Origin of the sequence: Salmonella sp. SJTUF15591 (assembly GCF_043356435.1) — a bacterium.
In the GTDB taxonomy this organism is placed as follows: Bacteria; Pseudomonadota; Gammaproteobacteria; order Enterobacterales; family Enterobacteriaceae; genus Salmonella; species Salmonella enterica.
In genome coordinates this window covers 684,415-740,955 of record NZ_JBEUJO010000001.1, presented here as the reverse complement: position 1 = coordinate 740,955, position 56,541 = coordinate 684,415, and the positions used below count along the sequence as shown (strand labels likewise).

General features: G+C 50.0%; 54 protein-coding genes, 2 tRNA genes, 1 other RNA gene and 3 pseudogenes (1 of these 60 only partly in view). 31 read left to right on the top strand and 29 right to left on the bottom strand.

Going from position 1 to position 56,541, the window contains the following annotated elements; genetic code table 11:
• On the bottom strand, positions 1–155 hold the 5' end (the start) of the coding sequence (gene yccA / locus ABVM99_RS03785) for an FtsH protease modulator YccA (RefSeq protein ID WP_000374046.1). Its footprint begins 505 nt before the window's first position; 155 of the gene's 660 nt are visible here — the first part of the coding sequence; it begins with the start codon at positions 153–155; its stop codon lies beyond the left edge, outside the window.
• Between the two features lie 394 nt (positions 156–549).
• On the opposite strand from yccA, the gene ABVM99_RS03780 reads away from it, so the two are divergent.
• Positions 550–637, top strand: a tRNA-Ser gene (locus ABVM99_RS03780).
• Positions 638–773: 136 nt separating this feature from the next.
• Here the strand turns inward: ABVM99_RS03780 and pipA are convergent.
• Positions 774–1,454 carry a type III secretion system effector protease PipA gene (pipA, locus tag ABVM99_RS03775; RefSeq protein ID WP_000938180.1) on the bottom strand — a complete coding sequence of 227 codons (681 nt, stop codon included), beginning with the start codon at positions 1,452–1,454 and terminating at the stop codon, positions 774–776.
• A 221-nt stretch (positions 1,455–1,675) separates the two neighbouring features.
• On the bottom strand, positions 1,676–2,551 hold the full coding sequence (pipB, locus tag ABVM99_RS03770; RefSeq protein ID WP_052938279.1) for an SPI-2 type III secretion system effector PipB: 876 nt from the start codon (positions 2,549–2,551) through the stop codon (positions 1,676–1,678).
• Positions 2,552–2,821: 270 nt separating this feature from the next.
• Between pipB and ABVM99_RS03765 the strand changes: the two are divergent.
• A pseudogene (locus ABVM99_RS03765) lies at positions 2,822–2,905 on the top strand (hypothetical protein); the annotation flags it as partial.
• A 216-nt stretch (positions 2,906–3,121) separates the two neighbouring features.
• On the opposite strand, the gene ABVM99_RS03760 reads toward ABVM99_RS03765, so the two are convergent.
• Positions 3,122–3,280, bottom strand: coding sequence for a hypothetical protein (locus tag ABVM99_RS03760; protein ID WP_353511665.1), 159 nt, complete (start codon positions 3,278–3,280; stop codon positions 3,122–3,124).
• Positions 3,281–3,381: 101 nt separating this feature from the next.
• Here ABVM99_RS03760 and ABVM99_RS03755 point away from each other — a divergent pair.
• Positions 3,382–3,704 (top strand): annotated as a pseudogene (locus ABVM99_RS03755) (hypothetical protein).
• 9 nt (positions 3,705–3,713) lie between these two features.
• Here the strand turns inward: ABVM99_RS03755 and sigE are convergent.
• Together sigE and sopB are read right to left on the bottom strand one after the other, a co-directional pair.
• A complete protein-coding gene (sigE, locus tag ABVM99_RS03750; protein WP_000444723.1) occupies positions 3,714–4,055 on the bottom strand; it encodes a type III secretion system chaperone SigE in 342 nt (113 codons plus the stop codon).
• Between the two features lie 16 nt (positions 4,056–4,071).
• Positions 4,072–5,757, bottom strand: coding sequence for an SPI-1 type III secretion system effector inositol phosphate phosphatase SopB (sopB, locus tag ABVM99_RS03745; RefSeq protein ID WP_023195818.1), 1,686 nt, complete (start codon positions 5,755–5,757; stop codon positions 4,072–4,074).
• A 334-nt stretch (positions 5,758–6,091) separates the two neighbouring features.
• Here sopB and ABVM99_RS03740 point away from each other — a divergent pair, with 334 nt between their 5' ends.
• Complete coding sequence (locus ABVM99_RS03740; protein ID WP_001111006.1) at positions 6,092–6,262, top strand: YlcI/YnfO family protein; 171 nt, start codon at positions 6,092–6,094, stop codon at positions 6,260–6,262.
• Here the strand turns inward: ABVM99_RS03740 and ABVM99_RS03735 are convergent.
• The 4 genes from ABVM99_RS03735 to hprR form a co-directional block, all read right to left on the bottom strand.
• The gene (locus tag ABVM99_RS03735; protein WP_023181920.1) at positions 6,236–6,373 is read right to left on the bottom strand and encodes a hypothetical protein; all 138 of its coding nucleotides are present in this window, start codon (positions 6,371–6,373) and stop codon (positions 6,236–6,238) included. The two genes, ABVM99_RS03740 and ABVM99_RS03735, sit on opposite strands and share 27 nt — an antisense overlap.
• 108 nt (positions 6,374–6,481) lie before the next feature.
• Entirely contained in the window at positions 6,482–7,951 is a 1,470-nt protein-coding gene (locus ABVM99_RS03730) for a C69 family dipeptidase (protein ID WP_023195817.1), read from the bottom strand.
• Between the two features lie 172 nt (positions 7,952–8,123).
• Positions 8,124–9,488, bottom strand: a complete 1,365-nt coding sequence (locus ABVM99_RS03725; RefSeq protein ID WP_023195816.1) for a heavy metal sensor histidine kinase — start codon at positions 9,486–9,488, stop codon at positions 8,124–8,126.
• On the bottom strand, positions 9,481–10,161 hold the full coding sequence (gene hprR, locus ABVM99_RS03720; RefSeq protein WP_000698217.1) for a response regulator transcription factor HprR: 681 nt from the start codon (positions 10,159–10,161) through the stop codon (positions 9,481–9,483). The genes ABVM99_RS03725 and hprR overlap by 8 nt, the downstream gene beginning before the upstream one ends.
• Positions 10,162–10,296: 135 nt before the next feature.
• Between hprR and hiuH the strand changes: the two are divergent.
• A pseudogene (gene hiuH / locus ABVM99_RS03715) lies at positions 10,297–10,706 on the top strand (hydroxyisourate hydrolase).
• A 332-nt stretch (positions 10,707–11,038) separates the two neighbouring features.
• Here hiuH and ABVM99_RS03710 read toward each other — a convergent pair.
• The 3 genes from ABVM99_RS03710 to hpaR form a co-directional block, all read right to left on the bottom strand.
• Positions 11,039–11,551: a 4-hydroxyphenylacetate 3-monooxygenase reductase subunit gene (locus tag ABVM99_RS03710; protein ID WP_001195556.1), complete on the bottom strand. Its 513-nt coding sequence runs from the start codon at positions 11,549–11,551 to the stop codon at positions 11,039–11,041.
• A 17-nt stretch (positions 11,552–11,568) separates the two neighbouring features.
• Complete coding sequence (gene hpaB, locus ABVM99_RS03705) at positions 11,569–13,131, bottom strand: 4-hydroxyphenylacetate 3-monooxygenase, oxygenase component (RefSeq protein ID WP_000801496.1); 1,563 nt, start codon at positions 13,129–13,131, stop codon at positions 11,569–11,571.
• 217 nt (positions 13,132–13,348) lie between these two features.
• Positions 13,349–13,789: a homoprotocatechuate degradation operon regulator HpaR gene (hpaR, locus tag ABVM99_RS03700; protein WP_000543922.1), complete on the bottom strand. Its 441-nt coding sequence runs from the start codon at positions 13,787–13,789 to the stop codon at positions 13,349–13,351.
• Positions 13,790–14,063: 274 nt separating this feature from the next.
• Between hpaR and hpaG the strand changes: the two genes are divergently transcribed.
• The 9 genes from hpaG (at position 14,064) to ABVM99_RS03655 (ending at position 23,114) form a co-directional block, all read left to right on the top strand.
• Entirely contained in the window at positions 14,064–15,353 is a 1,290-nt protein-coding gene (gene hpaG / locus ABVM99_RS03695) for a 4-hydroxyphenylacetate degradation bifunctional isomerase/decarboxylase (RefSeq protein WP_023195308.1), read from the top strand.
• Entirely contained in the window at positions 15,350–16,816 is a 1,467-nt protein-coding gene (gene hpaE / locus ABVM99_RS03690; protein WP_000723525.1) for a 5-carboxymethyl-2-hydroxymuconate semialdehyde dehydrogenase, read from the top strand. The genes hpaG and hpaE overlap by 4 nt, the downstream gene beginning before the upstream one ends.
• A gap of 1 nt (position 16,817) precedes the next feature.
• Complete coding sequence (gene hpaD, locus ABVM99_RS03685; protein WP_000516978.1) at positions 16,818–17,669, top strand: 3,4-dihydroxyphenylacetate 2,3-dioxygenase; 852 nt, start codon at positions 16,818–16,820, stop codon at positions 17,667–17,669.
• A 9-nt stretch (positions 17,670–17,678) separates the two neighbouring features.
• On the top strand, positions 17,679–18,059 hold the full coding sequence (locus tag ABVM99_RS03680; protein ID WP_001119849.1) for a 5-carboxymethyl-2-hydroxymuconate Delta-isomerase: 381 nt from the start codon (positions 17,679–17,681) through the stop codon (positions 18,057–18,059).
• 143 nt (positions 18,060–18,202) lie between these two features.
• Positions 18,203–19,006 carry a 2-oxo-hept-4-ene-1,7-dioate hydratase gene (gene hpaH / locus ABVM99_RS03675; RefSeq protein ID WP_000884795.1) on the top strand — a complete coding sequence of 268 codons (804 nt, stop codon included), beginning with the start codon at positions 18,203–18,205 and terminating at the stop codon, positions 19,004–19,006.
• Between the two features lie 10 nt (positions 19,007–19,016).
• On the top strand, positions 19,017–19,808 hold the full coding sequence (gene hpaI / locus ABVM99_RS03670) for a 4-hydroxy-2-oxoheptanedioate aldolase (RefSeq protein WP_000785061.1): 792 nt from the start codon (positions 19,017–19,019) through the stop codon (positions 19,806–19,808).
• Between the two features lie 71 nt (positions 19,809–19,879).
• Positions 19,880–21,256: a 4-hydroxyphenylacetate permease gene (gene hpaX, locus ABVM99_RS03665; RefSeq protein WP_023194462.1), complete on the top strand. Its 1,377-nt coding sequence runs from the start codon at positions 19,880–19,882 to the stop codon at positions 21,254–21,256.
• Positions 21,257–21,265: 9 nt separating this feature from the next.
• The gene (gene hpaA / locus ABVM99_RS03660; RefSeq protein ID WP_000336602.1) at positions 21,266–22,162 is read left to right on the top strand and encodes a 4-hydroxyphenylacetate catabolism regulatory protein HpaA; all 897 of its coding nucleotides are present in this window, start codon (positions 21,266–21,268) and stop codon (positions 22,160–22,162) included.
• A gap of 13 nt (positions 22,163–22,175) precedes the next feature.
• Positions 22,176–23,114, top strand: coding sequence for an MBL fold metallo-hydrolase (locus ABVM99_RS03655; RefSeq protein ID WP_000976557.1), 939 nt, complete (start codon positions 22,176–22,178; stop codon positions 23,112–23,114).
• Positions 23,115–23,521: 407 nt separating this feature from the next.
• On the opposite strand, the gene ABVM99_RS03650 is transcribed toward ABVM99_RS03655, so the two are convergent.
• The 3 genes from ABVM99_RS03650 to cbpA form a co-directional block, all read right to left on the bottom strand.
• The gene (locus ABVM99_RS03650) at positions 23,522–23,884 is read right to left on the bottom strand and encodes an anti-adapter protein IraM (protein WP_001537781.1); all 363 of its coding nucleotides are present in this window, start codon (positions 23,882–23,884) and stop codon (positions 23,522–23,524) included.
• A gap of 653 nt (positions 23,885–24,537) precedes the next feature.
• Positions 24,538–24,843 (bottom strand): chaperone modulator CbpM, encoded by a 306-nt coding sequence (gene cbpM / locus ABVM99_RS03645; RefSeq protein ID WP_001284251.1) that lies wholly within the window; start codon positions 24,841–24,843, stop codon positions 24,538–24,540.
• The gene (gene cbpA / locus ABVM99_RS03640; protein WP_000420603.1) at positions 24,843–25,763 is read right to left on the bottom strand and encodes a curved DNA-binding protein; all 921 of its coding nucleotides are present in this window, start codon (positions 25,761–25,763) and stop codon (positions 24,843–24,845) included. The genes cbpM and cbpA overlap by 1 nt, the downstream gene beginning before the upstream one ends.
• A gap of 235 nt (positions 25,764–25,998) precedes the next feature.
• Here cbpA and ABVM99_RS03635 point away from each other — a divergent pair, with 235 nt between their 5' ends.
• The 5 genes from ABVM99_RS03635 to agp all read left to right on the top strand — a co-directional run bounded on the left by ABVM99_RS03635 (position 25,999) and on the right by agp (position 30,786).
• Entirely contained in the window at positions 25,999–26,361 is a 363-nt protein-coding gene (locus ABVM99_RS03635; protein ID WP_001118902.1) for a copper resistance protein, read from the top strand.
• 48 nt (positions 26,362–26,409) lie between these two features.
• Positions 26,410–28,296, top strand: a complete 1,887-nt coding sequence (locus ABVM99_RS03630) for a protein-disulfide reductase DsbD (protein WP_052938280.1) — start codon at positions 26,410–26,412, stop codon at positions 28,294–28,296.
• Positions 28,293–28,916: a DsbA family protein gene (locus ABVM99_RS03625; protein WP_023195192.1), complete on the top strand. Its 624-nt coding sequence runs from the start codon at positions 28,293–28,295 to the stop codon at positions 28,914–28,916. Before ABVM99_RS03630 ends, ABVM99_RS03625 begins: the two co-directional genes overlap by 4 nt.
• Positions 28,906–29,412, top strand: coding sequence for a protein disulfide oxidoreductase (locus tag ABVM99_RS03620; RefSeq protein WP_023195191.1), 507 nt, complete (start codon positions 28,906–28,908; stop codon positions 29,410–29,412). Before ABVM99_RS03625 ends, ABVM99_RS03620 begins: the two co-directional genes overlap by 11 nt.
• A 132-nt stretch (positions 29,413–29,544) precedes the next feature.
• Positions 29,545–30,786, top strand: coding sequence for a bifunctional glucose-1-phosphatase/inositol phosphatase (agp, locus tag ABVM99_RS03615; protein WP_000749201.1), 1,242 nt, complete (start codon positions 29,545–29,547; stop codon positions 30,784–30,786).
• A gap of 33 nt (positions 30,787–30,819) precedes the next feature.
• Here agp and ABVM99_RS03610 read toward each other — a convergent pair whose 3' ends face one another.
• Both ABVM99_RS03610 and wrbA read right to left on the bottom strand, forming a co-directional pair.
• Positions 30,820–31,047 carry a YccJ family protein gene (locus ABVM99_RS03610; RefSeq protein ID WP_001143125.1) on the bottom strand — a complete coding sequence of 76 codons (228 nt, stop codon included), beginning with the start codon at positions 31,045–31,047 and terminating at the stop codon, positions 30,820–30,822.
• A gap of 20 nt (positions 31,048–31,067) precedes the next feature.
• A complete protein-coding gene (gene wrbA / locus ABVM99_RS03605; RefSeq protein WP_001062898.1) occupies positions 31,068–31,664 on the bottom strand; it encodes an NAD(P)H:quinone oxidoreductase in 597 nt (198 codons plus the stop codon).
• A gap of 384 nt (positions 31,665–32,048) precedes the next feature.
• Between wrbA and ABVM99_RS03600 the strand changes: the two genes are divergently transcribed.
• Positions 32,049–32,216, top strand: coding sequence for a general stress protein (locus tag ABVM99_RS03600; RefSeq protein ID WP_001273663.1), 168 nt, complete (start codon positions 32,049–32,051; stop codon positions 32,214–32,216).
• Positions 32,217–32,352: 136 nt separating this feature from the next.
• Positions 32,353–32,991, top strand: a complete 639-nt coding sequence (gene rutR / locus ABVM99_RS03595) for an HTH-type transcriptional regulator RutR (RefSeq protein WP_000083128.1) — start codon at positions 32,353–32,355, stop codon at positions 32,989–32,991.
• On the opposite strand, the gene ABVM99_RS03590 is transcribed toward rutR, so the two are convergent.
• Positions 32,988–33,383, bottom strand: a complete 396-nt coding sequence (locus tag ABVM99_RS03590; RefSeq protein WP_000821059.1) for a lysozyme inhibitor LprI family protein — start codon at positions 33,381–33,383, stop codon at positions 32,988–32,990. The genes rutR and ABVM99_RS03590 overlap by 4 nt on opposite strands.
• A gap of 58 nt (positions 33,384–33,441) precedes the next feature.
• On the bottom strand, positions 33,442–37,404 hold the full coding sequence (gene putA, locus ABVM99_RS03585) for a trifunctional transcriptional regulator/proline dehydrogenase/L-glutamate gamma-semialdehyde dehydrogenase (protein WP_052938281.1): 3,963 nt from the start codon (positions 37,402–37,404) through the stop codon (positions 33,442–33,444).
• Between the two features lie 421 nt (positions 37,405–37,825).
• Between putA and putP the strand changes: the two genes are divergently transcribed.
• Together putP and phoH are read left to right on the top strand one after the other, a co-directional pair.
• On the top strand, positions 37,826–39,334 hold the full coding sequence (gene putP, locus ABVM99_RS03580; protein WP_001018467.1) for a sodium/proline symporter PutP: 1,509 nt from the start codon (positions 37,826–37,828) through the stop codon (positions 39,332–39,334).
• A gap of 892 nt (positions 39,335–40,226) precedes the next feature.
• The gene (phoH, locus tag ABVM99_RS03575; RefSeq protein ID WP_000533527.1) at positions 40,227–41,015 is read left to right on the top strand and encodes a phosphate starvation-inducible protein PhoH; all 789 of its coding nucleotides are present in this window, start codon (positions 40,227–40,229) and stop codon (positions 41,013–41,015) included.
• Positions 41,016–41,120: 105 nt separating this feature from the next.
• On the opposite strand, the gene ABVM99_RS03570 is transcribed toward phoH, so the two are convergent.
• From ABVM99_RS03570 to ABVM99_RS03560, 3 genes are all read right to left on the bottom strand, one after another.
• On the bottom strand, positions 41,121–42,002 hold the full coding sequence (locus tag ABVM99_RS03570; protein WP_000433673.1) for a MurR/RpiR family transcriptional regulator: 882 nt from the start codon (positions 42,000–42,002) through the stop codon (positions 41,121–41,123).
• Between the two features lie 285 nt (positions 42,003–42,287).
• Entirely contained in the window at positions 42,288–43,784 is a 1,497-nt protein-coding gene (locus ABVM99_RS03565) for a sodium:solute symporter (protein ID WP_023194610.1), read from the bottom strand.
• Between the two features lie 327 nt (positions 43,785–44,111).
• Entirely contained in the window at positions 44,112–44,792 is a 681-nt protein-coding gene (locus tag ABVM99_RS03560; RefSeq protein ID WP_000054243.1) for an N-acetylmannosamine-6-phosphate 2-epimerase, read from the bottom strand.
• 505 nt (positions 44,793–45,297) lie between these two features.
• Between ABVM99_RS03560 and ABVM99_RS03555 the strand changes: the two genes are divergently transcribed.
• The 4 genes from ABVM99_RS03555 to ABVM99_RS03540 all read left to right on the top strand — a co-directional run bounded on the left by ABVM99_RS03555 (position 45,298) and on the right by ABVM99_RS03540 (position 49,876).
• Entirely contained in the window at positions 45,298–46,458 is a 1,161-nt protein-coding gene (locus tag ABVM99_RS03555; RefSeq protein ID WP_023194611.1) for an N-acetylneuraminate epimerase, read from the top strand.
• 45 nt (positions 46,459–46,503) lie between these two features.
• Complete coding sequence (locus ABVM99_RS03550) at positions 46,504–47,196, top strand: oligogalacturonate-specific porin KdgM family protein (RefSeq protein ID WP_023194612.1); 693 nt, start codon at positions 46,504–46,506, stop codon at positions 47,194–47,196.
• A gap of 282 nt (positions 47,197–47,478) precedes the next feature.
• Positions 47,479–48,759 (top strand): MFS transporter, encoded by a 1,281-nt coding sequence (locus ABVM99_RS03545; protein WP_000560758.1) that lies wholly within the window; start codon positions 47,479–47,481, stop codon positions 48,757–48,759.
• A gap of 10 nt (positions 48,760–48,769) precedes the next feature.
• Positions 48,770–49,876 (top strand): Gfo/Idh/MocA family protein, encoded by a 1,107-nt coding sequence (locus ABVM99_RS03540; RefSeq protein WP_000988589.1) that lies wholly within the window; start codon positions 48,770–48,772, stop codon positions 49,874–49,876.
• A 151-nt stretch (positions 49,877–50,027) separates the two neighbouring features.
• On the opposite strand, the gene ABVM99_RS03535 is transcribed toward ABVM99_RS03540, so the two are convergent.
• Both ABVM99_RS03535 and ABVM99_RS03530 read right to left on the bottom strand, forming a co-directional pair.
• Positions 50,028–50,163, bottom strand: a non-coding RNA gene (locus ABVM99_RS03535) — RtT sRNA.
• Positions 50,164–50,211: 48 nt separating this feature from the next.
• A tRNA-Ser gene (locus ABVM99_RS03530) sits at positions 50,212–50,299 on the bottom strand.
• A gap of 235 nt (positions 50,300–50,534) precedes the next feature.
• On the opposite strand from ABVM99_RS03530, the gene ghrA reads away from it, so the two are divergent.
• The 4 genes from ghrA to ABVM99_RS03510 all read left to right on the top strand — a co-directional run bounded on the left by ghrA (position 50,535) and on the right by ABVM99_RS03510 (position 53,456).
• On the top strand, positions 50,535–51,473 hold the full coding sequence (gene ghrA / locus ABVM99_RS03525; protein ID WP_000402551.1) for a glyoxylate/hydroxypyruvate reductase GhrA: 939 nt from the start codon (positions 50,535–50,537) through the stop codon (positions 51,471–51,473).
• Positions 51,474–51,557: 84 nt separating this feature from the next.
• The gene (locus ABVM99_RS03520) at positions 51,558–52,295 is read left to right on the top strand and encodes a phosphatase (RefSeq protein WP_000283643.1); all 738 of its coding nucleotides are present in this window, start codon (positions 51,558–51,560) and stop codon (positions 52,293–52,295) included.
• A 23-nt stretch (positions 52,296–52,318) separates the two neighbouring features.
• On the top strand, positions 52,319–52,873 hold the full coding sequence (locus tag ABVM99_RS03515; protein WP_023165850.1) for a molecular chaperone: 555 nt from the start codon (positions 52,319–52,321) through the stop codon (positions 52,871–52,873).
• A gap of 100 nt (positions 52,874–52,973) precedes the next feature.
• Positions 52,974–53,456, top strand: a complete 483-nt coding sequence (locus tag ABVM99_RS03510) for a DUF1097 domain-containing protein (RefSeq protein WP_023204999.1) — start codon at positions 52,974–52,976, stop codon at positions 53,454–53,456.
• A 38-nt stretch (positions 53,457–53,494) separates the two neighbouring features.
• Here the strand turns inward: ABVM99_RS03510 and csgG are convergent, their stop codons facing one another.
• The 4 genes from csgG to csgD are packed head-to-tail and all read right to left on the bottom strand — an operon-like array spanning position 53,495 to position 55,848.
• On the bottom strand, positions 53,495–54,328 hold the full coding sequence (gene csgG / locus ABVM99_RS03505) for a curli production assembly/transport protein CsgG (RefSeq protein WP_001137620.1): 834 nt from the start codon (positions 54,326–54,328) through the stop codon (positions 53,495–53,497).
• Between the two features lie 26 nt (positions 54,329–54,354).
• Positions 54,355–54,771, bottom strand: a complete 417-nt coding sequence (gene csgF / locus ABVM99_RS03500) for a curli production assembly/transport protein CsgF (RefSeq protein ID WP_001264073.1) — start codon at positions 54,769–54,771, stop codon at positions 54,355–54,357.
• Positions 54,772–54,797: 26 nt separating this feature from the next.
• Entirely contained in the window at positions 54,798–55,193 is a 396-nt protein-coding gene (gene csgE / locus ABVM99_RS03495; protein ID WP_000833307.1) for a curli production assembly/transport protein CsgE, read from the bottom strand.
• Positions 55,194–55,197: 4 nt separating this feature from the next.
• On the bottom strand, positions 55,198–55,848 hold the full coding sequence (gene csgD, locus ABVM99_RS03490; RefSeq protein ID WP_052938207.1) for a biofilm master transcriptional regulator CsgD: 651 nt from the start codon (positions 55,846–55,848) through the stop codon (positions 55,198–55,200).
• Between the last annotated feature and the right edge of the window lie 693 nt (positions 55,849–56,541).

Here is a 56,541-nt window from a genome sequence, read left to right as displayed (position 1 = left end):
AGGCCGGGGGAGGGCAGCATCAGTACCGTACTGGCTGTCGCGGTAATTGCGGAGAAAGCCAGCGTCAGGCTCAACAGAAAATAGGTGTTGCGCAGTACTTTGTGCGTACTCAGTAGCGAGCTACGATCACGCGATGATGTAATGATACGATCCATTAGTCACTCTCTTATGACAGATGTAATTAATAAAGGAGAATAATAAAAACAGTCACTGTCACCCAGTGGTTTTACCCATCTTTACGCATTCGTTTACGTTTAGTTTCCTTAAGAGATTTCAGGTGATTACCGTCGTTAAAACGGTCTTCTCATGCCTGGCGCTACGCCATAAAACAGGCGGCAGCGCCAACCACGCGTTACCGATAAAAAATTGATAATCACAGCGGTAAAACAGTGGGGACGATCAACACGTATTAAGCCAGTTTTTGTGTTGAAGAAATGGTCAATGTGCCGCTATTTCAGGCAATTAACGAAAATTTGCCTGTTTTTCACGCAAACGAACACATTCGGTCTTTACATGACGCACCGGGATGTTTATAGTGCGCCTCATTCCGGAAGTGTGGCCGAGCGGTTGAAGGCACCGGTCTTGAAAACCGGCGACCCGAAAGGGTTCCAGAGTTCGAATCTCTGCGCTTCCGCCAGATTAAACAAGGGGTTACCGAAAGGTAGCCCCTTTGTTTTTTAGGCGCTTAGAATATAGTTAGAAAATACTGTTAGAATATTTCCCGAAAAAACGGACTACGCGAGTCTTTAGTTTCTTTTCGTTTCCCGATGTGTCTATTTATTGAAGATGTAGACCATTCTGGGAGGTGAAGGATGCCCCATCTCTTTCAGAATAATGTTGGTATATTCGACAACAGGGCCTCTTGGATGATTTTCTTCTTTATCCTGAAGATGGGTCAGTGCATGTACAACTTCATGAATAAATGAACGTTTTGTGTCAAAAAGTTGTGGTCCTTCGTTACTTTCATAATGTTCGGTATATGAATCATCAGAATCGTCCAGATTGAGACAAATAACTTTCCTGCCTTCTGAAAGTTTGAAGTGTTCCTGAGCCACGGTAGTTTCAAAGGCTTCGCCTGCCCCCAGTAGCCAGCGCTGCTCCACATCATGTAGTTCTTTTTCATATGCGTAATTCATCAGTCTGCGGAATGTTTCGCTTTGGGTATACGCATTTTGAAGTACGGAGGATAGTTCATCGTAGCATTCGTCATAAGTGTCGTCATCAATTTCTGTATCAGGGTCTATTCCACCCGCGCCTGAGATAAGGTACTCCACCACACACTCTGGCTCCAGACGGAATTCACTGTTTATGGCAAGGCTGTCATGAGCAAGGCGTAGCCGTGAGGGGTTTGGTGCATGTTCGGGAATATCGGGGAAAACAGGTGTATCTGCGGTATTTAATCCATATGTGGATACTCCGCTTTGAGGTATTAATCTGTAGGTGACCGGAAGCATAACTTCTTATTTCCTGACTACAATTATGAATTATTTAAATTAAACAATAATAGTGTTTTTAGTTAATGTGCCACATACAGATAACGCTATGATTCAGACAAAGCCAACAAGTAATACGCTGAAAATGTTATTTATAATGAAACTTAGGGGCGGGGTTTATTTAATAAAACAAGGGGGCCTCTGTTTGAATACTTCTTGTTTATAAAATCCCTTTATCTCGACTAAAATATCGGATGGGGGAAAAGAGTTCTATCATTGTAATCCGGGAGTGGAGTAGGGGTATGTTGACTACCTGTCAGATCGGCTCCTGTTAATGCTTTCGCTAAAGTTAGAGCTATCTTATCTAATTTCGCACCATTTAGTTTGGTGTCAGTTAAGTCTGAGCCGAATAGAATTGCAGCGGTTAAGTTTACAACGGACATGTTAGCGCAAGTCAGGTTTGCGTGAGTCAGGTTTGCTTTAGTCATGTTTGAACCCATTAGATTTACAGCGTGTAGATTTGCACAACACAAATTTGCACCGACTAAATTTACATTAGATAGATTTGTTTCACGGAAATCTGCATCAGAAGCATCTATGTCTGACAAATCTTCCCCCTGGAAATCTTTATGAGCCAGGTTTACTCCGCGCAGGTTCAGAAAACCATCCTCGGTTATAAGTGAATCAGGCTGTTGTATATTATGTTTACTCATCAGTTTTAACATTCGACATACATTCCAAAATCTCTCACTATCAACTTTATCCGTTACAGTTTTTCCATTTTTGTTCACTTCAATAATGACCATGGGATCCGTATTTTCGGATGCTGCTCCACATGACAGACATATAGTACACCCGTTGACATCCTCCAGAAATATTTTATTACCATCGAAGAAAGCATCTTTATTTACATATAATAATGATGTGGTCAGTTTTCCAATTACCTCCCGAAAGCATCTTTCATTGCTTCTTCTTACTCCACCACAGGTAAAAAAATTGACAGGCCATTCAAGTACACCGCGTGGTGAAGTTGCACTTTTCATTGCTTCTTTCGTACCGGTACCGGCCGCATGCAAATATCTTAATATATTTTCTGGGGACGCGTTAGTTATTGGCATTTTGATTCCTTCTTATGGAAGTGAGTCGATTCCTTATAGGTGTGAGTCAAGTCACATTTATACAAGGAATAATAAAAAAAGATATAAGGTGATTTTTGTATTTAGAGCTTTGGTTGAGTATGAGTAGGTGTCTGGCATCTGACAAGAGGCGATGATATCTGCCATAACGGTGAAGCAGGAGTACTGTCGGGGTCGTTACAATCACCAGCTTAGATATAGAACGCGCTGGCTGCGCCTGGAAGACGGCTTGAAATATTAGCGGCGTAAATCATAATTAATAATTACAACCGCAAAAATAGTGCCAACCCTGGTGACTATGGCTGGTTTCGTGACGAAAGTACAGGCTTTATAATTTAATAGGGACAGCGTTCTGGTTAGTCGGGTAGATACATCAAAACCTGACTGACCTGATGTGCCTGTAAGCCAGTAATATGATGTTGTGAAAAATCAGGCTGACGTTAATAAAACACGCCAGCCTGAAGTCATATTCAGTTCATCAGGAACTGATGAAACATAATAACCAGATATACTCTCAGTTCTGATATGGTTGTTATAGTTTTCTGTAAAAAATTAACAACCACATATCTGACACCAATCCTCAGGTTTACTTATATCTGGTGGCCAGTTGTCACACCAGCGTGGGCGAATCAATGCTTCGGGGTCTGGTGGCCAGCCACGGGAGGCGTGTTTTGTATTATCTGGTGGTGGGGGGGAATCACTGGCAGCCATCGCCGATGCCGAAAAGGCTGTAGCCGACAACACCAGAAGCAATGGTAAAAATATACGATGTCTCATAATATCACCCGTGAATAATCAGATTATCCTTGCTATTGGCTTCCTTCATTTCCAGCATAACTCACGCTTCATCATCATTGAATAAACAATTAAGTTTGTTGAGCGAAAATTTACTTAAAGAAAAAATAATAAGCACTAATATTTTTTTTGCAGTATTTCAACTTATAGCAGAATAAATGCGCGTAGATGGCGTAAAAACCTGATGATCAGGAATACTTACACACTAAAAATGCTCCCGCAAACAGAGCGAAATGAGAGAGAGGAACGTTTGCCCCTTACATTTCCACCAAAGATTCTGGTCTTGTCTCTTGTAAAGGGCATACGTATCGCGCTTTATCTCATTAAGAAAGCATGTTGATGTATTAAATTATGCATAACGCTCTTTCAATTGCTTCACGTTAGAAATGAATAATTCAAAACCAGTGAGCGCCTCTTCTTCGGTACTGGTTTGCGGCAAGCGATAAAGCGCCACTAAAGCAGTATTGTCTGCGTCAGCGCCGATAGTGACGGCGCTGGCGTAGTTAAGACGTAAAAAATGCTGCAAAGTCAGAGTGTCGTCAGGCAATGGCATAAAGGGACAGCACATTTCCAGTGTATGATCGGATTCATTAAAATAAACCTGTATCCCATCATCAATGATGAGCAGTGGCTCATCTTCTGGCGCATCCAGGCCTAACGCGGCATATAAACGATTTAATAGACTTTCCATATAGTTACCTCAAGACTCAAGATGTGATTAATGAAGAAATGCCTTTTACTGACTGCCAAATATTTTCATCCCCAATTCGTTTTTGATAGGAAAGATTGAGCACCTCTGGCGATAAATTTTTCAGTACTTTGTTTCCCGCCCCGCCCGTATTTTGTTTCTGAATCTCCAGGTTGCCACTATTCAGTAATACTTTTTGGAAAATTTTCTGTCCACCGCTATCCGGAAGACTGCCAGGCGCATTTAACATATGGGTCTGATGGAAAGAAATGATCTCTCGCTTGATTTCTGAATCCATCATCCCTGTACGATCTTTGCCGCTTTTACAATTCCAGGCGGGCACCGCGTCAATTTCATGGGCTAACATGGCAAGGCGTTGTGCGAGTTTATAGGGTTCACCGCCATCTTTATGATGTTGGTTATTTTTCCAGATATCCTTAATCTGGCGTGCTAATGTATTGACGACCTCATAATTATCCGGGTATTGCGCCAGCCATTCGCCAACCCAGCCACCTGGTCTGGCTTCAGGGCGTAAATCATTGCCTAATAACTGATGTAGCGCTTCGGCATTATATCTATCAGATGCCTTAAGGCCAAAGCCGAGCTTGAGCGTCAGCTCATTAACACCCATATTAAATGCGGCGACGTCCGGTTTTATTTTTACCGTCTGTAGATCGCCATCTTTATTGCGGATTTTTAAATGAATCATTTTTCCCGGCTGTGTCAACGATTGCCATGCGCGCATTTGATCCTCGACCATCGTTCCCTCTTTGCCGAAAATATTCGACGCGGTGAGTAACCCGACGGATACCAGTTTAAGGCTTACCGCTTCGCCCGCTAAGGCTCTGTTAAGCAACTCAGGTTTACTATAAAGTGCCGCAGTTAATACTTCTTTGGCTTTGTTTTCAGCGCCGACCTGACGCAGAAGCGGATCTTTTTCATGATAGGGGGAAAGCACGCCATGACGTATCCCACAAAAAAGCGTTTTATCTTTACCGTCCTCATGCACACTCACCGTGGACATCCACAAATTATTGGCGTGATGAATATTCCTGGTATCCCAACTGCATACGCCCTTTCCCTGATAAGCACTGGGAAAGATATCTTTTGCGCCGATTTTCATCTCTGCGGCAGGGAGCTGCGTGTTGGTATAGTGATGCCCGTTATGCGTGAGTGTATTTTTTATGGTTTGCCAGGGCTGGTTATTAAGCTGCTTGACCTGAGCGTCTCTAAACGCTACTGCCGCAAAGCGCTGAGCTTCTTTTGCAGGTAAGCCATTTTGCTGCTGAGTGCGTGCTGCAATAAGTTCGATAAGATTTTTCTTCAATGCTTTTGCCGCGGCTTCTTCTTGTTTTGTTGCTGGCCGGTCCGCTTTAACTTTGGCTAACTCCATTTGATTTGCCATTGACGTTAGAACCGGGTCTTGTTTACCCAGAACGGTTGCCGCGACGGTAAGAAGATCGCGCTGTAAGTTATAGAGGTTATGCAGCGAGTGGTTAGATGCCTTCTGATGCTGTAGATAATTCCCCCATGTCGCGCCAGGTTCTCGCAGGACAATAATTTCCGGGCGAACGTCGGACGCTTTAGCCGGTGCTTTGCCCTGGCCTGATAGAATCTGCATTCCGTTGTATAAGGTTTTTTGTAGGCTTTTAAAAGCCTCCTGGGTTTTTAGTGAAGCTGAGTGATAGAAGCTCTGTATTTGCATAGCGTTTTTAATATTCCTGAATAGGGGAGTGGGAACATTCAACAGGGTTAACAACCCTTTAAAAGGATGTGACTTTTATGCACCAGGAACTTTAAAAAAATGTCCTTTTTAATGAGGAAACGCTTCTGATCAGGCGGGGATGTGTCCTGACGTGTCCATACGTAGTGGCGATCATAGGGGGAGAACGGTACATCAAATGTTCATAAAATCTACAAACTTCACAATTTAGGGCACAACTTTTATTGAAAACCCACCTTCTTGACTCAGATCAAATTCACCGATTTACTCCTGCGTAAAGTAACGGCGTTACATCAAATGTTATACAGGTGTGTGTATGCCAGCAAAGCCCCGGACAAGTAAGACCGTGACGAAGAATATTCGTTTTTCCTATTCCATGCTTGAACAGATAGAATTCGCGTTGAAATCTGAAAAGACGCGGAATTTTTCAGCATGGGTAAAAGAGGCCTGTCGGGAAAAGTTATGTAACACGGGACATAAGCTGTAGTTGTCGTTTTATGTGAGAGGAGGCGGCCATTTTGAAAAGAACAACGTGCTTATATACCTCCTGGGTTTTTGCCGCTTTTGTCTCTCTGCTGATATTTGCCTGGAGTGTCATAAACTATCCTCTCTATGAATCCATAATAATTATTGTCTTTTATATCTGGCTAATTCTGGTGCCGCTTTATCTTATTGTGTATGAGTGGCTAATAGATTGTCATTGAATTTATGGTTGCGTACTTGAAAAGTGATATTTCATATCTGTGCGGTAAGCCATTGTCGTAATAATATTATTGGTCAGGCGACGGGCGAGCGTCTGCGCATTTTGCATCGTTTTATCTTCAAAATTTTGCAGTAAGCGTTGCGCTTCTTTCGGATGCGACGCATATAATCTCAGATAGCTCTGCTCCATCTTATACTGCTGCTTAGCTGTTTGCTGTTCAAATGTTTTCCAGGCGTGTTGCACATCTGGCGCAAACGCATTGTAGTCCTGCATAACCAGCGTTTGCAACGTGCGGAATGTCCAGTAGGTAGAGTCGTTGCTCGCCCGATCGGTTCCTTTATCATCTCCGGGTTGATAATGACGCATTCCCTGATAATAGGGGAGATAGACGCTAAGAGATGGCATTCCATAGGCGATGTATTCTACGTTACCGATAGCCTGCGGTAATTTCGGTCTGACCTGTAAAATATGCGACTCCTGGGTACGAAAAACGGATATAGGTCGCCATGGTTCTTGTGGATTATGACTGGCATAAGGGTCGTGCGACGTTCCCTGATAGTGATTGCGTAACGCGTTTTTTACTGCCGCCACGCTAATTTTCGTTATTGGCGTTAAAAAAACAGGAAATGTTTCCCCTTCGCTAACGACCGTATCCAGATGCGGATTAAACTGATGTTGTAGCGTCCAGACGCGCGGATAATTATAGGTGGTATCGTTTTTGTTATCCTGCGAATAGGCTTGATGAAAGTCGAATTCGCCGCGGGCCGGATCATATAATCCCTGCTTTTTCGCAAAGCTTACTAACGTTGGTGACGCCATATAATTCGCATTATCATTCGGATCGTAATGGCGTAAACGTCCCTGATTGGCGGAAACGAAATAGCTATCTGCCGGAAGTCGTACTGCCAGCCATTGATGGCCGCTTCCCGTCTCCAGATACCATATCTCTTTGCTATCAATAAACGCGACGCCGAAACCTTCGCCCGCGCCTTTTTGTTCAATAATGTCTCCCAGTAATTTGGCGCCCTGACGCGCCGATTGCGCCACTGGCAGGATCACGGACTCAATGGCGTCTTCCGTGATTCCCGTTTTTGTCACGTAAGGATCGGCAGCCAGCGCCGCTCTGCCGTTATAAATGGTTTCCGTTGCGCTCATTCCGACGCCCGCCGAATTGAAACCGGCTTCACCCATGGCGTTATCGTTAGTATCAAAGTCATGAATCGCCGTATAGCGCATCGCTGTCTCCGGAAGCGGCCAGCTAAAATTGTTCCGATGTGCTTTATACTCGCCTTGTTGATGAAACGCGACGGGATGAATAACCTTATGCTTGGCGTTATTTGCCGAGCCATCTTCGTTGCGCGCGATAATGAAGGAGCCGTCAGCCGAAGCCTGATTGCCTACCAAAAGGGTAGTACAGGCGATGACTTTACCCATACCCAGCAGCGTAACGGCGAATGCAAGATACTTTTTCATAAAGGTTCCCACTGAATAACGCGTTATGGGATGAATTGACCCTGGATTGGAAACCGAGAAAGTGATCGAGCCAGCAATATTCTTTGCCGGCATCCTTTATTTTCTCTTTATTGAGGTTGTATTGATAACCACAGCCCTGTGGCAGGGAAGGGGAACAGAACCTGTACTGACCTTAGCTATCAGCGCTATCAGGCAGACGAACCGAAAAGATATTATGTTCATCGGCATAGCGGTAAGATGCCGAACCACCGTGTAATAGAGCAATCGCGTTAACTAACGATAACCCCAGGCCGAAACCGGCAGTGTGGCGGGCATTATCTCCTCGCCAAAAACGCCGGAAAAGCTTATCCGCATCGGCGGGGTGGCTGCCCGGATTAGCGACCCGAATTTCTGCAACGTTATCATCATAAGCGCTTTCAATACGTATCACGGCGTTTTCATCAGAATAACGGATGGCATTCGTCAGCAGGTTTGAGAGCACTCTTTGTAATAATATTTCGTCAGCCCATACCGTTCCCTGACATTGATTTATAAAACAGATGCGCTTCTCCTCGGCAAGGGGGCTAAGATAATCCAGCATATTTTCGACCAGCGCATTGAGCGAAACAGGCTGTTTTTTTACCGCTATATTCTGGTGCTCCGCGCGTGCCAGAAAGAGAATATTTTCTGTCAGTCGCGACAGTCCCTCCAGCTCTTCAATATTATCGACAAGGGCTTGTTGATACTCTTCGGCGCTGCGTTCCTGACTCAGCATCACCTGATTCTTCCCCAGTAAAATATTAACCGGCGTGCGCAGCTCATGCGCCAGATCGTCGGCAAATTGGTTCAGGCGTTCAAAATCGTCGGAAAGCTTCTGGCGCATGGTATTTAGCGCTTGTCCAAGCGGCCTGAGCTCAACGGGTAACGCCTGTTCCGCCAACGGCTGGCGAAGTGTGCCGCTATCTGTCGCCGCGGTGAGTCGGCTGAGCGACGTAATGGCCCGCAGCCCGTTTCTGATGACTAATGGACTGAGTGCCGAACAGACGAGGATGGCGATAAGGCTAACCAGCAAACTGTTACGGCGATATTGCGCCAGCATTTGCCGCCTTTCCGTCGCCAGCCTGGCGATAGTAAGGGTCAGCGGGTCATTGCCGCTTCTGGCGTTTACTCGTACCGCGGTCAGCTCCGTGCCTTGTACCGCCTGGCGAAATAAGGTTTCGCGGGTGATGTTTTTAGCCAGCGGAATCTCGTTAAAGCGTTGGTCGGGGATACCACTATGATTAATCGCAACATTGTGGCCTGTTGCTGAATGAATCAATAAGATATCCTGCTTCGTATCCACCATCCTATTGAAATAGAGCGGCAGATTTTCCGGCCTGGCGCCATCCAGTAACAGTTGCTGCATTTGCGCCGCCCGATTTATTAGCGTCATATCATCCCGATACGTTAATTCTTTGCTCAGCGCGTTATAGAGCGTCCAGCTAATGCCGGTACAGGCGAGGATAAGGATGGCGATAAAAGAAATTGTCAGGCGCAGCGTCATTGATAACTTAACCATTCTGCGACGTTTCCGCCTGTAATCGATAACCCATCCCCCGGACGGTCATAATGAGCTTCTTTTCAAATGGATCGTCTACTTTGGCGCGCAGCCGACGAATCGCGACATCAACGGTGTTGGTTTCACTATCAAAGTTAATTCCCCAAACTTCGCTGGCGATCGCGGTTCGGGGCACGATTTCTCCTGCCCGGGACGCCAGTAACCAGAGGAGCAGGAATTCTTTGCGGGTCAGGGAAATCGGTTTGCCATTTCGTGACACCGATTGCTTTGTGGCATCCATGTCCAGACCATTGATCGTCAGTCGGGTAAAGACCGGGACATGCTGTCTGAGTTGAGCTCTCACCCGGGCCAGCAGTTCGGCGAAGGAAAAAGGCTTAACAAGGTAATCATTAGCGCCCGCCTCAAGACCTTTGACGCGATCCTCAACCGAGTCGCGCGCCGTCAGGCAAATAACAGGGGATTGATGCGCAGTGCGTAACGCGCGTAAAACCTGCCATCCATCAAGCCCCGGCAGCATAATATCAAGAATAATCAATGAATAATGTTCCTGAAGGGCCAGGTGTAATCCGTCTCGTCCATCACAGGCATAATCAACCACATAGCCTGCCTCCGTGAGTCCCTGACGTACCCACTGAATGGTTTTCTGGTTATCTTCAATCAATAAAATCTTCATCAACGCAGTATGCCATAGGCTTGGTAGCGAATCCGTAAATCTCCAACAAGATGACATAATTGTCATGTCCGTGTAAGGTTAATCCTGGACGCGCCAGATATATTTTCCTGCATCAATACCGTAAAGGAGTGAAGCATGAAACGATATATACTGGCTACCGCGATAGCATCTCTTGTTGCAGCCCTGCAATGGCGCTGGCCGCTGGCAACAATATTCTCAGCGTACATATTCTCGATCAGCAAACAGGCAAACCGGCGCCCGGCGTGGAGGTGGTACTGGAGCAGAAAAAGGATAACGGATGGACGCAATTAAATACCGGGCATACCGACCAGGACGGACGTATTAAAGCACTGTGGCCCGAAAAAGCTGCCGCGCCGGGGGATTATCGCGTTATTTTTAAAACCGGCCAGTATTTTGAAAGTAAAAAACTGGATACGTTTTTCCCGGAGATTCCCGTCGAGTTTCATATCAGCAAAACGAATGAGCACTATCATGTGCCGCTGTTATTAAGTCAGTATGGTTATTCAACCTATCGCGGGAGCTAATTTAGAGCCTATCCCATTAGGGCTATTTTACTTGCCATTTTGGACCTGGGCAGTGCTCGCCAAAACGCGTTAGCGTTTTGAACGCCGCTAGCGGCGGCCCGAAGGGCGAGCGTAGCGAGTCAAACCTCACGTACTACGTGTACGCTCCGGTTTTTGCGCGCTGTCCGTGTCCAAACTGGCTGCGCCAATAACGCCTGGTGGGATAGGCTCTTAGATTGTATTAATCGCCGCGATTTATGGCGAGCAAACATCGCGGCGGGAATAAAAATCTTCAGCGTATCGACTCTTCTCCCACAAGCGGTGGTTATCCCGCTTGTGGGCATGAGTGACGGTTAAACAGGCGCTTCCATCTCAAGTCTGACCGGATGAAAACGGCGTTTGAAATAAATCAGGCCATGCCCATCCTGGCTAAGAATAATATTTTTGATCGCCACCAGATACACCAGATGCGTGCCAATGGTTTGTACCTCGCTGATCTCGCCTTCAAGACCGGCCAGCGCGCCGTTAAGTACCGGCTGGCCCAGCGGTCCGTTTTGCCAACATGGCTGGTGAAAACGCTCTTCCATCGCCATCCCCGTCATACCGGCAAAGTGGCGCGCCATCAGCTCCTGCTCATGGTTAAGTACATTAATGCACAGTCTGCCGTTGCCCTGAAAAACGGGGTTCATGGCGCTATTGGCATTAATACATACCATTACGGAGGGCGGCGTATCGGTGACGGAACAGACCGCTGTTGCGGTGATACCGCAGCGTCCGGCGTGACCCGCCGTGGTTACGATGTTGACCGCTGCCGCCAGACTTGCCATCGCATCGCGAAAACGCAGACGTTGTTCATCTACTTGCATGAGAACCTCCTGCCGCGTTATTTCAGCAGCTTATCCAGTTGATTGATGTCGTCGTTATTGTGCAAATGCGAAACCGTCCAGCCATTCTGATCGTATTCGGAGAGGCAGCGATCGACCATTGCCATCATCTTATCCATATTGCCGGAGCTCTGGGCCTGACGCAGGCACTGCAGACGAATTTCATCCTGGCTGCCCGAGTAGTTAATCTCGTACAGCTCATGGCGACCGCCAAACTCGCTGCCGATGGCATCCCACATCAATTTAAGAATTTTGATACGTTCAACATGGTCCATTCCGTTAGAGCCGCGTACGTATTTCGCCAGGTACTGGTCGATTTGCGGATTATTCAGATCGCGGGCGCTGGAAGGCAGGTAAATCAGGCCGCTGGTAACGTTACGTTCAATAATATTTTTAATTTTCGCGTAGGCCATTGGGGCCATCACACGATAGGTTTGCAGCGCGGCGTGGTCCGGCAGCCAGGCGCCGTTTACCCACGGGGTTGCTTCAGAACACATAGAATCGCTCAATGCCCAGAACATATTGCGCCAGGCCACGACTTCGCCGAGATCGGCCTGCACGCCCCGGAACTCTACGGTACCCGTACATTCGAGCGATTTTTTCAGCAGCGCGGTAATGAAATCAAGTTTAACCGCCAGACGAACACAGGCTTGCAGTGGATACATACGGGCAAAGCCGCCTTCCATCGTCCAGCGACGGCAACGATCGAAATCACGGTAAATCAACACGTTTTCCCACGGGATCAACACCTTGTCCATCACCAGAATGGCATCGTTTTCATCAAAGCGGCTGGAGAGTGGATAATCAAACGGCGAGCCCGTCGCGCCCGCGACCATTTCATACGAGGCGCGCGAAATAAGTTTTACGCCTTCGGCATCCATTGGCGCGACAAACATCAGAGCAAAATCCGGGTTTTCGCCCATCACCTGGGCTGAGCCGAAACCAATCATGTTGTAGTGAGTCAGGGCGGAGTTAGTGGCGACGACTTTCGCCCCGCTGACAATAATCCCGGCGTCCGTCTCTTTCTCCAGCTTGATATAGACGTCTTTCACTTCGTCGGCAGGTTTGTGGCGGTCAATGGGCGGGTTGACGATAGCATGGTTAAAGTACAGGCCGGTCTCCTGAATGCGGGTGTACCAGTTGCGGGCGTTCTGCTCAAACTGGCCGTAGAAGGCTGGGTTAGCGCCCAGAGCGCAACCAAAGGCGGCTTTGTAATCCGGTGTGCGTCCCATCCAGCCGTAACTCAGGCGTGACCACTCGGCGATAGCATCACGCTGTTGGCGCAGATCGTCTGCGCTTTTCGCCACGCGGAAAAATTTATGCGTATAACCGCCGCTGCCGGTATCGGTATTCCAGCACAGGGTATCTTGCATCGACGGTTTATGTAATGCGTCATACAGTTGTGCGACAGAGGCTGCGGCATTGCGGAATGCCGGATGTGTCGTAACATCTTTAACGCGTTCGCCGTAAATATAAATTTCCCGCCCGTCCTGCAGGCTTTTTAAATACTCTTCGCCCGTTAACGGACGCTTGTTATCAGTACGAAAATCTTCAGGTTTCATTGCGGCCTCTTCCTCGTTAATCGGAATGTTTTGTTAATAATATGTTTCTTATTTGTTGTTTAATTGAATAGGCAGAAGCGTAAACTGTGAAGAGACTTTCAGGACAACGGCGGGTACTTTTCAGATGAACGTCGAAGAAGAAGAGTAAAATGCGATCGCCGTCAACGTTGTAAGCGGGAGGGGATTCCCGTGTCGGCGGCGTGGGAAGGTAAGAATACTATGCTTCCGCTTCGCTATCAGGATGCTGGCGCCCCAGAGCAATAAGATCGTCCAGCAGCAGCATCAATTGCTGTGTTTTTTCGGGCGTGAAATCGGCCTCAATTTTTCGATAAGCCTCTTCTACCTGGCTCCGGGCACGGGCGTACAGCGTTTGTCCCTGCTCCGTCAACATGACATATAACTTACGCTGATCGTTAACCGGCTTGAGTCGCAACACCAGTCCGTCTCGCTCCATGCGCGTCAATATTCCGGTCAGACTTGGACGCAAAATGCAGGTGCGAAAGGCCAGCTCGTGAAAATCCATAGAGGGGCTATCGGCCAGGATTCGCACAATGCGCCATTGCTGGTCGGTCAGATTGTGGCTTTTAACGATGGGGCGGAAATAGGTCATTGCCGCTTCGCGCGCCTGAAGCAAGGCGATGGTTAATGAATCATGCATAAGCGTTTCTCTTTTGCAGAATTATTAATACCTGAATAATCGTGTTTACCGATGTGAGCTATGACATCTGTTTTATGTCCAAAGTTTAACAGAAACAAAGGATTTTATTTAACTATTTGATACATATGCATTTAATTATTATTTTGTGAAAATATTGTTAATCACATCACAAATACTTTACTTCAGCTTGCTAAATGTACAGCGAAAGCATAAATCTAATCATTAATATATTAATGAAATCACAGCCCGTTAAATCGGCCTGAGGAGTTTATGTATGAAGGGTACTGTTTTCGCCGTTGCGTTAAACCATCGCAGTCAGCTTGATGCCTGGCGAGAGGCTTTCTCTCAGCCTCCCTATAATGCGCCGCCTAAAACCGCAGTGTGGTTCATCAAGCCGCGTAATACGGTGATTCGTCACGGCGAACCCATTCCTTATCCGCAGGGAGAAAAGGTACTGAGCGGCGCGACAGTGGCGCTCATCGTGGGGAAAACCGCCAGCCGGATACGCCCTGAAGTGGCGGCGGACTATATCGCCGGGTATGCGCTGGCTAACGAGGTCAGCCTGCCGGAAGAGAGCTTTTATCGCCCGGCGATTAAAGCGAAATGTCGCGATGGCTTTTGCCCGCTGGGTGAAATGGCGCCGCTGAGTGATGTGGATAACCTCACCATTATCACTGAAATCAACGGACGAGAAGCGGACCACTGGAATACTGCCGATTTACAGCGTAGCGCCGCACAACTGCTTAGCGCGTTAAGTGAGTTCGCTACGCTTAACCCTGGCGATGCGATCTTACTCGGTACGCCGCAGAATCGCGTTGCGCTGCGTCCCGGCGATCGGGTGCGTATTCTGGCGAAAGGTTTACCCGCTCTGGAAAATCCGGTTGTCGCAGAAGATGAATTCGCCCGCCACCAGACGTTTACGTGGCCGCTGTCAGCGACGGGAACGTTATTTGCGCTGGGGTTGAACTACGCCGATCACGCCAGCGAGCTGGCATTTACGCCGCCGAAAGAGCCGCTGGTATTTATCAAAGCGCCAAACACCTTTACCGAACATCACCAAACGTCGGTGCGCCCGAACAACGTCGAATATATGCACTACGAAGCCGAACTGGTCGTGGTGATTGGCAAAACGGCGCGTAAGGTGAGCGAAGCCGAAGCTATGGAGTATGTGGCCGGTTACACCGTCTGCAACGACTACGCGATCCGCGACTATCTGGAAAACTACTACCGTCCGAATCTGCGGGTAAAAAGCCGCGACGGCCTGACGCCGATAGGCCCGTGGATTGTGGATAAAGAGGCGGTTTCTGATCCGCATAACCTGACGTTACGCACCTTTGTTAACGGTGAGCTGCGCCAGGAAGGGACGACCGCCGATCTGATCTTCAGCATCCCATTCCTGATTTCTTATCTGAGCGAATTTATGACGTTGCAACCGGGCGACATGATTGCCACCGGTACGCCGAAAGGGTTGTCCGATGTGGTGCCGGGGGATGAAGTTGTCGTGGAAGTAGAAGGCGTGGGTCGCCTGGTTAACCGAATCGTCAGTGAGGAGAGCGCAAAATGAAGAAAATAAATCATTGGATTAACGGCAAAAACGTTGCAGGTAACGACTACTTCCAGACCACTAACCCGGCGACCGGTGACGTGCTGGCGGAAGTGGCCTCCGGCGGTGAAGCAGAAGTGAACCAGGCTGTCGCGGCGGCCAAAGAGGCGTTCCCGAAATGGGCCAATCTGCCGATGAAAGAGCGCGCGCGTCTGATGCGTCGTCTGGGTGACCTGATTGACCAGCATGTGCCGGAAATCGCGGCGATGGAAACCGCCGACACCGGTCTGCCTATTCATCAGACTAAAAACGTGCTGATCCCGCGCGCCTCGCATAACTTCGAATTCTTCGCCGAAGTGTGCCAGCAGATGAACGGCAAGACCTATCCTGTTGACGATAAAATGCTCAATTATACGCTGGTGCAGCCCGTCGGCGTCTGCGCGCTGGTGTCGCCGTGGAACGTGCCGTTTATGACCGCGACCTGGAAAGTCGCGCCGTGCCTGGCGCTGGGCAACACGGCGGTGCTCAAAATGTCCGAGCTGTCGCCGCTGACTGCCGACAGGCTGGGCGAGCTGGCGCTGGAGGCAGGAATTCCGGCAGGCGTGCTGAACGTGGTGCAGGGCTATGGCGCGACGGCGGGCGATGCGCTGGTACGCCACCATGACGTGCGTGCGGTGTCGTTTACCGGCGGGACCGCCACCGGTCGCAATATCATGAAAAATGCTGGCCTGAAAAAATACTCGATGGAGCTGGGCGGCAAATCGCCGGTGCTGATTTTTGAAGATGCCGACATTGAGCGCGCGCTGGACGCCGCGCTGTTCACCATCTTCTCGATCAACGGCGAACGCTGCACCGCCGGGTCGCGCATCTTTATCCAGCAGAGCATTTACCCTGAGTTCGTGAAGCGCTTTGCCGAACGCGCGAATCGCCTGCGTGTCGGCGATCCGACCGACCCGAACACCCAGGTCGGCGCGCTGATTAGCCAACAGCACTGGGAGAAAGTCTCCGGTTATATCCGCCTCGGCATTGAAGAAGGTGCAACGCTGCTGGCGGGCGGCCCGGAAAAACCCACTGACCTGCCTGCGCATCTGAAAGGCGGTAACTTCCTGCGCCCAACCGTGCTGGCCGATGTCGACAACCGTATGCGCGTTGCGCAGGAAGAGATCTTTGGGCCGGTCGCCTGCCTGCTGCCATTCAAAGACGAGGCGGAAGGGTTACGTTTGGCGAACGACGTGGAATACGGTCTGGCCTCTTATATCTGGACCCAGGACGTGAGCAAAGTGTTGCGCCTGGCGCGTGGGATTGAAGCCGGCATGGTCTTCGTCAACACCCAGAACGTCCGCGACCTGCGCCAGCCGTTCGGCGGCGTGAAAGCCTCCGGTACCGGGCGCGAAGGCGGCGAATATAGCTTCGAAGTGTTTGCGGAAATGAAAAACGTCTGCATCTCAATGGGCGACCATCCTATCCCAAAATGGGGAGTTTGATATGGGCAAGTTAGCGTTAGCAGCAAAAATTACCCACGTGCCGTCTATGTATCTTTCTGAACTGCCGGGAAAAAATCACGGTTGTCGTCAGGCAGCCATTGATGGGCATATTGAAATTGGCAAGCGTTGCCGCGAAATGGGCGTTGACACCATTATCGTATTCGACACCCACTGGCTGGTGAATAGCGCTTACCACATTAATTGTGCCGACCATTTCCAGGGCGTCTATACCAGCAACGAATTGCCACACTTTATTCGCGACATGACCTATGACTATGACGGTAATCCGGAGCTCGGCCATCTGATCGCCGACGAGGCAGTCAAACTGGGCGTGCGCGCTAAAGCGCATAACATCCCGAGCCTGAAGCTGGAGTATGGCACGCTGGTGCCGATGCGCTACATGAACAGCGACAAGCACTTCAAAGTGGTCTCCATCTCGGCGTTCTGCACTGTGCATGATTTTGCCGACAGCCGCAGACTGGGCGAAGCCATTCTCAAGGCGATTGAGAAATATGACGGTACCGTAGCGGTATTCGCCAGTGGTTCTCTGTCGCACCGTTTTATTGACGACCAACGGGCGGAAGAGGGGATGAACAGCTACACCCGCGAGTTCGATCACCAGATGGACGAGCGCGTGGTCAAGCTGTGGCGCGAAGGCAAATTCAAGGAGTTTTGCACCATGTTGCCGGAGTACGCCGACTACTGCTACGGCGAAGGCAACATGCACGACACGGTCATGCTGCTGGGAATGCTGGGTTGGGACAAATACGACGGCAAGGTGGAGTTCATCACCGACCTGTTCGCCAGCTCCGGTACCGGCCAGGTGAACGCTGTTTTCCCGCTGCCTGCGTAAGGGGTGTTTATGCCGCACTTTATTGCTGAATGTACTGAAAATATTCGCGAGCAGGCTGATTTACCCGGCCTGTTCAGCAAGGTAAACGAGGCGCTGGCCGCCAGCGGGATTTTCCCCATCGGCGGTATCCGCAGTCGCGCCCACTGGCTGGATACCTGGCAGATGGCTGACGGTAAGCATGATTACGCGTTTGTGCATATGACGCTGAAAATCGGCGCCGGGCGCAGCCTGGAGAGCCGCCAGGAAGTTGGCGAAATGCTGTTTGGGCTGATTAAAGCCCACTTCGCCGACCTGATGGAGAACCGCTATCTGGCGCTGTCGTTTGAGATTGCCGAGTTACATCCAACGCTCAATTACAAACAAAACAACGTACACGCGTTATTTAAATAGCACACTCTTTCGCCCGGTGGCGCTGCGCTTACCGGGCCTACAAAAAAAACGATGCACGAAGCAATACCGAACCGTAGGCCGGGTAAGACGCACCGCGTCGCCACCCGGCGCAGCAGCACCGAATGACGTAACAGGAAGCAACTATGCTCGATAAACAGACCCATACCCTGATCGCCCAGCGACTTAATCAGGCTGAAAAACAGCGTGAACAGATTCGCGCAGTGTCGCTGGATTATCCCAACATCACTATTGAAGATGCCTATGCCGTACAGCGTGAATGGGTCAATATCAAGATCGCCGAAGGGCGCACGCTCAAAGGCCACAAAATCGGCCTGACCTCAAAAGCGATGCAGGCCAGCTCGCAAATCAGCGAACCGGATTACGGCGCGCTGCTTGACGATATGTTCTTCCATGACGGCGGCGATATCCCCACCGACCGTTTTATCGTCCCGCGTATTGAAGTGGAGCTGGCGTTCGTGCTGGCGAAACCGCTGCGCGGCCCTCACTGCACGCTGTTCGACGTCTACAACGCCACGGATTATGTGATTCCGGCGCTGGAACTGATTGACGCCCGCAGCCACAACATCGACCCGGAAACCCAGCGCCCGCGCAAAGTGTTCGACACCATTTCCGACAACGCCGCCAACGCCGGGGTGATCCTCGGTGGTCGTCCCATCAAACCAGACGAGCTGGATCTGCGCTGGATCTCCGCGCTGCTCTATCGCAACGGCGTGATCGAAGAAACCGGCGTCGCCGCAGGCGTGCTGAATCATCCGGCCAACGGCGTGGCGTGGCTGGCAAACAAGCTTGCCCCCTACGATGTCCAGCTTGAAGCCGGGCAGATCATCCTCGGCGGCTCGTTCACCCGCCCGGTGCCGGCGCGCAAGGGCGACACTTTCCATGTCGATTACGGCAACATGGGCGCGATCAGTTGCCGGTTTGTGTAAGGAAAAAACGATGAAAAATGCTTTCAAAGACGCGTTAAAAGCGGGGCGTCCGCAAATCGGTTTGTGGCTGGGGCTTGCCAACAGTTACAGCGCTGAACTGTTAGCGGGCGCCGGCTTCGACTGGCTACTGATTGACGGTGAACACGCGCCAAACAACGTGCAGACGGTGTTGACCCAGTTGCAGGCGATTGCGCCTTATCCCAGCCAGCCGGTGGTGCGTCCGTCATGGAACGATCCGGTACAGATTAAGCAACTGCTCGACGTCGGCGCGCAAACGCTGCTGATACCGATGGTGCAGAATGCTGATGAAGCGCGAAACGCCGTGGCGGCTACGCGTTATCCGCCTGCCGGTATTCGCGGCGTGGGCAGCGCGCTGGCACGGGCATCGCGCTGGAATCGCATTCCGGACTATCTCCACCAGGCCAACGACGCCATGTGCGTACTGGTGCAGATTGAAACGCGTGAGGCGATGAGCAATCTGGCGTCAATTCTCGACGTGGATGGCATTGACGGCGTGTTTATTGGTCCGGCGGACCTCAGCGCCGATATGGGCTTTGCCGGCAATCCGCAGCACCCGGAAGTGCAGGCGGCGATTGAGAACGCCATCGTGCAGATACGCGCGGCGGGGAAAGCGCCGGGGATTCTGATGGCCAATGAAGCACTGGCGAAACGTTATCTGGAACTGGGGGCGTTATTTGTCGCCGTCGGCGTTGACACCACGCTGCTGGCGCGCGGCGCGGAGGCGCTGGCGGCGCGCTTTGGCGCAGAAAAAAAACTGTCCGGTGCGTCCGGCGTCTATTAAGCCTGGCCCGGTAAGCGTAGCGCTACCGGGCAACCGTAGTACCCTACAAAATTCCCATCAGAGGAAAAAAAATGAGCGACACATCATCTGCACTTCCGGAAAGCCCCGAGTCTGTCAGTTCGCGCAACGCGCTCAGCACGGGTCAACAAACCGTCATAAATAAACTGTTCCGCCGACTGATCGTATTTTTATTCGTGTTGTTTATCTTCTCGTTTTTAGACCGTATCAACATCGGTTTTGCCGGGTTGACGATGGGGCAGGATCTGGGGTTAAGCGCCACCATGTTTGGCCTTGCCACGACGCTGTTTTACGCCACCTACGTCATTTTCGGCATTCCCAGCAACGTGATGTTGAGCATCGTCGGCGCCCGCCGCTGGATTGCGACCATTATGGTGCTATGGGGCATTGCATCTACCGCTACGATGTTCGCGGTGGGACCGAAAAGCCTGTATGTGCTGCGAATGCTGGTGGGCATTACCGAAGCGGGCTTTTTGCCAGGAATATTGCTCTATTTAACTTACTGGTTTCCGGCGTTTTTCCGCGCCCGCGCCAACGCATTATTTATGATTGCTATGCCGGCCACTACCGCGTTGGGGTCGATTGTCTCCGGCTATATTTTATCGCTGGACGGCATATTCAATCTGCATGGATGGCAGTGGTTATTCCTGCTGGAGGGATTTCCGTCAGTTTTGTTAGGCATTATGGTCTGGTTTTACCTGGATGATACCCCGGCAAAAGCCAAATGGCTGACGGCAGAGGATAAAAAATGTTTGCAGGAGATGATGGATAATGACCGCCTGACGCTGGTTCAGCCGGAGGGGGCCATCAGCCATAACGCCATGCAGCAGCGTAGTCTGTGGCGCGAAGTATTCACGCCAATTGTACTGATGTATACGCTGGCCTATTTTTGCCTTACCAATACGCTTAGCGCCATTAGTATCTGGACGCCGCAAATCCTGAAAAGTTTTAATGAAGGCAGCAGCAATATCACCATCGGCCTGCTGGCGGCGATCCCGCAGATTTGTACTATTCTGGGCATGATTTACTGGAGCCGCCATTCGGACAAACATCAGGAGCGTAAACATCACACGGCGTTGCCATTCCTGTTTGCCGCCGCGGGCTGGCTGCTGGCGTCGGCGACCGACCATAACCTGATCCAGCTCCTGGGGATCGTGATGGCATCCACGGGTTCCTTTAGCGCGATGGCGATCTTCTGGACCACGCCGGATCAGTCGATCAGTTTACGCGCCAGGGCGATAGGCATTGCGGTCATCAATGCCACCGGCAATATTGGCTCCGCGCTCAGTCCATTTATGATTGGCTGGCTAAAAGATCTCACCGGTAGCTTCAATAGCGGACTCTGGTTTGTCGCTTCTCTGTTAGTCGTCGGCGCCGCCATTATCTGGCTCATTCCCATGAAAGCATCGCGTCCGCGCGCCACCCCTTGAGGAGAAACTATGTGCCAACGTGCGATCGCCAATATTGATATCAGCAAAGAGTATGACGAAAGCATGGGCAGTAACGATGTGCATTATCAGTCGTTTGCTCGTATGGCGGATTTCTTTGGTCGTGATATGCAGGCGCATCGCCACGACCAGTTTTTTCAAATGCACTTTCTTGATACCGGGCAGATTGAGCTACAGCTCGACGATCATCGCTATTCGGTGCAGGCGCCGCTATTTGTGCTTACGCCGCCCTCGGTGCCGCATGCTTTTATTACCGAATCGGATAGCGATGGCCATGTTCTGACGGTACGCGAAGAGCTGGTTTGGCCGCTGCTGGAGGTGCTTTATCCCGGCACCAGAGAGGCCTTCGGCCTGCCGGGAATCTGCCTGTCGCTGGCGGATAAACCCAACGAGCTGGCGGCGCTCAAACATTACTGGCAGCTAATTGAGCGGGAGTCCACGGAACAACTGGCTGGCTGCGAACATACCCTGGTGCTACTGGCGCAGGCGGTATTTACCTTGCTGTTGCGTAATGCGAAGCTGGACGATCACGCCGCAACCGGGATGCGCGGTGAACTGAAACTTTTTCAGCGCTTTACCCTGTTAATTGACAACCACTTCCATCAGCACTGGACGGTGCCCGATTATGCCTGCGAGTTGCATATTACCGAATCTCGTTTGACCGATATTTGCCGACGTTTTGCTAATCGCCCGCCTAAACGCCTGATTTTTGATCGGCAATTACGCGAGGCGAAACGACTGCTGCTTTTTTCCGACAATGCTGTCAACGAGATCGCCTGGCAATTAGGTTTTAAAGATCCGGCTTATTTCGCCCGTTTCTTTAATCGCCTTGCTGGCTGTTCTCCTTCGCAGTTTCGCCAACGTGAAGTTCCCTCTTTTCTCAACTAAGAAGAGTAAAAACATGATGAAAAAAAGCGTCGCTATGCTGGCGGTTTGTATGCTGGCGCAAAGCCACCTTGCCATTGCTGCCGGTGCTCCTGCGCCTCAAGAGATCAACATTGTTTTACTGGGCACCAAAGGCGGGCCTTCTTTGCTCAATACAGCCAGACTACCGCAAGCGACGGCGCTCACTATCGGCGATAAAATATGGCTGATAGATGCCGGCTACGGCGCCAGTCTGCAACTGGTGAAAAACGGCATTCCACTGCGCAACATCAATACTATTTTGCTCACCCATCTGCACAGCGACCACATACTGGATTATCCTTCCTTGCTGATGAATGCCTGGGCAAGTGGTCTGAAAGACCATACCATACAGGTGTATGGCCCGCCGGGAACCCAGGCGATGACGAAGGCTAGCTGGAAGGTCTTTGACAGGGATATCACGCTACGCATGGAAGAAGAGGGGAAACCCGATCCGCGCAACCTGGTTAAGGCGACCGATATTGGTCAGGGCGTCATCTATAAAGATGAACTGGTTACAATAAGCGCGCTGAAAGTGCCTCATTCCCCTTTCCCGGACGGTGAAGCGTTTGCTTACCGTTTTGATACCCAGGGTAAGCGAATCGTCTTCTCTGGCGATACGTCCTGGTTTCCGCCGCTTGCAACGTTTGCCCAAGGGGCGGATATCCTGGTACATGAGGCGGTTCATGTCCCTTCGGTAGCAAAACTGGCTAATAGTATTGGCAACGGAAAAACGCTGGCTGAAGCGATTGCGTCGCATCACACCACGATTGAAGATGTCGGTAAGATTGCTCGCGAGGCCCACGTGAAAAAACTGGTGTTAAGTCATCTGGTGCCTGCGACGGTTGCGGATGACGTCTGGCAACAGGAAGCCATGAAAAATTACCCGGGCCCTGTCATTGTCGGTCATGACAATATGACGATAAGCGTACCGTAAGTATCAGGGCAGGGGTAAACCCACGGGCTGGCATGATGTCAGCCCGTTATGCTTTTGGCGATCAGCATGACGCGCAGAGCTTTTGTCTAAAACATTATTTTTTCTAAACACTACTTGCTGATTTTTATGCACAATAAAGGTAAGATGATTGCTCTGGTGAAATATCACTAAATAAGAATGTCACGGATGGAATTTATACAGTGTTAAAAGCAATGCGTTTCTTTGTCTGCCGGCCATCAGTAATATCCTCTGTACCGGCTCCTCATTGCCAAAGTGAAGGTTAGATTAAACGAATCAAAAAATATCCGAACTGTACAATTTTTATATCAAACATATTTAACTGCAAAATACTGCAAACGTGCGCGAATACACTTAATCAGTAGTATGGCTAATGCATACTTTATTTCCTAAACTTTCTTATTATCTATTTGAATATTTCTGGTTAAACCAAATGGACAAACGGATACCAGACACTCGAAAGGATAACTGCAGGCTTCTGGTTTAGGATTGCAGTTACCAGGACAGTGGCTATTTTCTTTAAGCGATTTCCATAGAACAGGATTAAACCTGGTAACGTTGTAAACAGTAACGGGATAAAGTTTATCGTTTATTAAGACCCCCTTATTAAAGGGGATGATAATGCTACCTGGAGGCATGTAAACATCTGCCTGATACCATAAGGTCAATCTAAGATTTTTTAGGCTATGTATGCATGAGAACGACACTCCGGTAGAGGGACTTATAACTGTATCAACGACCTTCCATTCCATTACAGAAACCTTTTAAGTGAAATAGTCAATGGTGTAAATTACATTTTCCGCAAGCCTATTCAGGATAGATGAAAATCTGAGAAACATAACTCGTTGAAAACGATCGTTTTTTATTGACCACTCTATTTATATTGATTTTTTAATAAGTTATTTATTTTATGCTCTTATTTTGTTTACATTCTATTACATTTTTGTATTTTAGGCGTGGTGTAAATATTGGGCGGTAGTGGATGTTATAACGCTCAATTATTAAACTGTAAGTGACTGTTGTATTTCTTATTTATAAATACCGCAACCTGTAAGCGCAGCGGTACATTTTACCCGGCATTGACAGGGAGAAGGTACGTATCAACCAGAGAGTACAAAACAGTGAAAGAATATATTCTTCAGGCAATAAATGATCGCTAACGTGTAAAAATAACCGACGTATCTAAAAAATGTGAACGTGTGGCTGGTCTTTATTTAAACGATGATCTTCGCAATGGCGCATTAATGGCTGACATTGGCGGTTCGTTGATCGGGTTGTGCGCGGTGAAAGGCTATATTTCTTCCGTTGGGGGAAGTATGTCAGAGGCATTCTGGTATTATACCGGGTGCATGTAAATCCGGGGTGGGCAGAAAGCCCACCCTCGGTTTATTGCCTTTATCGTGGATTAGGGATGCGAGATAAAGCGAGAAAGGCGTTGCAGCAGTAACCGGTTTTCTTCGCGCAGCCGTGAATTCTCTTCCAGCAGCGTTAACGCGACCGCGATCCCAGGCCAGTCGAGCGCCAGCTCCTCGCGTAAGCGTAGCGCGCGTTGTACCACGCTCGCTGCGCGATCGTCGAATTGCCAGTCGGCGTTATCGTCTTCGTAAGGCTCAATTACGCCAAGTCCGACGATTTCGTTTAGCTCCTCTTCCGTCACGCCGGTGTGCAAACAAAATTCGGTGATGGTAAAGGTGACAGTGATGTTAGCCATTATGCTTTCCCCCATTGCTGGCGTGGGTCAAAGGACGACTGCGCGTCCGCCAGTTGTTGCCACAGGGCAGCTGTTTTCTCGTCAGGTTTCGGCGGCATAACGATTTTGATGATGGCATAGAGATCGCCAGTGTGCTTTTTACTGGCTAATCCTTTTCCTTTGATACGCAGCCGCTGACCTGCCTGGCTGCCGGGGGGAATGGTCAGCAAAATACGCTCTTTAAGCGTTGGCACAGACACCTTAGCGCCGAGCGCCGCCTCCCATGGGGCAAGCGGAAGGACGACTTCCAGATCCTGATTGACGATATCAAAGAGCGGATGCGGGGCAATATGGATAACGAGCCATAAATCGCCATTAGGTCCGCCGTTTTCCCCCGGCGTGCCCTGGCCTTTCAGTCTGATTCGTTGCCCGTTGCTGACGCCAGCCGGGATTTTCACATTCAATGTTTTGGGAATTTCCCGCTCCACCAGGCCGAACGCGTTATAAACGGGGACGGAATAGCTAATCGTACGCTGGTGCTCTTCCAGCGTTTCTTCCAGGAATACCGCCACTTCAATTTCGATATCATGACCGCGTGCGGCGTGGCGGTGATGCGAATGGCGACCGTGCTGACCAAAAATAGACGAGAAAATATCATCAAAATCTTCAGCGTTATACGGCTGGCCTTCGTGTTGCTGGAACTGGCGATTAAATTGTGGATCGTTACGGTGTTGCCATAACTGGTCATACTCGGCGCGCCGTTGCTCATCACTCAGCACTTCCCATGCTTCAGCAACCTCTTTGAAACGGGCTTCGGCATCGGGTTCTTTGCTGACATCTGGATGGTACTTGCGGGCCAGTCGGCGATAGGCGGTCTTAATCGTCTTGAGATCGTCCGTCGGTTTCACGCCCATAATGGCGTAATAATCCTTAAGTTCCATAGCATCATCTCGCTAAATCAATACATACAGAAGGGACCCCAAAAAGGTTTCTCCACTAAGTGTAGGGTAAACCTGAAAAGTGCGTATGAAAACACCAGTTATATCATTAGTAAGAATAAATTACGTTGTTCGACTATCAGAAGGTTGCGCAGCGCGCCGACATAACTTTACAGGGGAAAGGTTGCCAAAACCGCGCCAGTGGCTAAGATAACTCGCGTTAAACAGTGAGGGCGCAATGGCGAAACAACAACGGATGGGCTGGTGGTTTCTTTGCCTTGCATGTGTCGTGGTAATGGTTTGTACCGCGCAACGCATGGCGGGCCTGCACGCCTTGCAGATGCAGGCGACGGCCTCTGCTGCGGTGGTCAGCGCTCCCTCCTCGACAGATGACGGCTCGCCGGTCACTCCCTGTGAATTAAGCGCCAAGTCGCTGCTGGCGGCGCCTCCGGTACTCTTTGAAGGCGCTATCCTTGCGCTTTGTCTACTGCTTTCCTTACTGGCGCCTGTCCGGGTCATGCGCCTGCCGTTTTCGCCTCCACGGGCTATTTCGCCGCCCACATTACGGGTACATCTACGATTTTGTGTCTTCCGTGAATGACAGACCGGTTATTGCTAACGGTTAATTACTCATTCACGGAGAAAAAATATGATGATTTTGTTCAGGCGGATACTGTTCTGCCTGTTATGGCTTTGGCTGCCCGTCTCCTGGGCGGCGGAAAGCGGCTGGCTGCGTTCGCCCGATAACGACCATGCCAGCATACGGCTACGTGCCGATACGTCCGCTAACGGCGAGACCCGGCTGTTACTGGATGTCAAACTGGAAAACGGCTGGAAAACCTACTGGCGCGCGCCGGGGGAAGGGGGCGTGGCGCCCTCTATCGCCTGGAAAGGCGACATGCCTGAGGTAAGCTGGTTCTGGCCAACCCCCTCGCGCTTTGATGTGGCGAATATCACCACCCAGGGATATCACGACGAGGTGACCTTTCCGATGATCGTGCGCGGTACGCCGCCGGCGACCTTGAGCGGCGTGTTGACGTTATCAACCTGTAGCAATGTTTGTCTGTTGACCGATTACCCCTTTTCCGTGGCGCCCACTGTGCAGAATGCCGATTTTGCTCATGACTATGCGCGGGCGATGGGTAAAGTTCCGCTCCGCAGTGGACTAACGGACTCGCTTGACGTCGGCTATCGCCCGGGAGAACTGGTGGTCACTGCTACGCGAGCGGCGGGCTGGTCATCGCCCGGGCTCTATCTTGACACCGTAGATGACGTCGATTTTGCGAAGCCTCGCCTGCGCGTAGAGGGCGACAGGTTACAGGCGACGGTGCCGGTGACGGACAGTTGGGGCGAAAAGGCGCCCGATTTGCGCAACAAATCGCTGACCCTCGTGTTAGCCGATGGCGCTATCGCCCAGGAGAGCACGCAAACCATTGGCGCTGCGCCAGCGCAAACGCCGGACAATGCGGCGCTACCTTTCTGGCAAGTTGTAATGATGGCGCTGATCGGCGGACTGATTCTTAATTTAATGCCCTGCGTACTGCCGGTTCTGGGCATGAAACTTGGCTCTATTTTATTGGTAGAGGAAAAAAGCCGCTCTCACATCAGGCGACAATTTTTGGCTTCGGTCGCCGGTATCATTGCGTCATTTATGGCGCTGGCGGCGTTTATGACCCTCCTTCGCCTGTCAAACCATGCGCTGGCCTGGGGAGTTCAGTTCCAGAATGCATGGTTTATTGGTTTTATGGCGCTGGTGATGTTGTTGTTTAGCGCCAGCCTGTTCGGGCTTTTTGAGTTCAGGCTTCCCTCATCTATGACCACGAAACTGGCCACTTACGGCGGTAACGGTATGTCGGGACATTTCTGGCAGGGGGCATTCGCCACGCTGCTGGCGACGCCTTGTAGCGCGCCGTTTCTGGGCACGGCGGTCGCGGTGGCGCTCACGGCGTCGCTGCCGACGCTGTGGGGGCTGTTCCTTGCGCTTGGCCTGGGAATGAGCGCGCCGTGGCTACTGGTCGCGATACGACCAGGGCTTGCGCTACGTTTACCGCGCCCCGGGCGCTGGATGAATGTCCTGCGCAGGATCCTCGGTCTGATGATGCTGGGATCGGCTATCTGGCTGGCGACGTTACTCCTGCCGCATTTCGGCTTCACTGTGTCAAAGAGCGCGCAAGACACGGTTCAGTGGCAACCGTTGAGTGAACAGGCAATCCAGTCGGCGCTGGCGCAGCATAAGCGGGTATTTGTCGATGTCACTGCGGACTGGTGTATTACCTGTAAAGTGAATAAATACAACGTCCTGCAAAAAGAGGATGTGCAGGCCGCCTTGCAACAGCCGGATGTTGTGGCGCTGCGGGGAGACTGGACGCTGCCGTCCGATGCCATTACAGATTTTCTGAAAACGCGTGGCCAGGTCGCCGTGCCGTTTAATCAGGTATATGGCCCCGGCTTGCCGGAAGGGGAGGCATTGCCCACTTTGCTGACCCGCGATGCGGTATTACAAACGTTGAAAAAAGCGAAAGGAATAACCCAATGAAATACATGATTGTTTTACTGCTGGCGCTGTTTTCAACGCTGAGCATCGCGCAAGAAACCGCTCCTTTTACGCCGGATCAGGAAAAGCAGATTGAAAATCTGATCCATGCGGCGTTGTTTAACGATCCTGCCAGCCCGCGGATAGGCGCTAAACACCCTAAGCTGACGCTGGTGAACTTTACGGATTACAACTGCCCGTACTGCAAACAGCTCGATCCGATGCTGGAAAAGATTGTGCAGAAATATCCTGACGTTGCGGTCATTATTAAACCGCTGCCATTCAAAGGAGAGAGTTCCGTACTGGCGGCGCGTATTGCGCTGACCACCTGGCGCGAGCATCCGCAACAGTTCCTCGCGCTACATGAAAAACTCATGCAAAAGCGCGGTTACCATACGGATGACAGTATTAAACAGGCCCAGCAGAAAGCAGGGGCTACGCCAGTGACTCTGGATGAAAAAAGCATGGAAACGATACGCACTAATTTGCAGTTGGCAAGGCTGGTCGGCGTGCAAGGAACGCCAGCGACGATCATTGGCGACGAGCTGATTCCGGGCGCGGTGCCCTGGGATACGCTGGAAGCGGTGGTGAAAGAAAAACTGGCGGCTGCCAATGACGGGTAAACTGCGGCGTTGGCTGCGTGAAGCCGCGGTTTTTCTGGCGCTCCTCATCGCGATAATGGTGGTCATGGACGTCTGGCGCGCGCCGCAGGCGCCTCCGGCGTTTGCCGCGACACCATTACGTACGCTGATGGGAGAGTCGACAACTCTGGCGACATTGAGCGAAGAACGCCCCGTACTGCTCTATTTTTGGGCCAGCTGGTGCGGGGTATGCCGCTTTACTACGCCTGCGGTCGCTCGCCTGGCGGCGGAAGGGGAAAACGTCATGACCGTTGCGCTCCGCTCCGGCGATGACGCTGAGGTTGCCCGCTGGCTGGCGCGCAAGGGCGTTGACTTCCCGGTCATCAATGATGCTAACGGCGCCTTATCCGCTGGATGGGAAATCAGCGTGACGCCAACGCTGGTGGTGGTTTCACAAGGTCGGGTTGTGTTCACCACCAGCGGCTGGACCAGCTATTGGGGCATGAAGCTTCGGCTGTGGTGGGCAAAAACGTTCTGAATATGCGCCGGGGTTTCCCGGCGCTAACGCGTTTACTGTAAGAAAAACCCCCGTTTTGCGAAATCGTTCCCGGAAAAATGATCCATTTCTGTCACACTCAGAACGATTTGATAACAACAAGAGGTCATAGGGATGAAAAAATCATTACTCGCTGTTGCTGTGGCAGGGGCTGTTTTGTTGTCATCCGCCGTACAGGCGCAGACAACGCCGGAGGGTTATCAATTACAACAGGTGCTGATGATGAGCCGCCATAATCTGCGGGCACCGCTGGCGAATAATGGCAGCGTACTGGCGCAGTCGACGCCGAATGCCTGGCCGGCGTGGGACGTTCCCGGCGGGCAACTGACGACGAAAGGCGGCGTGCTGGAAGTCTATATGGGACACTACACACGTGAATGGCTGGTCGCGCAGGGGCTGATACCGTCGGGAGAATGTCCGGCGCCCGACACGGTATATGCCTATGCGAATAGTTTGCAGCGCACCGTCGCCACCGCGCAATTTTTCATTACCGGCGCTTTCCCCGGCTGTGATATTCCTGTTCATCATCAGGAAAAAATGGGCACTATGGATCCTACCTTCAATCCGGTGATTACCGATGATTCCGCCGCGTTCCGGCAACAGGCCGTACAGGCGATGGAAAAGGCGCGTAGTCAGCTACATCTTGATGAGAGTTATAAACTGCTTGAGCAGATAACGCATTATCAGGACTCGCCGTCCTGCAAAGAGAAGCATCAGTGTTCGCTAATCGACGCGAAAGATACCTTCAGCGCGAACTATCAGCAAGAGCCTGGCGTGCAGGGGCCGCTGAAAGTAGGGAACTCGCTGGTGGATGCATTTACCCTGCAATATTACGAAGGGTTTCCGATGGATCAGGTCGCCTGGGGCGGGATCCACACCGATCGGCAGTGGAAGGTGCTGTCAAAACTGAAAAACGGCTATCAGGACAGCCTGTTTACCTCACCCACGGTGGCGCGCAATGTCGCTGCGCCGCTGGTGAAATATATCGATAAGGTGCTGGTTGCCGATCGCGTTAGCGCGCCGAAGGTTACCGTGCTGGTGGGGCATGACTCCAATATCGCGTCGCTGCTGACGGCGCTGGATTTTAAACCCTATCAGCTCCATGACCAGTATGAGAGAACGCCGATTGGCGGCCAGCTTGTCTTCCAACGCTGGCATGACGGCAACGCTAACCGGGATTTGATGAAAATCGAGTATGTCTACCAGAGCGCCCGGCAGTTACGCAATGCGGAAGCGTTAACGCTCAAATCGCCCGCGCAAAGGGTAACCCTGGAACTGAAAGGATGTCCGGTGGATGCGAACGGCTTCTGTCCGCTGGATAAGTTCGATAACGTCATGAACACTGCCGCAAAATAGCCGTATGCCCCCGCGCAGGCGGGGGCGTTTGTGTTATACGTTCTTACGTTCGATGATTTGTTCGCCCCAGAAGAGCGAGTCTTTGTCCGTTTTCTCAAAGGCTTTGATCAGCACCTCATCGCTACCTTCTTCCCATATTTTTTCTGCCAGTTTCTCGTCATAGTGAGCGACTTCAAAAATGGCTTCGGCAATTTCCGGCGACGTATTACGCAGGCTTGCCCATTCGCCGACGCGGTGCGCTTTTGCTTCTTGAGTTGGCATTCGAATCCTCCTGTTGAAGATTAGCCGTTGAGTTTGACTGCCAGACCGGCGACGTATTCCCCCTGATAGCGAGCGATAGAGAGTTCCTCCTGGCTTGGTTGACGCGAACCGTCGCCTCCGGCGATAGTCGTTGCGCCGTAAGGCGTGCCGCCGCGAACCTGGGAGACGTCAAACAGTTCCTGTGCGGCATAGCCTATCGGGACAATCACCATCCCATGATGGGCAAGCGTAGTCCAGGTCGAGGTGATCGTCTGCTCCTGGCCGCCGCCCGTTCCGGTAGAACTGAACACGCTGCCGAGCTTGCCGTATAGCGCGCCGGATGCCCACAGTCCGCCGGTTTGGTCCAGGAAGGTACGCATCTGGCCTGACATATTGCCAAACCGGGTTGGCGTACCAAAAATAATGGCATCGTAATCCGCCAGCTCCTGTGGAGTGGCAACCGGTGCGTTTTGCGTTTTACCGCCAGCTTTTGCGAAGATTTCAGGCGGCATTGTTTCTGGCACACGCTTTATAATGACCTCTGCGCCGTCGACTTTCTTTGCCCCTTCCGCCACCGCGTGCGCCATGGTTTCAATGTGTCCGTACATGGAATAATAGAGCACCAGAATCTTTGCCATTTGTACTACTCCTCAGATTAATCAGGTGTGTAGCGATTCGCTACGTCTATTTAAAGATATGCCCTCCTGTGAAGAGTGCAAATTTCAGCGCCATTTCTTTGATTTATAACAATAATTAATTTGGCGACCTTTGTTGCAAAATGATACATTTTTAAGCGCTTTGATTTTCCCAAATATAAGAATAACTTATTTATTTCTTATGGTTATTATTCTGCGTATTCGGCTTCCAATGTTGCAGAATATTTCGGTAAGCGGCCTACCACGACGTTTTTCACTATGCTTAATGTTACGCGGCGTTACTGATGATATCGTTCATACGCTGCGCGAGGAGATACTCCTCATTACCTATGCAATATGATGTCTAATCTATGACGGAGGTCAGTAATGGCAAACCATCGTGGCGGTTCCGGTAATTTTGCGGAAGACCGCGAAAGAGCATCAGAAGCAGGTCGTAAAGGTGGTCAGCACAGCGGGGGCAATTTTAAGAATGACCCGCAGCGTGCATCCGAAGCAGGCAAAAAAGGGGGCAAAAGCAGTAACCGTAATAGCTAGCCTGCGTCACAACAGCAAGACGCTGAGCGTTTCGCGCTAAAAAGCGTCATGCGCCACCGCCGCCGGATTTCCGGCGGTTTTTTTGTTTATAAGCCGGATTTGGTATGCTTGCGTCCTGACAAAAAGGAGAGGGCGCATGTCGCAACGCACAGAGAAAAAAATCGGGAAACGCTCGCAGGCCACCGGTGCAAAACGGCAGCTTATCTTAACTGCCGCGCTTGCTGTTTTTTCCCAGTATGGCATTCATGGCGCGCGTCTTGAGCAGGTCGCCGAGCGGGCAGGCGTCTCCAAAACCAATCTGCTTTATTATTATCCTTCGAAAGAGGCGCTGTATGTCGCGGTAATGCGACAGATCCTGGATGTCTGGCTGGCGCCGCTCAAGGCGTTTCGCGCAGAATTTTCCCCTCTGGAGGCCATCAAAGAGTATATCCGTCTCAAGCTGGAAGTTTCGCGTGATTATCCGCAGGCGTCGCGGCTCTTCTGCATGGAGATGCTGGCGGGCGCGCCGCTCTTAATGGAGGAACTGACCGGCGATCTAAAAGCGTTGATAGATGAAAAATCCGCGCTGATTGCCGGATGGGTGCACAGCGGGAAACTGGCGCCCGTCTCCCCGCACCATTTGATCTTCATGATTTGGGCCGCCACGCAACATTACGCCGATTTTGCCCCTCAGGTTGAGGCGGTAACCGGCGCGACGCTTCGCGATGAAGCCTTTTTTAACCAAACGGTCGAAAGCGTTCAGCGCATTATTATTGAAGGGATTCGCGTGCGTTAACCGGCTGGCGGCAGTGGGCAGCTCAAATCCCCCTCTTCACATTGCAGCAGCGAGGCTAAAAACGCTTCGCGTTCGTTCGTTTTATCGGTCAGGCACTGGCTGGCGATCATGGGTTGCACGCTGCCGCCCTCCGTACCTGAGCGAATCAGAGCGCAATCGGCGTCCCGCAGTGCAATCCATGCCACCTGCGCTTTTTGCAACAGCTCGCGCTGCGGCGGTTGCGCACGCTTAATCGCGCTTTGATAGGTTTCGTTCAGCTTTTTATCTGCCGCCTGGTATTGCGCGGCGGCGCAGCGATTCATTTCCAGCTGCGTACTGGCGCTGGCACACTCATCGGCCAACGCCTGACTGCTGAACAACAACGCCGCGCAGGTAAGGAAAATTCGTTTCATACGGTCCTCTGACGCGAGTAAAAAGGCTCCATTGACGGAGCCTTAATTAACCACAGTATTAGCCAATTGTCATCAGGCTGGCATTACCGCCAGCGGCGGCAGTGTTTACGCTCAGCGAACGTTCAATATAGAGCCGTTCCAGCAGCATATTGCTTTCGCCGCGGGCGAACCCCTGTACCGACACTATCGCGCCTTCGCGGGCGGCGACGGCTTCGCACACGGTTCGCAGCTTGTCGGAGTCGCCGTGGAAAATCACCGCGTCAAACGGCTGCGCCATCAGCGTTTCCGCTTTCGCAAACTGGACACGCGCCGCAACGGCGGCGGGGAGACGTTTCGCCAGATCGCGGTGGAAGGCGTCGTCTGACCATAGCGCCTGACTGCCGACGGCGAGAACAGCGGCAAGCTGCGTCAACGCGTCCTGTTCGTCATCAGCCAGGCATAATACCCGTTCACGCGGCAACAGCGTCCAGGTATTACGCTCGCCGGTCGGTCCCGGTAGCAGGCGCTGCGTGCCGGCCTGCGCCAGATCGGCGAATTGTCGGCAGAGCGTCTGTAGCGCCGGGCGATCCGCCGCCCATTGCGTCAGGGCGGTCAACGGCGCGAGTAGCGTGGTTTTAAGCTGCGCATCTACCGGGTAACGCGCATCCTGACGAGTCAGCGTCGTATTGAGCGCATTGGGCGGGCGGTGTGCCAGCAGGCGGTAGAGATAGAGCGGCCCTCCCGCTTTTGGCCCGGTGCCGGACAGTCCTTCGCCGCCAAACGGCTGGACGCCGACGACCGCGCCCACCATATTACGGTTAACGTACAGGTTGCCGACATGGGCGGAACCGGTGACTTGCGCAATGGTTTCATCAATACGGGTATGTACGCCCAGCGTTAGCCCGTAGCCGGAAGCGTTAATCTGTTCGATAAGCTCCGCCAGTTGGTTACGGTTATAACGCACGACGTGCAGCACGGGCCCGAAGACCTCTTTTTCCAGTTCTGCGAAGTTTTCCAGCTCAATAAGCGTGGGCATAACAAACGTACCGGTCTGCCATTCCTGCGCGTCATCGCTTTTTTCACGCGCGGCCTGGAAAACCGGGCGGCCTTTGGCGCGCATTGTCTGGATGTGACGTTCAATGTTGGCTTTGGCCTCGCTATCGATCACCGGCCCGATATCGGTCGTCAGACGGCCTGGATTCCCCATCCGACACTCCGCCATCGCGCCGCGTAACATTTTCAGCGTATGTTCGGCGATATCGTCCTGCAAACACAGCACGCGGAGCGCGGAACAGCGTTGTCCGGCGCTGTCGAAAGCGGAAGCCAGCACATCCACGACCACCTGCTCGGTGAGCGCGGAAGAGTCGACAATCATAGCGTTCATACCGCCGGTTTCCGCAATCAACGGAATAGGGCGGCCCTGGGCGTCAAGACGCGTGGCGATGTTGCGCTGCAACAACGTCGCGACCTCCGTGGAACCGGTAAACATCACGCCGCGTACACGCGCATCGGCGGTAAGCTGGGCGCCGACGGTTTCTCCCCGTCCCGGCAACAGTTGCACGACGCCCGGCGGTACGCCCGCTTCCAGCAAAATGGCAATGCCCTGGGCGGCAATCAGCGATGTCTGCTCTGCCGGTTTCGCCAGAACGCTGTTACCTGCCGCCAGCGCGGCGGCGATTTGGCCGGTGAAAATGGCCAGCGGGAAGTTCCACGGACTGATGCAGACTACCGGCCCTAACGGGCGATGCGTTTCGTTATCGAAATCGTCACGCACTTGACCGGCATAATAATGGAGGAAGTCTACCGCTTCGCGCACTTCGGCAATGGCGTTGCTGAACGTTTTCCCCGCTTCACGCACCAACAGGCCAATCAACTGCTGCATTTGGTCTTCCATTAATACCGCCGCCCGCTGCAAAATGGCGGCGCGTTCTTGCGGCGGCGTCGCAAACCAAACCGGCGCCTGATTGACCGCGTTTTGCAATGCCTGTTCAACCTCGCTTTCTGTCGCTTCGCGTCCCCAGCCGACAATATCTTTCGGTTCCGCCGGGTTGATAACCGGCGTCATCTCACCGTCGGCCACCGGTTGTTCCAGTACAGGTTTGGCCTGCCATTTCTGCATGGCGTTGCTTAACAGGGCAGAAGAAAGCGAGGCGAGGCGATGTTCATTCGCTAAATCAAGTCCGGCGGAGTTTATCCGACCTTCGCCGTACAGATCGCGCGGCAGCGGAATTTTCGGATGCGGTATGCCAGCCTGACCTTCCTGCTGCGCCAGTTTTTCCACGGCCTCGACCGGGTCGGCCACCAGTTCATCGAGCGGTAGGGTGGCATCGGCGATGCGGTTGACAAAAGAGGTGTTGGCGCCGTTTTCCAGCAGGCGTCGTACCAGATAGGCCAGCAGGGTTTCGTGTGTTCCCACCGGCGCGTAAATACGGCAGGGACGGTTAAGTTTTCCGTCCGCCACTTTACCGGTGACCTGTTCATACAGCGGTTCTCCCATGCCGTGCAGGCACTGGAATTCGTACTGACCCGGATAGTAATTTTGCCCGGCCAGATGATAAATCGCCGCCAGTGTGTGAGCGTTATGGGTCGCGAACTGCGGGTAGATCAGATTAGGAACGGCGAGCAGTTTTTTCGCGCAGGCCAGATAAGAGACATCGGTATACACTTTGCGGGTATAAACCGGATAACCCTCCAGCCCTTCCATTTGCGCGCGTTTGATCTCGCTATCCCAGTAGGCGCCTTTCACCAGACGAATCATCAGCCGACGGCGGCTACGGGAGGCCAGATCGACTAAATAATCAATGACCAGCGGGCAGCGTTTTTGGTAAGCCTGGATCACAAAGCCAATGCCGTTCCAGCCTGCGAGTTCGGGTTCGAAGCAGAGTTTTTCCAGCAGATCGAGCGAGATCTCCAGACGATCCGCCTCTTCGGCGTCGATATTGAGACCGATATCATACTGGCGCGCCAGCAGCGTCAGTGATTTCAGGCGCGGATAAAGCTCCTCCATTACCCGATCGTATTGTGCACGACTATAGCGTGGATGCAGGGCGGACAGCTTAATCGAGATGCCTGGCCCTTCGTAAATACCGCGACCGTTAGACGCTTTGCCGATGGCATGAATCGCTTGCTGGTAAGAGACCATATAGGCCTGCGCATCGGCGGCGGTTAACGCGGCTTCGCCCAGCATATCGTAAGAATAGCGGAACCCTTTCTCTTCCAGTTTTCGGGCATTCGCCAGCGCCTGAGCAATGGTTTCGCCAGTCACGAACTGCTCGCCCATTAAACGCATCGCCATGTCGACGCCTTTGCGGATTAACGGCTCGCCGCTCTTGCCGATAATGCGGTTCAGCGAGCGCGAAAGATTGGCTTCGTTATGCGTTGAGACCAGTCGGCCGGTAAAGAGCAGCCCCCAGGTGGCGGCGTTTACAAACAGCGACGGGCTACGGCCAATATGCGACTGCCAGTTGCCATTACTGATTTTGTCGCGAATTAACGCATCGCGCGTAGCTTTGTCGGGAATACGCAGCAGCGCTTCCGCCAGACACATCAGCGCAACGCCTTCTTGCGAAGAGAGGGAAAACTCCTGCAACAGGCCTTGCACCATACCCGCGCGACCGCTGGCGGATTTTTGATTGCGCAATTTCTCCGCCAGTTGATACGCCAGTTTATGCGCCTGCTCAGCGACAGGCGGCGACAGGCGCGCCTGTTCCATTAGCATTGACACTGCATCGGTTTCCGGGCGGCGCCAGGCGGCGGTGATGGCGGCGCGAGAGACGGATTGGGGAAGAATTTGTTCGGCAAACTCCAGAAAGGGCTGATGCGGCTCATCCTGCGGCGCGACCGGCTCCTCGCTTTCATTTGCCGCGCCGGCAAACAGCGCAGGTAGCTCCGGTAGCGTATCGCTATTTTCCAGCTTGTCCAGATAGCTAAAGATTGCCTGTTTTATTAACCAGTGCGGCGTGCGATCGATACGCGACGCGGCCATTTTGATCCGTTCGCGCGTGGCGTCGTCCAGCTTAACCCCCATCGTGGTGGTTCCCATACCCTCTACTCCTGTTATTCGCTCTATCTGCTAACCAATAGTTAGCGGAAAATATCCACTATGTTGCAACTTTGTGCAACCGCGTTAAATGTGACCTGCGTTGCAAGCTTAAAAATGAATAAATTGTTAAAAAAAGAAAGAGGGAGTCTGACGGGGAAAACCATCTGGATTTATTTTCTCTGCGGTAGTTAACACTTTTAAAAGGTGCAACCGTAAAAAATGTGAGAGAGTGCAACCTGGAGAAAAATAGTATCCCTCTGCAATCAAATTTGATGTAAATGGTGTGTTAAATCGATTGTGAATAACCACCGCTTCCGGCAGGATACGGTCGCCCTGGTAAACATAACACCCTTGCCACGTTCCGGCAGGGTACAAAACGGCACGCTACGGTAGTGCCAATAAATAAATTTGGAGAACCTTGATGGCTATTAGCACACCGATGTTGGTGACATTCTGTGTCTATATTTTTGGCATGATATTGATTGGGTTTATCGCCTGGCGCTCAACCAAAAACTTTGATGACTATATTCTTGGCGGTCGCAGTCTGGGGCCGTTTGTTACGGCTTTATCAGCCGGCGCGTCGGATATGAGCGGCTGGCTGTTAATGGGGCTGCCTGGCGCTATCTTTCTGTCGGGGATCTCTGAAAGCTGGATCGCCATTGGTCTGACGTTAGGCGCATGGATTAACTGGAAGCTGGTGGCCGGGCGCCTGCGCGTGCATACCGAATTTAACAATAACGCGCTCACGCTGCCGGACTATTTTACCGGTCGGTTTGAAGATAAGAGCCGAGTCCTGCGTATTATTTCCGCGCTGGTCATTCTGCTGTTTTTCACTATCTATTGCGCGTCAGGTATTGTCGCTGGGGCACGACTGTTCGAAAGCACCTTCGGTATGAGCTATGAAACCGCACTGTGGGCGGGGGCCGCGGCAACCATTATTTATACGTTTATAGGCGGGTTTCTTGCCGTTAGCTGGACGGATACCGTTCAGGCCAGCCTGATGATTTTTGCGTTAATCCTGACGCCGGTGATGGTTATTGTCGGCGTAGGCGGTTTTAGCGAGTCGCTGGAGGTGATCAAGCAAAAGAGCATCGAGAATGTCGACATGCTCAAGGGGCTGAATTTTGTCGCTATTATTTCTCTGATGGGCTGGGGACTGGGTTACTTCGGTCAGCCGCATATCCTGGCGCGCTTTATGGCGGCGGATTCCCATCACAGTATTGTTCATGCGCGTCGTATCAGTATGACCTGGATGATTCTGTGTCTGGCGGGCGCGGTGGCGGTGGGCTTCTTTGGCATTGCGTACTTTAACAATAACCCCGCGCTGGCCGGGGCGGTGAACCAAAACTCAGAACGCGTATTTATAGAACTGGCGCAGATCCTGTTTAACCCGTGGATTGCCGGTGTTCTGCTGTCTGCTATCCTGGCGGCGGTGATGTCGACGTTGAGCTGTCAGTTGCTGGTATGCTCCAGCGCGATTACGGAAGATTTATATAAGGCTTTTCTGCGTAAAAGCGCCAGCCAGCAAGAGCTGGTATGGGTAGGGCGAGTGATGGTGCTGGTGGTAGCGCTGATCGCCATTGCGCTGGCGGCGAACCCCGATAACCGTGTGCTGGGGCTGGTGAGCTACGCCTGGGCTGGATTCGGCGCGGCATTTGGACCTGTTGTCCTGTTTTCTGTGATGTGGTCGCGTATGACACGTAACGGCGCGCTGGCGGGAATGATTATTGGCGCGGTGACGGTTATCGTCTGGAAACAATATGGTTGGCTGGATCTGTATGAGATCATCCCTGGCTTCATTTTCGGCAGCCTGGGGATCGTAATCTTTAGCCTGCTTGGCAAAGCGCCGACAGCAGCGATGCAGGAACGCTTTGCAAAAGCGGACGCGCATTATCATTCCGCGCCGCCGTCGAAGCTACAGGCGGAATAACCGACATGTCCGATAGCATTATTGCCATCGGGCATATTTTACCAGGCGGCGTTATACGCCTGCCTGGTCCTCTGATAAGTCCCGGACCGATTGACTGAAGATGTTCAGGTAAATGAGGACGCTCTCTCAAACTATTTTTAGCCCTTGAGCGCCGTTAACGCGGCCGTAATACGTCTCGAGTAATCACTAACTGGCCATATATGAAATCGCCTGTTAATGGTACCAATAGCCTTGACGCAATAGAGTAATGACAAAAATTAAAACGAGTCAGCGTTACTGGCGTAAGTATGCCGCACAAAATTTTGCATAAATAATGCCGTTTTAGCGATGGGAGAGAGGACACGTTAATTACTCCATTTTAACCTTTTATATGTTGAATATTCAATGGGTTATGGGTGGTTTCACCATTAATACCCGCAGTAGCTAATGATTATCTTTTTTAGTCTCCTGCCGATGAAATAATCGTGTAATCTTTCTGTAAGAGACTGACAATGACGCAATAATGTTTGGTTAATACTTGGTGAATATATTGTTGCATTATTGATGTTTTGTGTTGTACTTAGTAGTAATAGCGGTAGTTCCCCGGCAGTGATGGTCACTCACTATGGAGATCGCGAATGGTAATGTCCGCACCAGGACACATTGTTTACAGTAGTTACAACACCCTGTACGGACATTCTCTCTCCGGTGGTGGTCTTGTCACCTTAAAAGCTCTCATCATTTCTCTTACTGTCCATACCCATGACGTCATATGTGGTGCGCGTAGCCGTGTGTGGCGTCGTTTCAAAAAGCAAGCTAAGGCTTACAAGGAAGCCAACCCTCAGATGTGTGTGCGCATAATCGCGTTCAAGAGAACGCGGGTGATGTATACCTACAACTCAAGGTGCTATCCATGGGAAGACAAAAAGCAGTGATCAAAGCTCGTCGTGAAGCAAAGCGTGTGTTGAGACGAGATTCGCGTAGTCATAAGCAACGTGAAGAAGAATCGGTCACGTCACTGGTACAGATGGGCGGAGTAGAAGCCATTGGCATGGCGCGCGATAGTCGCGATACCTCTCCTGTTAAGGCGCGAAATGAAGCACAGGCGCATTATCTGAACGCTATCGACAGTAAACAGCTTATTTTTGCGACCGGCGAAGCCGGCTGTGGAAAAACATGGATCAGTGCGGCAAAGGCGGCAGAAGCATTGATTCATAAGGACGTCGAGAGGATCATTGTGACGCGTCCGGTATTGCAGGCTGATGAAGATCTTGGTTTTTTGCCCGGTGATATCGCTGAAAAATTCGCGCCTTATTTTCGTCCCGTCTACGATGTCCTGCTTAAACGGTTGGGCGCGTCCTTTATGCAATATTGTTTGCGCCCGGAAATCGGTAAGGTAGAAATTGCCCCGTTCGCCTATATGCGTGGGCGTACTTTTGAAAATGCGGTCGTGATCCTCGACGAGGCGCAAAATGTGACTGCGGCGCAAATGAAAATGTTTTTGACGCGATTAGGCGAAAATGTCACGGTCATTGTCAATGGCGATATTACGCAATGCGACCTGCCGCGCGGCGTGCGTTCCGGATTGAGCGATGCGTTGGAACGCTTTGAAGAAGATGAAATGGTAGGGATTGTGCATTTCAACAAAGACGACTGCGTGCGCTCGGCGCTTTGTCAGCGAACGCTCCACGCATACAGCTAATATAGCATTGACTTTCAGAGCCCGGGAGACCGGGCTTTGTTGTCTATAAAGCGTCCAGCAGACTCATGGACAAAAAAGGAAAATGACGCCTGTACGTGAAGGGAATTATTTTGTCATGTCCAGGGCATTCATTGTCCGTAATTTGCTTTCTCGGGCCTGTTCCGGCGAGGACTGTACAAGAAGGGTATAGAGCAGGTCAAAGACGAAAAGCTGCGCGGCTTTCGTACCGATCGAGTCACCCTGCAACATTCCTTGCCGATTACCATTGATCAGGCAAAAATCGGCCTCTTCACATAATGGAGAACCCAGATTATGGGTAATGGCGACTGTGGTGGCGCCAGCCTGTCGGGCCAATCGGAGTGAATGCACTGTTTCTGGCGATGTGCCCGAGTGACTGACACCCATCGCGACATCGCCTGCTTTTAATAGCGTAGCCTGCATGTACATAAAATGGTTATTGCTTACCGCATCGCCCCGTAAACCAATACGCATTAGCTTGTGTTTCATATCCAGCGCCGTGATCCCCGATGAGCCCACACCAAAGATATAAACTGAGTGACAGTGACGTAGGGCGTCCACGACACCGAGAACCTGTTGCATATCAAGCAGATTTAGCGTTTCAGATAATACATTACTAATGGTGTTCTGCAATTTTAAACCAATGGCGTGGGCATCGTCGGATTCGCTAACTTCGGCATCCAGTAGAGGACTACTGTCATCAGACTCGGTAGTGGCAAGTTCAATGGCCAGGTCCATTTTAAAATCCTGAAAACCTTTATAGCCCAGGGTGCGACAAAAGCGAATAACCGTGGCTTCTCCGGCCTGTGTGTCGCGCGACAAATCGGCAATAGATGACTGTGTCACCTGTCTGGGGAAGGCTAAAATATATTGCGCAATACGCTGGGAGGCACGTGTCAGGCTTTTTTGCATAGCACCCAGAGTGTCAAGGATTTTTCCGGGTTTAAGACGTGGGGGTTGAGGCTCCATATAGTTCCTGCTCTTGAGGGCTGATTGCGGCACAAAGCCTGCAATATCGAACAGAGCAGAGCCTATCAAGTCTGCGGCATGAAAAAAAGCGCGATGTAAGTAAAGGAGGGGGAATATTTACATCGCGTTGCCAACTTATGACAGAACATCACTGGAGAGTAATCTGTTTGCTCTTACGGTGTTTATAGCGCGCCATCTGACGGATGGTTTATATCTGGCCCGGTATTGTCGCCCCGCGCGTTGGCGTCACCGTGTGCTGTGTCGGTATAGCGTGGTATCATGAAATCATAATGTCACCTTTGGTTCAGGTTTTTCATCCAGCGTCAATGGCGGTGCCGGGGTAAATAACGGGGCGAAAATAACGCCGCTGATCACCACGCTTAGCGAGCCAATGACCCCATAAAAGAAGAAGTTAAGGTCAGTGGCATAGCGTGCGCCCAGCACGGTAATGACGCTGATAATAATTCCTAAAACCGCACTCCCGGCATTTGCTCGTTTAAAGAAAATGCCCAGCATGAACAGACCGGTCATTGGCCCTCCCATCAGACCTATCAGACTATTAAATGCATCCCAGATTTCTGATTCATCGGCCATGACCAGCCATACCGAGGCCGCGCTACTTATCAGGCCCGCGACCAGAATAACTAACTTAGCTATTTTCATACGGTTTTCTGGCGTTCTTTTTTTATGACTCAAACGCTGATAGATATCGGAATTAAAACAACTGGAAATGCTGTTTAAGCTGCTGGAGATACTGGACTGCGCAGCAGCGAAAATAGCGGCGATTATCAACCCTGCAATGCCGACTGGCATTTCGGTGACCACGAATAAGGGTAAAATGCCGCCAGTGTTGAATCCCGCCGGTAATAATTGTGGATGTTGCTGATAGTAGACAAACAATGCCGAGCCGATAGCAAAAAAGAAAACAGGGATCACAGCAACCAGTTTGGCATTTGTAAGTAATGTTTTCTTCGTTTCCTCTATGGAGTCAGTCACGATATAGCGTTGGACCACATCCTGACTGGCAGTAAATTGCTGAATATTGGCAAACAGAAAACCAATCATCAATACAGGTACTGTGCTTTCCGTCCAGCTCCAGTGGAACTGCGTAGCCGGAAAGAATTTATCCGCCTGCTGCGTCACCGTAAAAATTTCACCAATGCCGCCCTGGACTTTGAGACATATCACTATAAAAATCAGTATCGCGCTGCCAGAAAGTAAGAGGCCTTGAATAACATCAGTCCATATTACTCCTTCAATTCCACCCATCCAGGTATAAATGATACACATCACGCTAATCAACAGTACCAAAATCACCGGGTCTATAGCGATGAAGGGGCGCAAGGCCAGCACGGTGAGGAAAGTGATAATGGCGATACGTCCGATATGAAACAACATAAATGACATGCTGGCGAATAGACGGCAGCGCACATCGAACCGTGCTTCGAGATATTCATAGGCTGATGTGACTTTCAATTTCCGAAAAAACGGAATATAGAAATAAAAAACCAGCGGTAAAATTGCGATAGCCAGATACTGACCAATGATAAACGTCCAGTCGGAAGTAAACGCTTTGGCAGGAATTGACATAAATGTAATTGAGCTTAACGTAGTAGCAAATACACTGACCCCAGCCGCCCAACCAGGAACCCGGCCACCACCGCGAAAATAATCGTCTGCTGTTTTTTGCCGTCTGGAAAAATAGACACCGACTAACATCATGGCCAGGAGGTAGCCAAATAATACAAGATAATTAACGATGCCGAAAGAATGTGTAATCATAGTTCTTTCCTGCTTATGGTTTTGAGTAGAGTTTCGGTCATCGTCTGTGTATTTTTATCTTCCCATCATTCAGACGATACGATATTCAGATCAAGTAATAGTTTTTGTTAATCTCAATGACGCTAATCATGAGATGTAAAAGGCAGAGCATTTATGCTCCTGATGCCAAGACGTATGTCCTGCCGGATACCTGAAATAGCAGCTATCCGATATTGTGTTCAAACAGGCTTCAGGCCTGGGTATCGTATTTGCCGATAGCATTATTAACGTCGGATTATTCTCTGAGACATAAATATCAATAGTAAGCGTGTTCATTTTTTTCCCTGTTCAGCGTTTTACTGCGTGACTGAACCACTGACAGATATGCTCGATACGGGTGATAGCGGAACCAACGGTAACTGCCCAGGCACCATGCTCAATAGCATTGGCCGCCAGTGCAGGCGTGTTATAGCGCCCCTCGGCAATAACACGACAACCTGCATGGCTCAGTTGTGTCACCATTGCCAAATCTGGCTCAACCGGCGTGATGGGGCCGGTATAGCCAGACAGTGTTGTACCAATGAATTCGATTCCTTTCTGATGGCAACTTATGCCTTCATTCACGGTTGAACAGTCTGCCATCGCCAGTAATCCATGCAGGCGAATACGTGTCAGTAAACTATCAATATCAACCGGGCGAGAGCGGAATGAGGCATCAAAAGCGATAATATCGGCACCTGCCTGCGCCAGGGCGTCAACATCCTGTAAATAGGGAGTGATACGGACTGGCGACCCTGTAAGGTCACGTTTAATTATCCCAATAATAGGAACAGAAAGATGGGGACGAACAGTCCGCAGATTCTCAATGCCTTCAATGCGCACAGCGACCGCACCCGCCGAAGCCGCTGCCTGTGCCATTGCAGCCACAATTTCAGGTTTATCCATAGGGCTGCCTGGTACCGGTTGGCATGAGACAATCAGCCCACCGTTTTCGTGTACACTTTGTTCCAGCCTGGCTAATAGTGACATCCAGTTCCGCCTTATATATTTTGAAGTTTTGCTCCGTTTTATGTTATGTTGTGGAGTGTTGCTGCATCAAGCAAAAAGATAGAAAAATGTGAACACAGTCATAAGGTATGTTTGTTATTCAATTACTGCGCCAGCGGATTTGAGGCTATAACCTGAAGCTACAAGACAAATACAATTCACTCTGACGGCAGCATGCTGTATTTTATTAACTGCTTCCGGCATAAAGATAAAATGCTCAGAAGGAGCTTATACGCCACTGGATAGCCAGTATGAAATGCATCACATAATTCTTGTTGTATTTATTCGAATGCTATCACTAATGAGTTTGACCATAACAGGTCACCCATAATCACTTCTAACATCACCATGGTGTGCTTTTACCTCGCACATGATAACCCCATGTAATTATTTTTAGCGCTTGGTCACATTTTGTCATTATCATTGTTGAAATTGTGCGCCATAAGATCACTAATGATGAAGCTTTACTCCAATTGTATTTCTTCGCATGGGGATGCAGATGAAAAATTTTAAGAAAATGATGACGCTAATGGCGCTATGTTTATCAGTCGCTATCACCACATCAGGATATGCAACGACGTTTCCTGATATACCAGAACCACTGAAAAATGGTACTGGCGCTATTGATAATAATGGCGTGATTTATGTCGGCTTAGGTACCGCAGGGACATCCTGGTATAAAATTGATCTTAAAAAGCAACATAAAGACTGGGAGCGTATAAAGTCGTTTCCTGGTGGAGCTCGTGAGCAATCCGTGTCGGTATTTTTAAATGATGAGCTTTATGTTTTTGGTGGCGTAGGGAAAAAAAACAGTGAATCACCGTTGCAGGTTTATAGCGATGTGTACAAATACTCACCGGTGAAAAATACATGGCAAAAAGTTGACACTATATCTCCAGTTGGATTAACAGGGCATACGGGAGTAAAATTAAACGAAACGATGGTACTTATTACCGGAGGGGTTAATGAGCATATCTTTGATAAGTATTTTATTGATATAGCGGCTGCGGCTGCGGATGAAAGTGAAAAAAATAAAGTCATCTATAATTATTTTAATAAACCTGCCAAAGATTATTTTTTTAATAAAATCGTATTTATCTACAATGCTAAAGAGAACACATGGAAGAATGCCGGTGAGCTGCCAGACGCGGGGACGGCAGGATCGTCATCGGTAATGGAAAATAATTTCCTGATGCTGATTAATGGTGAGCTCAAACCGGGTTTACGTACCGATGTGATTTACCGCGCCATGTGGGATAACGACAAGCTAACATGGTTGAAGAACAGCCAGTTACCGCCATCGCCTGGAGAACAACAGCAAGAAGGGTTGGCCGGAGCATTTTCGGGCTATAGTCACGGTGTCCTGCTTGTCGGTGGTGGCGCGAATTTTCCGGGAGCAAAACAAAATTATACCAATGGAAAGTTTTATTCCCACGAAGGAATAAATAAAAAATGGCGAGATGAAGTCTATGGTTTGGTTAATGGCCATTGGCAATATATGGGTAAAATGAAACAACCTCTCGGCTATGGTGTATCAGTAAGTTATGGTGATGAAGTTTTCCTTATTGGTGGTGAAAATGCTAAAGGGAAACCTGTTTCGTCTGTAACCTCCTTTACCATGCGTGATGGTAATTTATTAATAAAATAATTTTTTAAATACAAAAATAAAGTTAATTGATGAGCGGAGTATTTTATGAAAATCAACAAATATCTTCTGGGTATGGTTTCGTTTATAGCATTTTCATCATATCTACAAGCGGCAACCCTTGATTATCGGCATGAATATGCTGATAGAACCAGAATTAATAAAGATCGTATTGCTATAATTGAAAAGCTTCCTAACGGCATTGGTTTTTATGTCGATGCCAGTGTTAAATCGGGAGGAGTAGATGGTGAGCAGGATAAGCATTTAAGCGATCTCGTCGCAAACGCTATAGAACTGGGCGTAAGTTATAATTATAAAGTTACGGACAATTTTGTTTTGCAGCCTGGATTTATATTTGAAAGCGGTCCAGACACTTCAATTTATAAGCCTTATTTAAGGGGGCAATATAATTTTGATTCTGGTGTTTATATGGCTGGTCGTTACCGTTATGACTATGCAAGGAAGACAGCTAACTATAGTGATGATGAGAAAACGAATAGATTTGATACTTATATAGGTTATGTTTTTGATGAGTTGAAATTAGAATATAACTTTACCTGGATGGATAGCGATCAAACTAAATTTGATAACAAAAAAACAAACTATGAACATAATGTGGCTTTAGCCTGGAAACTGAATAAGTCATTTACACCATACGTTGAGGTCGGAAATGTAGCGGTGAGAAATAATACCGATGAGAGACAGACCCGTTATCGCGTTGGATTACAATACCACTTTTGAGAAAGGTTAAAGAGTTACTGTACTAATCTTTGCTTAGTATTCATGTCGATAATCTTATAGCCCGTGGCTACGTTACAGAACGTTAGACTTTGTCTTGAGTATTCACGTCCTTAACGTAGCTACGAATAAGGATGGTAAACAATGAATATACGTCTTACATAGCTACGATCTCAGGCGGTTGTCGGAAAGTGCCGGTTGATTGTGTCTTATTCGGCAATTGATATGACTTAAAAATTAATTCCGTAAGCATTTCAGACGGTAACAGCAAATAAGGGTTTTATTGTGATAGCAAAATTCTTCCCGTGGTATAGCGAGATAACACGTCCACAAAAAAATGCTTTATTTTCAGCATGGCTGGGTTACGTTTTTGATGGCTTCGACTTTATGCTGATTTTCTACATTATGTATCTGATCAAGGCTGACTTAGGATTGACAGATATGGAGGGCGCATTCCTTGCCACAGCGGCCTTTATTGGGCGACCATTTGGCGGGGCGCTATTTGGTCTGCTGGCAGACAAATTTGGCCGTAAGCCGTTAATGATGTGGTCGATAGTTGCCTATTCTGTAGGTACAGGGTTAAGTGGCCTGGCTTCCGGTGTAATTATGCTGACGCTTAGTCGCTTCATTGTCGGTATGGGGATGGCGGGGGAGTATGCTTGCGCTTCTACTTATGCCGTGGAAAGTTGGCCAAAGCATTTAAAATCTAAAGCGAGCGCATTTCTGGTTTCAGGTTTCGGTATTGGTAACATCATAGCAGCCTATTTTATGCCGTCATTTGCCGAAGCGTATGGTTGGCGTGCTGCTTTTTTTGTCGGTTTGCTACCCGTTCTTTTAGTAATCTACATCCGGGCCAGGGCTCCTGAATCTAAAGAGTGGGAAGAAGCTAAACTCAGTGGTCCCGGAAAGCATTCACAAAGTGCCTGGTCAGTTTTCTCTTTGTCAATGAAAGGGCTATTTAATCGAGCTCAATTTCCACTGACATTATGTGTATTTATTGTTCTGTTCTCTATTTTCGGCGCAAACTGGCCGATCTTTGGTCTACTGCCTACATATTTGGCGGGAGAGGGCTTTGATACGGGCGTGGTCTCTAATTTAATGACGGCGGCGGCATTCGGCACTGTATTGGGAAATATCGTTTGGGGTCTGTGCGCAGATAGAATTGGTTTGAAGAAAACGTTCAGCATTGGTCTTCTCATGTCCTTTTTATTCATTTTCCCGTTATTCAGAATTCCGCAAGATAATTATTTACTGCTGGGCGCATGTTTATTCGGTTTAATGGCGACTAACGTAGGTGTTGGCGGGTTGGTTCCCAAATTTCTCTACGACTACTTTCCTCTTGAGGTTCGTGGTTTGGGTACCGGGCTGATTTATAATCTTGCTGCGACATCAGGCACATTCAATTCAATGGCGGCGACCTGGCTTGGAATAACAATGGGGCTAGGCGCTGCGCTAACGTTCATTGTTGCTTTCTGGACCGCAACAATTCTACTCATTATTGGCCTATCCATTCCGGATAGACTAAAAGCACGTCGTGAAAGTTTTCAATCAACAAAAGAATTTTAATAGAGGATAAATGATGACGAAATACGGTGTTGTAGGTACAGGTTATTTTGGCGCTGAACTGGCGCGATTTATGTCTAAGGTTGAAGGGGCGAAAATCACTGCGATTTACGATCCGGTAAATGCGGCTCCGATAGCGAAAGAGTTGAACTGTGTCGCCACTGCAACGATGGAGGCGCTTTGTACCCATCCTGATGTGGATTGCGTAATTATTGCTTCACCAAATTACTTACATAAAGCGCCAGTCATTGCGGCGGCTAAAGCGGGTAAACACGTGTTTTGTGAAAAACCTATCGCCTTAAATTACCAGGATTGTAAGGATATGGTTGATGCCTGCAAAGAAGCTGGTGTTACCTTTATGGCGGGTCACGTTATGAACTTTTTTCATGGGGTTCGCCACGCTAAAGCGCTCATCAAAGCCGGTGAAATCGGTGAAGTTACACAAGTTCACACTAAACGTAATGGTTTTGAAGACGTGCAGGATGAGATCTCATGGAAGAAGATTCGCGCAAAGTCAGGCGGGCATCTGTACCATCACATTCACGAGCTAGATTGTACACTGTTCATCATGGATGAAACCCCATCCCTGGTTTCAATGGCGGCGGGGAATGTTGCGCACAAAGGTGAAAAATTTGGTGATGAAGATGATGTTGTCCTAATCACTCTTGAGTTCGAAAGCGGTCGTTTCGCGACACTTCAGTGGGGATCATCGTTCCACTACCCTGAGCACTATGTATTAATTGAGGGCACGACAGGTGCAATTCTCATTGATATGCAAAATACGGCGGGTTATCTAATAAAAGCGGGCAAAAAAACACACTTTCTTGTGCATGAAAGCCAGGCGGAGGATGACGATCGTCGCAACGGTAACATATCCAGCGAGATGGATGGCGCAATCGCTTATGGTAAACCCGGTAAACGTACGCCGATGTGGCTCTCATCAATTATGAAACTGGAGATGCAGTACTTGCATGATGTGATAAACGGTCTGGAGCCAGGCGAGGAGTTTGCTAAATTGCTAACGGGAGAAGCGGCGACAAATGCCATTGCTACCGCTGATGCTGCGACGCTTTCCTCAAACGAGGGGCGCAAAGTTAAACTCACTGAAATTCTTGGCTAAAATTGAAAGCCGGATGGTGGTGTTATTACCCGGTGGCGCTGCGCTTATGTAGATCGGATAAGGCGCCCGTGAACTGTGCCGCCATCCGGCAATGGACGGGTCACATATAAGCAAAAAGCCCGTACTTCTGTACAGGCTCTCAACTTAAATATGGCGGTGAGGGGGGGATTGACTCGCTGCGCTCGCCCTTCGGGCAGTCTCCTCGCAAGCTCGTCGTCTGTCCAACTGGCTGCGCCAGTTGTCGAACCCCGGTCGGTGGTTCTCATCCCCCCTTGGTTTGGGGGATACATATAAGCAAAAAGCCCGTACTTCTGTACAGGCTCTCAACTTAAATATGGCGGTGAGGGGGGGATTCGAACCCCCGATACGTTGCCGTATACACACTTTCCAGGCGTGCTCCTTCAGCCACTCGGACACCTCACCAAATTGTCGCTCCAGCATTACTGGAACGGGCGCTAATGTAGGGAAATATCCTTTCTACGTCAATCAACTTTTTTAAAAAAAAGCGCGTTTATACAAACTTCCACCAATCTGTGGCTTTAATAAGCGAAAACTGCTTTTTTTGCCCGCGCCGGGAAATTTGCTATGCTGCACATCCCGTTGAAAACGCTGATAACAGGCGCAATCACATTCCGCACCATACTGCTCAGGAGATAACATGGAGATAATTTTTTATCACCCGACATTTAACGCCGCCTGGTGGGTAAATGCGCTGGAGAAGGCTCTCCCACATGCGCGCGTTCGTGAATGGAAGGTCGGTGATAACAACCCCGCAGACTATGCGCTTGTATGGCAGCCCCCGGTTGAAATGCTGGCCGGAAGACGCTTAAAAGCCGTCTTTGCGCTGGGCGCGGGGGTGGATGCAATTCTGAGTAAATTAAATGCGCATCCGGAAATGCTGGACGCCTCCATTCCTCTATTCCGTCTGGAAGATACCGGAATGGGCCTGCAAATGCAGGAGTATGCCGTCAGCCAGGTATTACACTGGTTCCGTCGTTTCGATGATTATCAGGCGCTGAAAAATCAGGCGCTATGGAAACCGTTGCCGGAATATACCCGCGAAGAATTTAGCGTCGGTATCATGGGCGCAGGGGTGCTGGGCGCAAAAGTGGCAGAAAGTCTACAGGCATGGGGGTTCCCGTTACGTTGCTGGAGTCGTAGCCGCAAATCCTGGCCTGGCGTGGAAAGTTATGTGGGGCGTGAAGAGCTGCACGCTTTCCTGAACCAGACGCGGGTGCTGATTAATCTGCTGCCGAATACGGCCCAAACGGTAGGAATTATTAATAGCGAATTGTTGGATCAATTGCCGGATGGCGCTTACGTGTTGAATCTCGCGCGCGGCGTGCATGTTCAGGAGGCGGATCTGCTGGCTGCGCTTGATAGCGGTAAGCTAAAAGGCGCGATGTTGGATGTCTTTAGCCAGGAACCGTTACCGCAGGAAAGTCCATTATGGCGCCATCCGCGAGTCGCCATGACGCCGCACATTGCGGCAGTCACCCGTCCGGCGGAAGCCATCGATTATATTAGCCGCACCATTACCCAACTGGAGAAGGGAGAGCCGGTGACGGGGCAGGTGGATCGGGCGAGAGGATATTGACATCAACCCGGCGCGGGCCGGGTTTCGCTAAAAAACGCTGGCGATACCTGCTATCCTTGTCGGAAATGACTACAGGAGAGAGCAATGTATCCCGTTGACCTGCATATGCATACCGTCGCCAGCACTCATGCCTACAGTACTCTGAGCGATTATATCGCGGAAGCCAAACGCAAAGGCATTAAACTTTTTGCGATTACCGATCATGGTCCGGACATGGAAGATGCGCCGCATCACTGGCATTTTATTAACATGCGCATCTGGCCGCGTCTGGTTGACGGCGTGGGGATACTGCGTGGCATTGAGGCGAATATCAAGAACATTAACGGTGAAATTGATTGTTCCGGAAAGATGTTCGACTCGCTGGATCTGATTATCGCAGGCTTCCATGAGCCCGTTTTTGCGCCACATGATAAAGAAACCAATACCCAGGCGATGATCGCGACCATCGCCAGCGGCAAGGTGCATATAATTAGTCACCCCGGAAATCCAAAGTATCCAGTGGAGGTTAAAGCCATCGCGCAGGCGGCGGCGAAACACCATGTAGCGCTGGAAATCAACAACTCTTCTTTTCTGCATTCGCGTAAAGGAAGCGAAGATAATTGCCGCGCGGTCGCTGCCGCCGTACGCGATGCGGGAGGCTGGGTAGCGTTAGGCTCTGATTCCCATACGGCCTTTACGCTTGGCGATTTCACCGAATGCCGGAAAATTCTGGATGCGGTGAATTTTCCGGAAGATCGAATCCTGAACGTCTCGCCGCAGCGCTTACTGGCCTTTCTCGAATCACGCGGTATGGCGCCTGTACCGGAATTTGCCGAACTATAATCGTTATTTACGGGAAGATATCAATGAATGAGTTTTCAATCCTGTGCCGTGTGCTGGGATCGTTGTTTTACCGCCAACCGCAAGATCCTTTACTGGTTCCGCTGTTTACGTTAATCCGTGAAGGTAAACTGGCGGCAAACTGGCCGCTGGAGCAGGATGAAATGCTGGCGCGTTTACAGAAAAGCTGCGATATCACGCAGATTTCCACTGATTACAATGCGTTATTTGTTGGGGAAGAGTGCGCGGTAGCGCCATACCGCAGTGCGTGGGTCGAAGGCGCGGAAGAGTCTGAGGTGCGCGCTTTTTTAACGTCGCGAGGGATGCCGCTGGCCGATACGCCTGCCGATCACATTGGCACTTTATTGCTCGCGGCCTCCTGGCTGGAAGATCAGTCTGCCGAAGATGAAAGTGAAGCGCTGGAAACCTTATTTGCCGATTATCTGCTTCCCTGGTGCAATACCTTCCTCGGTAAAGTTGAAGCCCATGCCGTTACGCCATTCTGGCGCACTCTGGCGCCGCTAACGCGTGATGCGATAGGGGCCATGTGGGATGAACTTCAGGAAGAAGATGAAGAATAATGTGATGTAAATCACCCTTAACTGCAACGGGTTTTACATCATTGCATAAAATGTGTGCGTGATCTCATTAATGTGCCGCTTTTCTGTTATGATGCGCGCCATGAACATACTTCTTTCTATTGCTATCACGACGGGCATCCTTTCTGGAATATGGGGATGGGTGGCCGTCTCCCTGGGGTTACTAAGCTGGGCCGGTTTTTTAGGCTGTACGGCTTATTTCGCCTGTCCGCAGGGCGGCTTTAAGGGATTGTTAATTTCTGCCTGTACGCTGTTAAGCGGTATGGTGTGGGCGCTGGTCATTATTCACGGTAGCGCGTTGGCGCCGCATCTGGAAATTGTCAGTTACGTGTTGACGGGGGTCGTGGCATTCCTGATGTGTATCCAGGCAAAGCAGCTATTGCTTTCTTTTGTTCCGGGAACATTTATCGGCGCCTGCGCGACATTTGCAGGGCAGGGTGACTGGCGGTTGGTATTACCGTCGCTGGCGCTGGGGCTAATCTTTGGCTATGCCATGAAAAATAGTGGGCTATGGCTGGCATCACGCCGCGAGCAACATTCAGCGAATACGGCGGTCACAAAATAAAAAAAGCGTGGGGTCTTCCCCACGCTTTGTCGTATTGATCAGGATTCTGGCGGTACTGACAGCTCACGGTATTTCACCAGAATATCATTTTGCCTGTCCGCTTTATTCTGCAAATCCCACAGTCCACGATCGATACCATCATTAATGAGGAAGATAACGCCGGTTTCAATGGCTGACATCAGACACAGCATCACCGGTTCGTTCGAGGTATAGCCGATTTCGCCTTCCAGTAAGCGCTGGTAATCAATAAAACGGAACACGCCTGCCTGTACTTCATAGGAAAGGATAGTTTTACTGGTGTTCACCGAAGAAAGGATCTCGCCCGTACTGACGTTAACCACGCGCAGGTTGACAGCAATCTGATCCAGCTGATACTGCGTATCGGCGCCAATACCGAAATATCTTGCGCCGACCCCGCCGGATTTGACGTTACTTTCATAACCAATAATAGAACCTTCCACCATAATATTTGCCGCCGTCAGCGACTGAAGCGGGATACGGTTATTCATCGCCACGGTGCCGTTTTCCTGGGCTGCGCGAATAATTTTCCGTTCATTCAAAAGATTCTGTAAGCCTTGTCGTTCCAGCGGGATAAACCAGCGCGAATCTTTCAGCGCAGTGACCAACATAGCGGTGGCGCTCTGCGGCACAGCCGTAGAAAAGTTACTTGCCGGGTAAGGTTTAAATTGGCCCGTTTCATCCTGAATGTTATATACCGAAACAAAGATCTTACCGGTGGGAGCAGGTAAGTGCGTCAAATCTTTGTAACTTTGTGCGCGGGGCATTAATGTCGGTTTCGCAGCTTGTTTCGGCGGGGCAGTTAAGCATCCGCTCAACAATAAAACGGCAACCAAAATAAGTAAGCGCGGCATGATTTATATCCTTTAGTGACTGTAGCTTAAAAATCGGTTGACTGAGTTTGTAAACCTGACACTTCGATGGTCGAGGTTCTTCCCGTTTTTCTGTCCGTGACGTTGAGCTGGAGCTGTCCGTCGCGATTAGCGATATCGATAATAAAATCGTTGGTCACCATACGTCCTGGTTTCCCGGTATTAATATTGGTCAACAAGCCGCCCAGAATTTGCGATTGAATAGCCTGTGTAAAGTTATCCAACGCTGAGGGGGTTTCGATACCAAAATCGTTATCATAAGCGGGGTCTTTATATGAATTTTGCGCCTGGGCGCTATTCAATAAAAAGGAACCGTTATTGGGGTTTCCACCAAAGTTAGGATTACGGAACTGGAACGTCATATTTCCAGCCCAGGTTAATGGCGAAAAAAGCATGAGCAGCACTACTGCATGTTTAACACGCATGACAGCCTCCGGATAAAAATCATGTTTTAGAATTCATCACGCGCTAAATCACTCGTACTTAATAGCGTTTGATCTATTTGTCGGCGATTTAATGCTTCCTCTGTTTGCGCTAATGCGAAGACGACGGTTTTCTCGAAGTCTCTTTTCATTGGAAATAAAAAGGTCTGGAAAATAACGTCCTGATTTACCGTTATGGTGATCCAGCTTCCCCAACGCGCACTGGGTCTTTCATTAATGGTCAGATTGCCGGTGTATTCGCTTTCCCATTTGTCGCTGAATGCACGATAGAATTCATGTCCTATCGAAGAGACGGTATGGTCGGTTAACAATCCGGGAACCTCGACTTCAACTTCATTAGCATGCAGGTTTCCGGTAGCGAACAGTAACTCTGCTGCTACAATCCAGGTCAGATAGCGTTTCATGGCCTTACCGCCTGAGATTATCGTTTGCCCATGAAACTGCCTGGGTGCGATTTTTGACAGCTATCTTTTTGAAAAGATTATAAAGATGTGTCTTAACCGTATTCTCGCTGATAAATAGCGACCTGGCGATTTCATTATTAGAGGCACCAATACGTAACTTATTGAGGATCTCTTTTTCGCGATGAGTGAGTAATGCGGACTCGGTGCTGTTGTAGCGGTAATTTCCTGAGTGTGTAATCAGGTAACTGGCTAATTTTTGTGAAAAATAGCATTCGCCGCGCAGAATACCCTGTAATCCGCTGACCACGTGTTCCTGGTCTTCAGTGGCGTAAAACACGCCGTTAATATGAGGCCAGCTTTCAATTTCACGGTAGGGATAATCGTCAGGGGTATTTAACAATAATGTTTTTATATTATTGTTTTTGCGGCTTAAATTATCCTGCCAATAGTGGATAAGCTTCTTATCCGCTTCCATCATATCCATTAAAACAATGCAACCGGCTGAGATATCTTCCAGAGAACGTTGAATATTATGCAGTTTTCCGGTTATGGCCAGCGATTGCTTTAAATGTTGCAATAATGCCGTAGCTTGCAGAGATGGCTTTGTGATCAACAATAGTGTGTGACCATGACTACTATGGACTTCATTAAACATGATGAAACTCCACTTTTTTTAATCGCACATCTGACAGCTGCCCCCATAAAATAAAGGCACCAGAAGTACTGACAGATGTTGCACTGCTGTGGGTTGAAATAGCCCATTATCCAGAAAGAGAAAAATATTTACGAAAATACTTTTAACTGTTTTCAATCTAGCCATTACAAATCTTAAAGCAAGTGTTAAACTTGTAACAAGATGTAAAAATATATATTAAAATGTTGTTTTTGGGTTTTTTTGAAGTTTAGATTTGATAGTAAAGTTGTACATTTCGCTGTTATTGCATAGATTTAAAAAATCATACAAATTATAATAATTCATTGATTTTTAATCATTTTAATTATTTTATGTCATGTTTTGATTTTATTTTTTCTTAAAATTTGAGACGTGGCATTAACCTGGACAGCACAAAGACAAAAAAAACGAAGTGTGTCACGTCTTGTACGTATTGCCCCCCATGGGAAGCATAAGAACATCCCCATGGCGGCATAACACACACCAACACTTCATTTTTTAGGTGCGCGATACACTATCTTCTGTGGCCAAAAATCAATTATAAAAAATCACATGGCTATCGTTTTATTAGCACTTTGGTATGAGCTTAAATAACAAAATACCACGCGTGGGTGAGTTATTAAAAATGTTTCCACGGACATACTCTTCATCGTAACGACGCGTTAACAAAAAACG

Coding starts and splice junctions, on each gene's coding strand:
- pipA (WP_000938180.1), bottom strand. CDS start 1,454: ATGCTTCCGGTCACCTACAGATTAATACCTCAAAGCGGAGTATCCACA.
- pipB (WP_052938279.1), bottom strand. CDS start 2,551: ATGCCAATAACTAACGCGTCCCCAGAAAATATATTAAGATATTTGCAT.
- ABVM99_RS03760 (WP_353511665.1), bottom strand. CDS start 3,280: ATGGCTGCCAGTGATTCCCCCCCACCACCAGATAATACAAAACACGCC.
- sigE (WP_000444723.1), bottom strand. CDS start 4,055: ATGGAAAGTCTATTAAATCGTTTATATGCCGCGTTAGGCCTGGATGCG.
- sopB (WP_023195818.1), bottom strand. CDS start 5,757: ATGCAAATACAGAGCTTCTATCACTCAGCTTCACTAAAAACCCAGGAG.
- ABVM99_RS03740 (WP_001111006.1), top strand. CDS start 6,092: ATGCCAGCAAAGCCCCGGACAAGTAAGACCGTGACGAAGAATATTCGT.
- ABVM99_RS03735 (WP_023181920.1), bottom strand. CDS start 6,373: ATGACACTCCAGGCAAATATCAGCAGAGAGACAAAAGCGGCAAAAACC.
- ABVM99_RS03730 (WP_023195817.1), bottom strand. CDS start 7,951: ATGAAAAAGTATCTTGCATTCGCCGTTACGCTGCTGGGTATGGGTAAA.
- ABVM99_RS03725 (WP_023195816.1), bottom strand. CDS start 9,488: ATGGTTAAGTTATCAATGACGCTGCGCCTGACAATTTCTTTTATCGCC.
- hprR (WP_000698217.1), bottom strand. CDS start 10,161: ATGAAGATTTTATTGATTGAAGATAACCAGAAAACCATTCAGTGGGTA.
- ABVM99_RS03710 (WP_001195556.1), bottom strand. CDS start 11,551: ATGCAAGTAGATGAACAACGTCTGCGTTTTCGCGATGCGATGGCAAGT.
- hpaB (WP_000801496.1), bottom strand. CDS start 13,131: ATGAAACCTGAAGATTTTCGTACTGATAACAAGCGTCCGTTAACGGGC.
- hpaR (WP_000543922.1), bottom strand. CDS start 13,789: ATGCATGATTCATTAACCATCGCCTTGCTTCAGGCGCGCGAAGCGGCA.
- hpaG (WP_023195308.1), top strand. CDS start 14,064: ATGAAGGGTACTGTTTTCGCCGTTGCGTTAAACCATCGCAGTCAGCTT.
- hpaE (WP_000723525.1), top strand. CDS start 15,350: ATGAAGAAAATAAATCATTGGATTAACGGCAAAAACGTTGCAGGTAAC.
- hpaD (WP_000516978.1), top strand. CDS start 16,818: ATGGGCAAGTTAGCGTTAGCAGCAAAAATTACCCACGTGCCGTCTATG.
- ABVM99_RS03680 (WP_001119849.1), top strand. CDS start 17,679: ATGCCGCACTTTATTGCTGAATGTACTGAAAATATTCGCGAGCAGGCT.
- hpaH (WP_000884795.1), top strand. CDS start 18,203: ATGCTCGATAAACAGACCCATACCCTGATCGCCCAGCGACTTAATCAG.
- hpaI (WP_000785061.1), top strand. CDS start 19,017: ATGAAAAATGCTTTCAAAGACGCGTTAAAAGCGGGGCGTCCGCAAATC.
- hpaX (WP_023194462.1), top strand. CDS start 19,880: ATGAGCGACACATCATCTGCACTTCCGGAAAGCCCCGAGTCTGTCAGT.
- hpaA (WP_000336602.1), top strand. CDS start 21,266: ATGTGCCAACGTGCGATCGCCAATATTGATATCAGCAAAGAGTATGAC.
- ABVM99_RS03655 (WP_000976557.1), top strand. CDS start 22,176: ATGATGAAAAAAAGCGTCGCTATGCTGGCGGTTTGTATGCTGGCGCAA.
- ABVM99_RS03650 (WP_001537781.1), bottom strand. CDS start 23,884: ATGGAATGGAAGGTCGTTGATACAGTTATAAGTCCCTCTACCGGAGTG.
- cbpM (WP_001284251.1), bottom strand. CDS start 24,843: ATGGCTAACATCACTGTCACCTTTACCATCACCGAATTTTGTTTGCAC.
- cbpA (WP_000420603.1), bottom strand. CDS start 25,763: ATGGAACTTAAGGATTATTACGCCATTATGGGCGTGAAACCGACGGAC.
- ABVM99_RS03635 (WP_001118902.1), top strand. CDS start 25,999: ATGGCGAAACAACAACGGATGGGCTGGTGGTTTCTTTGCCTTGCATGT.
- ABVM99_RS03630 (WP_052938280.1), top strand. CDS start 26,410: ATGATGATTTTGTTCAGGCGGATACTGTTCTGCCTGTTATGGCTTTGG.
- ABVM99_RS03625 (WP_023195192.1), top strand. CDS start 28,293: ATGAAATACATGATTGTTTTACTGCTGGCGCTGTTTTCAACGCTGAGC.
- ABVM99_RS03620 (WP_023195191.1), top strand. CDS start 28,906: ATGACGGGTAAACTGCGGCGTTGGCTGCGTGAAGCCGCGGTTTTTCTG.
- agp (WP_000749201.1), top strand. CDS start 29,545: ATGAAAAAATCATTACTCGCTGTTGCTGTGGCAGGGGCTGTTTTGTTG.
- ABVM99_RS03610 (WP_001143125.1), bottom strand. CDS start 31,047: ATGCCAACTCAAGAAGCAAAAGCGCACCGCGTCGGCGAATGGGCAAGC.
- wrbA (WP_001062898.1), bottom strand. CDS start 31,664: ATGGCAAAGATTCTGGTGCTCTATTATTCCATGTACGGACACATTGAA.
- ABVM99_RS03600 (WP_001273663.1), top strand. CDS start 32,049: ATGGCAAACCATCGTGGCGGTTCCGGTAATTTTGCGGAAGACCGCGAA.
- rutR (WP_000083128.1), top strand. CDS start 32,353: ATGTCGCAACGCACAGAGAAAAAAATCGGGAAACGCTCGCAGGCCACC.
- ABVM99_RS03590 (WP_000821059.1), bottom strand. CDS start 33,383: ATGAAACGAATTTTCCTTACCTGCGCGGCGTTGTTGTTCAGCAGTCAG.
- putA (WP_052938281.1), bottom strand. CDS start 37,404: ATGGGAACCACCACGATGGGGGTTAAGCTGGACGACGCCACGCGCGAA.
- putP (WP_001018467.1), top strand. CDS start 37,826: ATGGCTATTAGCACACCGATGTTGGTGACATTCTGTGTCTATATTTTT.
- phoH (WP_000533527.1), top strand. CDS start 40,227: ATGGGAAGACAAAAAGCAGTGATCAAAGCTCGTCGTGAAGCAAAGCGT.
- ABVM99_RS03570 (WP_000433673.1), bottom strand. CDS start 42,002: ATGGAGCCTCAACCCCCACGTCTTAAACCCGGAAAAATCCTTGACACT.
- ABVM99_RS03565 (WP_023194610.1), bottom strand. CDS start 43,784: ATGATTACACATTCTTTCGGCATCGTTAATTATCTTGTATTATTTGGC.
- ABVM99_RS03560 (WP_000054243.1), bottom strand. CDS start 44,792: ATGTCACTATTAGCCAGGCTGGAACAAAGTGTACACGAAAACGGTGGG.
- ABVM99_RS03555 (WP_023194611.1), top strand. CDS start 45,298: ATGGGGATGCAGATGAAAAATTTTAAGAAAATGATGACGCTAATGGCG.
- ABVM99_RS03550 (WP_023194612.1), top strand. CDS start 46,504: ATGAAAATCAACAAATATCTTCTGGGTATGGTTTCGTTTATAGCATTT.
- ABVM99_RS03540 (WP_000988589.1), top strand. CDS start 48,770: ATGATGACGAAATACGGTGTTGTAGGTACAGGTTATTTTGGCGCTGAA.
- ghrA (WP_000402551.1), top strand. CDS start 50,535: ATGGAGATAATTTTTTATCACCCGACATTTAACGCCGCCTGGTGGGTA.
- ABVM99_RS03520 (WP_000283643.1), top strand. CDS start 51,558: ATGTATCCCGTTGACCTGCATATGCATACCGTCGCCAGCACTCATGCC.
- ABVM99_RS03515 (WP_023165850.1), top strand. CDS start 52,319: ATGAATGAGTTTTCAATCCTGTGCCGTGTGCTGGGATCGTTGTTTTAC.
- ABVM99_RS03510 (WP_023204999.1), top strand. CDS start 52,974: ATGAACATACTTCTTTCTATTGCTATCACGACGGGCATCCTTTCTGGA.
- csgG (WP_001137620.1), bottom strand. CDS start 54,328: ATGCCGCGCTTACTTATTTTGGTTGCCGTTTTATTGTTGAGCGGATGC.
- csgF (WP_001264073.1), bottom strand. CDS start 54,771: ATGCGTGTTAAACATGCAGTAGTGCTGCTCATGCTTTTTTCGCCATTA.
- csgE (WP_000833307.1), bottom strand. CDS start 55,193: ATGAAACGCTATCTGACCTGGATTGTAGCAGCAGAGTTACTGTTCGCT.
- csgD (WP_052938207.1), bottom strand. CDS start 55,848: ATGTTTAATGAAGTCCATAGTAGTCATGGTCACACACTATTGTTGATC.